The sequence below is a fragment of the Ruegeria sp. J8 genome (assembly GCF_056531925.1).
On sequence record NZ_JBQFMR010000002.1, the window covers coordinates 56516 to 114186 of the forward strand.

Here is a 57671-nt window from a genome sequence, read left to right on the forward strand (position 1 = left end):
CAATATCGGCAAGTTTCAGGACAAATTGGTGACAGCCAATGGACAAACCCGCGCGTCGGTGGCGTTGAAGAACCCCGAAACGCTGTGGTTCAACACCGGCACGCTATGCAATATCGAGTGTCAAAACTGCTATATCCTCAGCAGCCCTTCCAATGATGCGCTGGTCTATATCACCGCCGATGAGGTGCGCGATTATCTAGACCAGATAGAAGAACGCAACTGGCCGGTGCGCGAGATCGGGTTTACGGGTGGTGAACCCTTCATGAACCCCGAGATGATCGAAATGACCCGTGCTGCGCTTGAGCGCGGGTTTGAGGTTCTGATCCTGACCAACGCGATGGCACCGATGATGCGCCGCAAGATGCGCGAAGGATTGCTAGGGCTGCAACGCACGTATGGCGACAAGCTGACCCTACGCATTTCGGTCGATCACTACCGCCCCGACCTGCATGATGAAGAACGCGGCAAGGGCAGTTTCGAGAAGACCGTGACCGGCATGGAATGGCTGCGCGACAACGGGTTTCGCATGGCGGTTGCCGGTCGGACGGTTTGGGGCGACAGCGATACTGACAGCCGCGCCGGATATGCTGCATTTTTCGACCAGCACGGCTTTGACATCGACGCACAGAACCCGGCACAGACAGTGCTGTTCCCGGAAATGGACGAATCCGTCGAAGTGCCCGAGATCACGACGGCCTGCTGGGGCATTCTGGACAAGTCACCTGACGCAGTGATGTGTTCGAATGCTCGGATGGTGATCAAGCGCAAAGGCGCAGAAAAACCCGCCGTTCTGGCCTGTACCCTACTGGCCTATGAGCCCGAGTTCGAAATGGGCTCAACCCTGGCCGAGGCCGAGGCGGACGTGCATCTTAACCACCCTCATTGCGCCAAGTTTTGCGTATTGGGTGGCGCAAGCTGTTCTGGCTGATCAGTTCAGTTCCGGCGATTTCCAGTATTTGGTCCCGGTTGCACCAGCCGAGACGCGCCAGCCCTTTTTATCAAGCATGAAAAACGATCGCCCGTCGGTAAATCTGATCGCCTCGTCAGTGCGCTCATCACCTTGCATGGTTCCTGCTTCGGCAGTGGCCTCGTATCCTTGTGTGATGAATTTTTCCAAATCGGCCTGAGTTTCGAACAAAATCACATATTTTGATTCAAATCCGCCAATCCCAAGCGCGGCACCGACCCCTCCGGTCCCCATGTTCATATAAACATGTTGGTCTGTCTCCTTCGAAACCGCGACACCACGCCCGTAACCCGCAGAAACGGGAAAAACAGTCACCTTTCGGGAATCGAATGCGGCATATCCCGCACTGACCTGATAAAGCGCGTCCGCCTCGGGGTTCTGCGCCAAAAGCTGTGTCAGCACTTCATCCGCCATTACATTCAGCTTCGCACGCGTTTCTTCAGGGGTGGCTTCGTTTTTGACAAGATCGGCTGTCGAATTCACGGTATTTTCAACACTTTCACCAACCTTCTGCGCCCCTTTCTTGATGTTGTCCAAAAAACCATCCGCGACGGCGGGGCCACAGAGCAGCGCAGTGATAGAAATGCAGAAAACAGTCTTTTTCATGTTGCCCCCGAAGATACACCAAACTTGTGCGATCATAGACAAGACAGACCCAAAATCCACGGCATTGCATTCACAAATTCACAGTCTTTTTCAACTGTAACCGAAATCACTGAAAAAATGGTCGCCTCTCGATAGGTTAGGTTTCAGGTGTTTTACAAAAAGGCTGCCAAAATGAGATGGATGTGGGTGATCTATTTGGTGTTTCTTGCCGTGCCTGCGTGGGCGCAGGACCGGTTGGCGCTGGTCATCGGCAACAATCAATACGAGTCGGTCCCTGTCCTGCAAAAAGCCGTTGCCGATGCCGAAGCGGTGTCGCGGCAGCTTCGGGCATTGGGGTTCGAGACGTTCGAGGGGTTGAACCTGGACCGGCGCGGCATGAACCAGCGAATCTCGGAATTCACCGCGCAGCTTGAGGCAGGGGATACGGCTTTTGTTTTCTTCGCCGGGCATGGAGTTGAAATTGACGGCGAGAACTATCTTCTACCCACGGATATCGAAACCCCCTTTGCTGGTGAGACCGATTTCGTCAAATCCGAATCCATCGCCCTGTCGAATCTGCTGAACCGCGTGCGTAGCACCGGGGCGCGGACATCAATCGCCATTATCGACGCCTGCCGAGACAACCCGTTTGACACCACTGCCGGACGCAGTATCGGCGGCACCCGCGGTTTGGGTCGCATCGACGCGCCGCAAGGCATGTTCGTGATATTCTCGGCCGGGGCGGGCCAGATGGCGCTGGACCGGCTGCATGATAACGAGGCCGAACCAAACTCGGTCTTCACCCGCGCCTTGCTGCCTCGCCTGGCGCAACCGGGGCTAGAGCTGCGCAGTATGGTGGCCGATCTCAGGCGCGAAGTCCGAGATCTGTCTCGCACCGTGCAGCACAATCAAGTCCCAGCTTACTATGATGAGCTGTTGGGCGAGTTCTATTTCACCCCGGCCGCTGTCGCCGCGCCTTCCGTCGATACGGTCACGCCGCCGATTGAAAAGATGCGCGCCGATCTGGAATTAGCCCGGTCCGTCGGTACGGTTTCGGCGCTGGACACGTTTCTTGAGACATACGCGGACCAGTCCACTGACTATACCTATGAAATCGCGTTGCAATTGCGTGCCGGATTGCAGGACCCCGAGACCCCTGCACCCGCTGTCATTCAGGATTCAAAGCAGGTGATGCAGGCGACTCAAGCGGCCTTGAACGCGCTGGGATGCAATGCGGGCGGGGCCGATGGAGTCGCAGGTCCCCGTACCAAACGCGCCTTTGCGGATTACCGACGCGCCAGCAAATCCAATCTGGGTGCGGACGATCTGGGCACGCGGCACGCGCTGGACGAACTGGAAGGCAAAAGCGGCACTATCTGCGTCGCAGCACCTGCACCTACAGCCCCCCGCACCACAGCATCTTCGGCCGTGTCCCTAAGCGGAAGTTGGAGCTTCAAAGCAACCTGCGCGCTAGTCGTCAAAGTGACCGGTTCAGTTAGGTACACCAGAGCGGGTAGCAACAAATTCACGGGCAGCCTGACGGATTCGTTGGGGCAAAAAGCCAACACGGTCGTCTACCTGAACGAGCAAGAGCTTAACGGAACGGATTATTTCCCCGGCATCACCGTGACATGGCGCGGCCGCCTGTCCGAGGATGGCAACAGCTTTACCGGATCGGGATCGACCGGCTGCTCGGTCTATGCTTGGCGGGTCGGCTAGTTTACCCGAAACTCACCCACCATGTTGCGCCATTCACCGGGCGCGATCATCTTGCGGTGCGTGTAGCGCACCGAATGCAGTGGACCTTCAATCTCACGCTGCCAGAATTCGATGAAATCGAACAGTTTCGGATGGTCCGGGGCAAGATCGTAATCCTGCCAGATGAACGTGTTTAGGACGTGGATATAGTCGGGCATATGGTAGAAGAATTCCGCCGTCGTCAGCCCGTACCCTTTCAGCATCAATTTGGTTTCGCTTTGCGTCATATAGACCCCCAATTTCTTGCAAGGTCTCTTCAGGGTAGCACGCAAACGCCCTAACAGGCTGATAACAATATGTTACCCAGCTGTTACCGTGGCTTTTTTGCCGGAAAGGATCAGCTTGCTTGCACCTTATGTGCCGGGTCTGATAGAGTGCATCCACAAGATATAGACCCAAGCTAAAGATCGGGCAGTTTACGTGAGCGATACGCCAGAAACCCCAGAAAACATGGATGAAACCCCGCCCGAGCGTCCCGTCTATGACGGTCCGACGGTGTCAATCGAATCCGAGATGCGCACCTCGTATCTGGACTATGCCATGTCGGTCATCGTCAGCCGCGCGATCCCCGATCTGCGCGACGGGCTGAAACCGGTGCATCGGCGGATTCTGTATGCCATGCACGAAACCGGGAACACCCACGACAAGGCCTATCGCAAATCGGCCCGTCCGGTCGGCGATGTGATGGGTAAATACCACCCGCACGGTGACAGCGCGATCTATGACGCGCTGGTGCGGATGGCGCAGGATTTCTCGATGTCGCTGCCACTTCTGGATGGTCAGGGCAATTTTGGCTCGATGGACGGCGATAACCCGGCGGCCATGCGCTATACCGAAGTACGGATGGACAAGCCTGCCGCCGCCCTGCTGGCCGATATCGAAAAAGAGACTGTTGATTTTCAGGACAACTACGACGGCAAGGACAAAGAGCCGACCGTCCTGCCTGCCCGGTTTCCGAACATGCTGGTCAATGGTGCTGGCGGTATCGCTGTTGGTATGGCGACGAATATCCCTCCACATAATCTGGGCGAAGTGGTCGATGCCACACTGGCGCTGATCGACGATCCGGACCTGACGTCGGAACAACTGATCGAATACGTCCCCGGACCTGATTTCCCGACCGGCGGCGTCATGCTGGGTCGGTCCGGTGCGCGCAAAGCTTATCTGGAAGGACGCGGCAGCGTCATCATCCGCGCCAAGACCCGCGTGGAAGAGTTACGCAAGGACCGTTACGCCATCGTCGTGGATGAGATTCCCTATCAGGTGAACAAGGCTTCGATGATTGAAAAGATCGCCGAGGCGGTGCGAGAAAAGCGCATCGAAGGCGTCGCTCATGTGCAGGACGAATCCGACCGCAACGGCGTGCGTGTTGTCGTTGAACTGAAGCGTGACGCAACGCCCGAGGTAGTGCTCAACCAGCTGTACCGCTTCTCACCGATGCAGACGTCCTTTGGCTGCAACATGCTGGCCCTGAACGGTGGTCGGCCCGAGCAACTGACCCTGCGCCGGTTCCTGACGTCGTTCATCGACTTCCGCGAAGACGTCGTCGCCCGCCGCACCGCCTATGACCTGCGCAAAGCGCGCGAACGTAGCCATATCCTGTGTGGTCTGGCTGTGGCCGTTTCGAACGTGGACGAAGTGGTTGCCACTATCCGTTCGTCGGCTGACGCGGCTGAGGCGCGCGAAAAGCTGATGACCCGCCGCTGGCCTGCGGCCGAGATCGAGGGTTATTTGCGTCTGATCGACGACCCTCTGTCCAAGATGAACGACGACGGCACCTATAACCTGACCGAGGTTCAGGCCCGCGCCATTCTGGAACTGCGCCTGCAGCGCCTGACTCAACTGGGTGTCAAAGAGGTCACGGACGAGCTGGAGCAACTGGCCGCCAAGATCAAAGAATATCTGGATATTCTGTCATCGCGCGAGCGTATCATGTCTATCATCGGCGATGAGCTACGAGAAGTGCGCGATCAGTTCGCCGTTCCCCGTCGCACCGAGATCGTCGACTGGTCCGGCGACATGGAAGACGAAGACCTGATCGAACGCGAAGACATGGTCGTGACCGTCACCTCGGGCGGCTATATCAAGCGTACCCCGCTGGCCGATTTCCGGGCGCAAAAACGTGGCGGTAAGGGACTTTCGGGGATGCAGACCAAGGAAGAGGACGTGGTCACCACCCTCTTCGTGGCCAACACCCATACGCAGCTTTTGTTCTTCACCACGGACGGCATGGTCTACAAGCTCAAGACCTGGCGCCTGCCGCAATCGGGCCGCACCGGCAAGGGCAAGGCGATCGTCAACATCCTGCCGATCCCGACCGGGGTCTCCATTGCGGCGATCATGCCGGTGGATGTTCCAGACGAGGAATGGGAGAACCTTCAGATCATGTTCGCCACCAGCGCGGGCACCGTGCGGCGCAATCGCCTGTCGGATTTCACCAACGTCAAACGCAACGGCAAGATCGCCATGAAGTTCGAGGACGAGCACGCCGAGACCAAGCTGATCAACGCCCGTATCTGTTCCGAGGATGACGACGTTATGCTGGTTACCAAATCCGGTCGCGCGATCCGCTTCCCGTCCACGGATGTGCGGGTGTTCAATAGCCGCTCGTCGGTTGGTGTGCGTGGTGTGCGCCTGAACGGCGACGATGAGGTCGTGTCGATGTCGATCATCCGCCACTTCGACGCCAGCTCGGACGAGCGTGCAGCCTACCTCAAGATGCGCCGCCTGATGGCCGGTGTCACCGATGAAGCCGATAGCGATGAGGATGAAGGCAACGCCGACAGCGTGCTGCCGCAGGAACGTTACGCCGAAATGTCGGCGGCTGAAAACCTGATCCTGACGATCACCAAGGGCGGTGCAGGCAAGCTAAGCTCAAGCCACGATTACCCCGTGCGCGGGCGTGGTGGCATGGGTGTCGCAGCGATGGACAAGGCCATGCGCGGCGGCGATCTTGTGGCCTCGTTCCCGGTTGAGATCGACGATCAGATCATGCTGGCCACCTCCAAGGGGCAGTCGATCCGGGTGCCGGTTGACGGGATTTCCTTCCGGTCGCGCAGCGCAGGCGGCGTGCGGGTGTTCAACACCGGCAAGGGCGAAGAAGTCGTCAGCGTCGCTTGGATCGCCGATCAGGGCGATGAAGAGGCCGAATAGTCCAAAACCATCTGGTGACCTCGCCGCGCAACCCATGTTGAGCGGCGAGGTCATACTTTGACACACACGTAGCGGGATGGCTTGTTAAGCTTGTGCTCGCATAAGATCCTGAAGCACCCAAAGCCTGTCCTGACCCCAAACGCTTTGGCCGTTCAGATGAAAGCTGGGAACCCCCCAAAGCCCGATTTGGAGAAGACGTTCCTGGTTGGCCTCGACCCGGGTCCGCCAGTCAGAAGTGCCAATCAATGTCTTGGCCGTTTGCCATTCCAAACCCGCTTGACGCACGACCTCCGCAAGCCCGGTATCGGTGCTGGCATCCAATCCTTGGGCCCAAGCGCCGGTCATGAAAGCCGCGCAATATTCCGGCAGGCGACCCTCGGCTTCGGCATAATCCAATAGGGCGTACCCCCTTTCAATGCCCGCGCCCAAAGGGTCGCTAATACGACCAAACGGGATGGCCAGACGCCGCGCTTCGCGCGCGCAATCCCCTAAAATATATGATGATTTCGCTTTGGGAACGGGCAGTCCACGCATCAACATCGGAAGCACCGGACGCAAGATCAAACGCGCATTGGTCCGCGTGGCTAGATCGCGTACACGGTCGAAAGCCAGATAGGAATACGGGCTTCGAAACGAGAAAAAGAACTCCAGTTCCTGCCCTGTTGCATCTGGGAAGGGCTCGGAATAGTCCGGCACAATGGGCGGGTGCGACGGCCCAAGCCCAAGCGTCGCCAAACGCCCGTCCAGGTATCCAAGCCGGTCCGGCCCCCAATAGCATTCGCCCCCATACGCAAAGCTGCCGCCAAGGTAATGCCCGGCGGCGGCAAGAGCCTGATCCCCTGCCCGCCGCGCCACATTCGGATCAGAGTGCGCCCCTTCGGGGATATCCAGACCGGACCACAGCGCAGTGCTGATTTGCAGTGCTTTTGAGGCGAAGTCCTGATCACCCAACAGGGCCGCAAGACGCCGCTCGGCTTGCGCAAAACCCGCGTCAGACTGGGCCAGCTGCTGTGGCGCTGCCAACCCTAAACGTCGCGCCCATCGCACAGTGTCGGCCCATGAATTCTGCCAGTATTCGGTGGGCAACGGCTGGATATCCGAAGCCGGGCGCGAGATCAGATGCGGCTCGATCTGGACATCAAATTTGTTCTGTAACTTAAGCAAAAGCTGCAGGCTGAGGTGGCAATAGGGATCAGCAACGTCGTGAAAATACTGTACGGTATGAGGCTCGCCGTTGAGCCTCCGTCGCACCTCGGCAATACGCTGCCTTGCGCCGTGCAGGCCCTCGCTGGTCAGCACAACCGCAGCTTGGGTTTTCAACTTGTTTTTGATCGACACGTGCCCCTCCCAAGTCGCCTCTGGGGCACTCTATCGTCTGGCACAAAGATTCCCACGGCCGAACACTGAAACGTGAGGGTCAGAGGCCGTAGAGCTTGCAGAATTTGTCTTCCAGATACGTCAGCAACGGCTCTGGCCCCGGTTCAACCCCACTGGCGCGGGTTATGACCTCGCGCGGGGCATAAAGCCCGCCATGGCGCTGCAGGTTCTCGCGCAGCCAGCCGGTTGCGCCCGTCGAGTCACCTTGCGCAAGCTGCGCGTCCAAATCTGGTAGCGCCGCGCGCAGCGCCTCATACAGGCATCCGGCGTAGACATTGCCCAGCGAGTAGGTCGGGAAATAGCCAAACAGCCCCACCGACCAATGCACATCCTGTAAGCACCCGTTTGAAGGCTTGTCGACCGCATAGCCGAAATCGGCCTTGAAACGGTCATTCCACGCGGCCTCCAGATCGCTGACCTGCAGGTCTTCGGCCATCAGGGCGCGCTCCAGATCAAAGCGCAGCATGATGTGCAGGTTATATTGCACCTCATCCGCCTCGGTTCGGATATAGCCGTTATGAACACCGTTGACGGTGGCATAGAATGCGTCGGCGTCACTAATCCCGAAATCGCCAAAGGCCGCCGTCATCTGATCGAACAGCCAGCCGGTGAACGCACGCGAGCGGCCCAGCTGGTTTTCATAAATCCGGCTTTGGCTTTCATGCACGCCCATCGACACCCCACTGCCCAGCGGGGTCAGCGCATAAGCTTGGTCGATGCCTTGCTCATAAGCGGCATGGCCGACCTCATGAATAGTCGAGTAGAAGCAGTTGAACGGGTCGGTTTCGCTGGTGCGGGTGGTGATGCGCACATCCAACCCACTGCCCGAGCTGAACGGATGCACCGCCTTGTCCACGCGGCCCGTGTTCAGGTCATAGCCGAAGGTGGTCGCCAGTTTCTGCGACAGGCGCATCTGGGTTAGTTCGTCAAAAGTGCCGGTCAGGGCTTGCGGCGCGGGGCGATCCAGAACAGCGGCGCGCAGGGCCACCAGACGCGGGCGCATCTGGTCGAATATCTCGGCAATTTGAGTGCCCGTGGTGTAGGGCTCATAATCCTCGACCATGGCGTCATAGACGTCACCGCCTTGCGCCAGCGCCGCGCCCTCTTCACGTTTCAGGGCAACGACCTCATGCAGCACGGGCAGGAACGTGGCCACGTCTTCGTCCGCACGGGCTTGCGCCCATGTGCCCTGCGCAGCGGATGTGACACGCGCAATTGCCTTGGCCAGATCGGCGGGCACTTTGACCGTGCGCTCATAAGACCGGCGGATTTCTCGGATCTGCGCCTTGCCAGCTTCATCCTGCGGGTCGGCCTGTTCTAGCCACTCGGCCACGCGCGGATCAGACCGACGCGCGTGCAGAACAGCTTCGATGGCGGCCATTTCTTCTGCCCGTTGCGGGGCCGCTCCGCGCGGCATCACCGTTTCCTGATCCCAGCCCAAACGCCCGGCAATCTGCCCCAGCGCCGAAGTTTCGCGTTGAAAGGCCATCAGGTCGTCAAAGGCGGTCATGTCAGACTCCGCGGATCGAGGTTGCGATTGGGTAAGCGGTCAGGAAACGCGCGCGCAGGATCAGGGTCCAGACGACCACGGCCATGAACTGATGGACAATCGCGATCTGCCACGGCGCAGCATAGACCACGGTCACAATCCCGATCACCACTTGCAGCGCCAGCGCTGCAAAAGCCGCGTTAAAGGCAAACCGCGTCTGCGGATGTGCGCTGGAGCCACCGCGCCTCCAGACGATAAAGCCGAAAATCAGCAGCAGATAGCCCGCACAGCGGTGAGTGAACTGCACCAGACCGGGGCTTTCGAAAAAGTTCCTCCACATCGGCTCTAGCATCGTTGCATCGGGCGGCAAAAGCTGCCCGCCGATCAGAGGCCAGTCGGTATAAGAGCGCCCCGCGTCTATCCCGGCGACCAGTGCGCCAATCAGAATTTGCAGGAATGCGAAATGCATCAAACCGGTCGAGAGAGAGAACAGCTTCGCCTCTTTCGTGCGGCGGGCCTGCATCAGGTCGCGCTCCACGCGGCCCAGTTCAAAAATGTACCACGCCAGGAACCCGAGAATCACAAAGGCCAGCCCCAGATGGGTGGCCAGGCGGTAGCTGGCAACGGCGGTCATACCCTCGCCCTGCGTTACGCCCGAAGCGACCATCCACCAGCCAACGGCCCCCTGCACCCCGCCCAGAACACCGGGGATCAAAAGCTTACCAGTCCAACCCGTCGGGATTTTTCGCGCTGCCAAAAAGCCAAAAAACCCGATGGCCCAGACCAGACCAATCACGCGGCCCAGCTGACGGTGGCCCCATTCCCACCAATAGATGAATTTGAAATCGTCCAGCTCCATCCACTGGTTCTGGATGCGCCACTGGTCGATTTCCTTGTACTTGTCGAACTCGGATTGCCAATCTGTCTCGGACATCGGCGGGATAGCCCCGGTGATCGGTCGCCACTCAGTAATCGACAACCCGCTATCGGTCAGGCGCGTCAGGCCACCCACAGCGATCATCACCACGACCAGCGCGAACAGCATCATCAGCCACGCCCGGATTGCCTTGCGCGCGCCGCCCCGGCCACGGTCGATCATACCGGGCTGAACCGCCTCTTGTTTCTGGTCGCCCGAGACCTCTTCGAAGATGCTGCGCTTGCCGCTCATGCTGTCCTCATGTCCTTGTTTCGTCGCACGCTAGGGTGAAGCGGAAGATAGGTCCAGCCTTAGCCCTTGTCCTTCCAGCGGACCATCTGCCGCATGATCCCGTGCAGCATCTGCACATCGGCCCGCGTCATCCGCATACGCGACCACAGGTTGCGCAGGTTGGTCTTCATCCCTTCGGCCTTTTCAGGCGGGTAGAAAAACCCCGCCTCTTCCAGCCGGTCCTCGTAATGTTCGACCAGTTTTTCAACCTCGATCCCTGTCGCCCAATCGCCCTTGCCCAAATCAGTGGCCTCATGCACCACATCGGCGCTTTGGCGCATCCACTCATAGGCGGTCAGCAGCACACATTGCCCAAGGTTGAGCGAGGCATATTCGGGGTTCACCGGCACCGAGATGATGGCGTTGGCCTTGGCGATATCTTCATTCTCAAGTCCCGCGCGTTCGGGGCCAAACAGTACGGCAACCTTTTCGCCCGCCGCGACTTTTTCAGCGGCAATCTGCATGGCGCGTTCGGGGCTGTAGACCGGCTTGGTCAACCCGCGCTGACGTGCCGTGGTGGCGAAGACAAAGGTGCTGTCAGCCAACGACCCGGCCAGATCGTCAAAAAGCTGCGCCTCATCCAGCAACCGCCCCGCACCGCTGGACATGGCCACAGCCTTGGGGTTCGGCCAACCATCACGTGGCGCAACAATCCGCATCCGGTCCAACCCGAAGTTCCACATCGCCCGCGCGGCAGCACCGATGTTTTCGCCCATCTGAGGGCGCACGAGCACAAAGGAAGGCTGGGATTTGTCGCTGGGCATGGCTGTCTCCGAAAGTTCCGCTTGCTGTAATCGGCGCTTTGGCGCAGGGCAAGCCGTCCGGGAGGCCAAATGCGCCAATATCCGGCATAAAAGTTTGCTTCCCCGGCCCAATCCGCTAAACCGCGCCAAAGACTGAAAGCGAAGGACGCGCCAATGGACACCCCCGAGCAGCCGCAGATTTACCTGATCACCCCGCCCACGATCACCCTGAGCACCTTCCCCGAGCAGTTGGGTCGCGTGCTGGACAGCACCGAGATCGCCTGTATCCGCCTCGCTTTGGCGGGTAGCGACGAAGACACCATCGCCCGCGCCGCCGATGCCTGCCGCGAAGTCGCGCACGCACGGGATGTGGCGATCGTGATCTCGAACCATGTCCTGCTGGCGCAGCGGCTAGGGCTGGACGGGGTGCATCTGGATGACGGTGCGCGCTCGGTCCGGACGGCGCGCAAAGAACTGGGCGCGGATGCCATCGTCGGCAGCTTTTGCGCGGCCTCCAGCCATGACGGCATGACCGCAGGTGAGCATGGCGCGGACTACGTGGCCTTTGGCCCGGTGGTTACATCGGCCTTAGGCGACGGCACCATTGCAGAAAAAGACCTGTTCCAGTGGTGGTCGGAAATGATCGAGGTTCCGGTTGTGGCCGAAGGCGGTTTGACCCCCGACCTGATCCGCGAGCTGTCGCCGCACACCGATTTCTTTGGCATTGGCGACGAGATCTGGTCCCAGGACGATCCTGTTGCCGCGCTGAAAGCCCTGACCGACGCGATGTGAGCGTTATCCCTTGCACCTGCCGTGACGCTGCGGCATGACACGGGCATGACTCAGACTAGCGAAATCCTGTGTATCGGATCGGTCTTGTGGGACGTGATCGGGCGGTCTGCCAGCGCCATGCGGCAGGGGTCAGACGTGCCGGGGCGGATCACCCGCCTGCCCGGCGGCGTGGCCATGAACATCGCCATGACACTGGTGCGGTTCGGTATGACGCCTACACTGCTGACCGCAATTGGCCGCGACCCTGAAGGCGACGAACTGGTCAATGCCTGCGCACGGCTGGGCATGGTCACGGATCACGTCTACCGCTCGCAGGATTTGCCGACCGACCGCTATATGGCTGTCGAAGGCGCCAATGGTCTGATCGCCGCCATCGCCGACGCGCATTCGCTTGAGGCTGCTGGGGCCAAAATCCTACGCCCGCTGATGCACGGACCGTTGGGCTACGAGAACACACCGTTCGAAGGCCCCATCGCATTGGATGGCAACCTGACGCTAACTTTGCTGGAAGAAATCGCCCAAAGCCCGGCCTTCGCAAAAGCCGATTTGCGCGTGGCCCCGGCCTCACCCGGGAAGGCCGAGCGCCTGCTGCCCTTCCTCAAACACGCCCGCGCGACGCTCTATGTGAACCTCGAAGAGGCCGGCATCCTGTGCCAGCGCGAATTCACCGATTCCGAATCCGCCGCCAAAGGTCTGCTGGATCGCGGCGCCTTGCGAGTGCTGGTCACAGATGGCGGCAACTCGGCCACCGTGGGCACCGCAGATGAGATTCTGACCCAAACACCCCCGTCCGTTCTGGTGACACGCGTAACCGGCGCGGGCGACACTTTCATGGCGGCGCATATCGCGTCCGAGGCCGCCGGGGCCGCCCCCGACGCTGCCCTGACCCGCGCCTTGCACGCCGCCGCCACTTACGTTTCCGGAGAAACCCCACTGTGATCGACATCCACTACTCGGCCGAGGTCCGCGCCGCCAAAGACGCAGGCCAACCCATCGTTGCGCTGGAAAGCACCATCATCACCCACGGGATGCCCTACCCTCAGAACATCGAGGTCGCGGCGCAGGTGGAACAGGATATCCGCGACGCAGGCGCCGTGCCCGCCACTATGGCGGTGATCGACGGCAAGCTGCATGTGGGGCTTGAGGCCGATCAGTTGAAGGCGCTGGGTCAAGCGCAGGGCGTCGCCAAACTGTCCCGTGCGGACATGGCCGCTTGCATGGCCACTGGCGGGACCGGTGCCACCACCGTCGCAGCCACCATGATCGCCGCGCATCACGCTGGGATCGAGGTCTTTGCCACCGGCGGCATCGGCGGTGTGCATCAAGGGGCCGAGACCTCGTTCGATATCTCGGCGGACCTGCACGAATTGGCGCAAACCCCGGTGACGGTTGTGGCCGCAGGCGCCAAAGCGATCCTTGATCTTGCGAAAACGCTTGAAGTGCTAGAGACGCTAGGCGTGCCCGTCATCGCTTATGGTCAGGACGCGTTCCCCGCCTTCTGGTCGGCGCAATCGCCTTATGCGGCCCCCCTGCGCATGGATAACGCCACAGATATCGCCAAGGCCCATGCGACACGCCGCGCCCTTGGGCTGCCCGGCGGGCAACTCGTGGCTAACCCGATCCCCGCCGAAGACCAAATCCCGGCGCAGGAACTGGCCCCGATCATCGCCTCCGCCCAAGCGGACGCCGACGCGCACCGGATCACCGGCAAAGGTGTCACCCCTTACCTGCTGCAGCGCATCTATGAACAGACCGAGGGGCGTTCACTGACCGCAAACATCGCATTGGTTAGAAATAACGCAAAATTGGCCGCCAGAATCGCCCGCGCCCTGTCCGAGTGAGCAAAGCTATTGTACCAAGGCCCCGGACTGCTTAACTAAATCGGCAAATCACTCAGGACCGCAATGAACACGCCCTTTGACGAAGAACCTCACCGCGGACCGGGCCTGTTTTCCCGGCTGCGCGCGTCATTTCTGACGGGCATCGTTGTCATTGCGCCGGTCTGGCTAACCGTCTGGCTGATCTGGTCCGTGGTTGGCTGGATCGACAGCGCCGTCCTGCCGCTTGTGCCGCAGCAATTTCACCCGGAACAGTATGTAGGAATCAATCTGCGCGGCGTCGGCGTGGTGATATTCCTGATCTTCACGGTGATCGTCGGCTGGATCGCCAAAGGCATTCTGGGCCGGTCGCTGATCCATTTCGGCGAAAGCGTCGTGAATCGGATGCCAGTGGTTCGGTCGGTCTATTCCGGGATCAAACAGATCTCGGAAACGGTTTTCGCGCAAACCGAACGGTCGTTTGAAAAAGCCTGTCTCATCCAATATCCCCGCCGTGGTATCTGGGCTATCGGCTTTGTCTCGACCACCGCGCGGGGCGAGGTCAGCGACCGTGCCGAAACCGGCGGTGCACTGCTCAGCGTCTTCGTGCCCACAACACCGAACCCGACCTCCGGTTTCTTGCTGTTTTTCCCTGAAGAGGACGTGATCCTGCTGGACATGTCCATTGAGGACGCCGCCAAACTGGTCATTTCAGCCGGTCTGGTCTACCCGAACGAAAAAGACCCGACCCAGCCGCCCGAGTGATCAGCCGAACATCTCCGGCAGGTTGACAGTGCTTTGCTGGCCCAAATCCGCCTTGTGATCGGTCAGAAACCGATTAGCAGCCCGACGCCCAGCCTCTTTCAGCTTATGTAGGATGACCGGGTTCGGCACCGTCTTGGTCGCCACGGAAAGATCATTCATCAGCTCATCATCCGCGATCATATGCACCAACACGCGGCTCATCTCACCCGCTTGCAACTTGCCCTCGGCCAACAGACGCTGTACGAAACTGATCGCTCGCAACTCCCGAAACAGGGACGAGTTGAAACTGATCTCATTCACCCGATTCTGGATTTGCTGCGGGGTCTTCGGCACCTCGTCCCGCTCCAGAGGATTGATATTCACGATCACAACATCATCGGGCAAACCTTTGTCAAACAAAGGGTAAAGCGCCGGATTGCCGGTATAACCACCGTCCCAATAAGCCTCAGTCCGCCCCGTTTTTGGATCGAAAATCTCCACCGCCTGAAACAAGGTCGGCAAACAGGCCGAAGCCAAAATCGCATCGGTCGAAATCTCGTCCCCCGTAAACACTCGGATCTTGCCACTGCGCACACAGGTCGCACACACAAACAGGGCTGGTCCCAGATCCGCACAGACCTCATCAAAGTTGAAGCGATCAATCACCGACTCCAATGGGTTCTTGTAGAACGGCCCGTATGCATAAGGCGACACCAACCGCGACCACGTATCCCCCACGGAAAACGGCAAGGAATACTCCATCGCCTGCGCGACCTGAGCAGGCTCAACGGCCTGCATCCAATTGGCCAACCGCATATCGCCCACGGCCCCCATACGCGCCCAAAGCCCGTTCAGGTTGGCACGCGCCCCATCGCGCCCATCCCGAACCATACCTGACTTGTACGCGGCCCCATTCAAAGCCCCGGCCGAAGTCCCAGTGATCGCAGCGACCTCGATATCCTCTTCGTCCAAAATCCGGTCCAGCACACCCCAGGTAAACGCCCCATGTGCACCACCGCCCTGTAGGGCCAGATTGATCCTTTTCATAACGCCCGCCCCTTCTTCTGTTCAAAAATACCTCGGGGGTGTGGGGGCAGAGCCCCCACGAATTAATGCACAGCAGGTGTGGGGGCAGCGCCCCCACGCAGTCTCACAACGCCGTCCAACCGCCATCCACGGAAATCGTCGTGCCGGTGATCTGCGCCGCCGCGTCCGAGCACAAAAACACCGTTGTGCCTCCCAACTGCTCAACCGTGGCAAACTCTTTCGACGGTTGCCGCTCCAGCATGACGTTCTTGATCACGTCCTCGCGGCTCATGTCATATTCCTTCATCGTATTGGGAATCTGCGCCTCAACCAGCGGGGTCAACACGTAGCCCGGACAAATGGCATTGCACGTGATCGGCTCTTGTGCCGTCTCCAGCGCCACGGATTTGGTCATACCCACCACCCCGTGCTTGGCTGCGATATAAGCGGCCTTGTAGGGCGAAGCCGTCAGCCCGTGGGCCGAGGCGATGTTGACCACACGTCCCCACCCGGCCTTACGCATCATCGGCAAGGCGGCGGCTGTCGTGTGAAAAGTTGAGTTCATGTTGATCGCAATGATCGCATCCCATTTGTCGACCGGGAACTGATCAATCGGCGCCACATGCTGAATACCCGCATTGTTGACCAGAATATCGCATACGCCCACGGTCTCGATCAGCGCCCGGCATTCGTCGCCTTTAGACATATCGGCCTTGACATAGCGTGCGTTTGTTCCCGTCTGATCCGAGATCTCGGCAGCCAGCGCGTGATCCTCGTCGCGGTCGGTGAACGAGTTCAACACCACATCCGCCCCGGCCTTCGCCAACTCGCGTGCGATACCCAATCCAATACCTGAATTTGACCCTGTGATAATTGCCGTCTTGCCCGAAAGGCTCATGGTCGCTCTCCCTCGAAAACCGAATTTCAGCCACAGTGCCATGCTGCACCTGCAAAGAAAACGGCGAATGACAAAAGCACGAAACAGCGCCAAAAATCTGCACAAAAAAAACGCCCGCACGAAGCGGGCGTTAAGTTATTGAGGCAGGTTTCATACAGGCAAGAAACCTATCGAGCAGTGCACCCTTTATAAGCAATTCCACGCCTCCGTCCAAGCTAAAAGTTTGAAAATAAGAAAAATCATCGGTACGATGAATCCCAACAAAATAAGGCCAGAGCAGGATTGTTTCCAAAATGCGCCCCAATATTCTCCGCCCCATTCGCCCTGTGATCACGGGAATCACCCTGGTTTTGAGCAGTGCTATCGCTAACGCAGAATCGGCTCATGGCATAGCTATGTATGGCGCGCCCGCACTACCACCGGATTTTGTGTCATTGCCTTACGCGAATCCCGACGCGCCAAAAGGCGGCAAAGTCGTTTTTGGAAATACCGGCGGCTATAACAGTTTGAACCCGTTTGTGCAAAAAGGCACCCCACCCTGGCAATTGCGATTTTGGACCCATGAAAGCCTCATGGGGCGATCCTGGGATGAGCCATTCTCGTTATACGGGTTGTTGGCCGAATCGGTTGAAACAGCACCAGACCGTTCTTGGGTCGAATTCACCCTGCGCGAAAACGCCCAATTTTCAGACGGAACTCCGGTGACTGTCGAAGATGTGATCTGGTCGTACGAGATTTTGGGCACCGAAGGCCACCTGCGATATCGCGGATTGTGGGGCAAGATCGACAGTATCGAACAGACTGGCCCGCGCTCGGTTCGGATCACCTTTAACGACCCCGACCGAGAGCTGGCGCTCATCGCCGGTCTGCGCCCGATCCTTCAAAAGGCACAGTGGGAGGGCAAGGATTTCGCAGACGCCACCCTGCATGACATCCCCGTCGGCACCGGCCCCTATGTGATCGATGACTATGAGGCCGGCCGCTATGTCACCCTGCGCCGGAACCCGGACTATTGGGGCGCGGACATCCCGTTCCGACGCGGAACCATGAACTTGGATGAGATGCGGATCGAATTCTACGGAGACGGCACGGTCCTGTTCGAGGCCTTCAAGGCCGGTGCTCTGACCGCCGTGCGCGAATTCAACGCCGACAAGTGGGACACGCAATACACCTTCCCCTCGATCCAGCGTGGCGACGTGATCAAAACTGAAATCCCGCATGGCAAACCTTCGGGAATGACGGGCTTTGTCATGAATACCCGCAAGGCCCCGTTCGATGATTGGCGTGTGCGCGAGGCGTTGACCCTTGCCTTCAACTTCGAATTCATCAACGACACGATCACGGGTGGCGCACAGCCCCGGATTACCTCGTATTTCTCGGGCTCGGATCTTGCCATGCAACCAGGAGAAGCGTCGGGCCGAGTCGCTGAATTGCTGCAACCCTTTGCAGACACGTTGCCGCCTGGCGTGCTTGAGGGTTACAGCCTACCCGAAAGTGACGGATCAGCGCGCAACCGGTCCAATATCCGCAAAGCGACCGCTCTGCTGGCCGAGGCTGGTTGGACCATTCAGGACGGCGTGCTGCGCAATGCAGCTGGCGATGCCTTTACCCTCACCGTCCTTCTGCAACAGGGTGACACCGAAAGCGAAACGGCGATCGAGATTTACAGTCGCGCGCTGGAGCGTCTGGGTATTCAGGTCACGACCGAGATGGTCGACAGCGCCCAATATACGGGTCGCACTTCCGAGCTGGACTTCGACATGACCTTCTTCCGCCGGGCACTATCACTGTCTCCGGGCAACGAACAGCGGCTCTATTGGGGCAGCGAGAACGCCGACACGCCGGGGACACGTAACCTGATGGGCGTTGCCTCGCCTGCGGTAGATGGGATGATCGACGCCATGCTTGCCTCGGAAAGCCGCGAGGATTTCGTGGCCGCCACCCGCGCCTTGGACCGGGTTCTGACCGCCGGGCGCTATGTCATCCCGATCTGGAATTTCGACGTTGGCCGCATCGCCCACGCGAAAGAGCTAAAATTCCCCGACACTCTGCCGATTTACGGGGACGGGCCGGAATACATGCCGCAGGTCTGGTGGTTCGAAGAATAGCCCAAATGGGGCGCTTTCGCGCCCATTCCGCCCTCCGAGCCAAGGTCTGATCTCGCCCGTCGCAGCCTGTCGGCGAAAATTGGCACATTCGGTTTTCTGACGACATAGAGTAGTCACTGTTTTCACTACCACAAAATCTGCGGGTCCGCGAATTTTCGTCCAAAATCGGCCCAGTCTCAAAAAGAGCTTTACCGAATACATCTTTGCCGCTAGCCTTCGGCCTATACTTCGCTCTGTGTGATAAGATTTTTTCTTTTATTCTTGAACTTTAGCCAATTTCGTACCCCGCAGCGCGTCTGAGAAACGGACCTGCCTCCACTCACTCCAACCTTAGGTCCGACAGCCCGTTGCGGTGCGGCTGCAACGGGCATTTCCATTCCGAAAATACGCAAGCGCAAGGTGCGACATTTTGTCATGCACGGGGTCGCGCAGGGGCTTCGTAACCTGAAAATAGGCCGGGCAGCCTTGAAACCTGGAAACCGGAAAGCTTGCACATGCTGAACTGGACTGACCTGACGCAAGACTGGGATGCGATGTACGCACGCGCCAAACGGCGGTTTCCGAACCTGCGCGATCAGGATAAGCCAAAGCTGGGCAAGGATCGCAAAGGGTTCGAAGCCTATCTGGCCGAGCGGCACCAACTGACCGTAAACGAAGCCCATGAAGAGCTAGAGGATTTTCTGTTCACAGAAGGTCTGAACCGTGAATTCAGCAGCACTTTACGTAAGTGACGTTACCCACAGGATCGTTGCGTCCTCATCGCTGACAGACACGACGTTGTGGCCCATGCTGCCGTCGTAATAGGCGCTATCACCGCGACGCATCTCAACCGGTTCATAGAATTCCGTATACAGCCGCACGACGCCGGTCAGGACATACAGGAACTCTTCACCATCATGGCGTACCCAGCCCTCGAACTCGTCCATCGAGCGGGCCCGTACGCGCGCACGGTAGGGCAGCATCTGTTTCTTGGTCAGTGTTTCCGCCAGCAACTCATGTTCGTAAGTCGCGGTCGCATGTGCCGCACCCTGACCCATCCGGGTGACAGACATCCGCCCGATCACCTGCTCGCGTTGCGGGGGCGTGAACAACTGCGGCACCGAGATCTCAAGCCCAACCGCCAGCTTCTTCAGCGCGTCATAGGTGGGCGACATCTGACCGTTTTCGATCTTGCTGAGCGTCGAACGCGCCAGCCCTGCCTGCGTGGCCGCCTGTTCCAGCGTCCAGTTGCGTGCTTTGCGCAATTCGCGGACACGGGCGCCCAGATCCAACGGCTCAAGCTCGGTATGGTCTCCGGATTCCCGCGCGATGCGGATCAGCGATGTCTGCTCTTGGGTGCTCATGCGTTTTTCTATAGGGCCAGCCCGTCCTGCTTGCAACGCGTCAGACGTCACGTTAGCCAAGGTCCATGTTGTCTGTCTTCGATCAAGGCCCGCCACCAGCTTGCCCCGTACCATTCAATTTGGCTGCGCATGTGTTGCGTCACGCGGATGATTTTGCGGAAAAGACCGCTTTGTCAGTGCTGGGTGCGCAGGGCGCGCAACATTGGACTTATGCCGCGTTGAAACGCGCCATACTGGGCACAGGCGCCGGCTTGCTGCAGGCGGGTCTGTTCCCGGGTGATATCGCGTTGATGCGGTTGGGAAACACGGTTGATTTTCCGATTGCGTATCTGGGCGCAATTGCGGTGGGGATTGTCCCCGTTCCAACCTCGTCTCAACTGACCGAACCTGAAACGGCGAAAATCATTCAGGATCTGAAACCAGCGGCTGTGCTGCGTGACCCATCGGTGGCTTGTGCTCCTCATCCGGTTCAAGTTTCCTTGTCCGACCTGACCATGATGCGCGACCTCGCACCCGCCACAGTCCAGATGGGCGACCCCGAGCGTTTGGCTTATGTCGTCTACACCTCGGGCACTTCGGGCAAACCCCGAGCTGTCGCCCATGCGCATAGGGCCATCTGGGCACGGCAAATGATGGTCGATGGCTGGTACGGGTTGCGCGAAGATGACCGGTTGTGCCACGCGGGCGCCTTCAACTGGACCTATACGCTGGGCACCGGGTTGATGGATCCCTGGACAATCGGTGCCACGGCGCTGATCCCAGAACCGGGCACCGATCTGACCGCCCTGCCCGGCTTGCTGCGCGACCACCAAGCCACGATCTTTGCCGCCGCTCCGGGGGTGTTCCGCAAGATCGTATCGTCCCCTGATGACCTGCACCTGCCCGATTTGCGCCATGGATTGTGCGCCGGGGAAAAGCTGTCGCCTACGCTGCACCATGCCTGGATGCGCGCCACGGGAACCGAGCTGTTCGAAGCTTACGGTATGTCCGAATGTTCGACCTTCATCTCCTCCAGCCCTAACCATCCGGCACGGGGAGAGTCGTTGGGACAACCGCAACCCGGTCGTCGCGTTGCGATTCTGGGGCCCGACGGCCCTGCACCGCAGGGTCAGGCAGGCACCATCGCCATCCACCGTTCGGACCCCGGCCTGATGCTGACCTATCTGAACGCCCCGGACGAGGCGCAGGCGCGAATGCAGGGCGACTGGTTTTTAACTGGAGATCAGGGGGCGATGGCCGTTGACGGCCAGATCACTTATCTGGGGCGCGACGATGACATGATGAACGCGGGCGGCTATCGGGTCTCACCGATTGAGGTCGAAGCGGTGCTGTCGCAATACCCAGGCATCGCGCAGGTCGGAGCGGCAGCGGTTGAGGTCAAACAGGACACTTTTCTGATCGCCGCTTTCTATACCGGGCCGGAAGAACTGGACGAGGCGGACCTGCGCACCTATGTGGAAGCAAATCTGGCGCGCTACAAGCAACCGCGCGCCTTTATCTATCTGCCCGAACTGCCGACCGGTGGGAACGGCAAACTCCTGCGCCGGGCGCTTCCGGCCTACTTCAAGGCGAGCCAACAATGACCCAGACCGTCAAGCTTGATATCATGTCCGACCCGATTTGCCCGTGGTGCTATATCGGCAAGACCCATCTGGACAAAGCGCTGGCCGCGATCCCCGACCACCCCTTCGTCATCGAATGGCACCCGTTTCAGCTGAACCCCGATATGCCTGATAACGGCATGGATCGTCGTGAATATCTGGAGCGTAAATTCGGCGGCAAAGAAGGCGCCGTGCGGGCCTATGCGCCGGTGGTCGAACATGCCGAGAATGCCGGGCTGAAGATCGACTTCGAAGGCATGAAGCGCACCCCAAATACGCTGGACGCGCACCGCCTGATCCATTGGGCCGGGATCGAGGGCAAGCAAACCGAGGCCGTGGACGCCCTGTTCGAAGCCTATTTCGTCCAGGCGCGCGATATCGGAGACCATGAGGTTCTCGGCGATATTGCAGACGGCATCGGCATGGACGCCGCCGTAGTGTTGAAACTGTTGAAGTCAGACGCCGACCGTTCGGATATCAGCAACCGCGACAGCCACTCGCGCCAAATGGGCGTGAACTCGGTCCCGACCTTCATCGTGGCCAACCAGCACGCCGTTCCCGGTGCGCAGCCGCCCGAGATGTGGGAGCGCGTGATCGCGGACATCATGTCTCAACTTGAGGCCTCCCCTGCAAATTAGCACAGGTCTGTGTGCATTGGCATGACTGGCGCCCCCTGACCGCGCGTGATAGCGCGAACGGGTCAGGAGGGCACCATGGCCAGTCGCATGTCTCGCGGAGAGTTCGTCGCACTTGTTGCAATGATGTTTGCAACAATTGCGTTTTCCATCGATTCGATATTGCCTGCGCTGCCCGATATCGGCGCACAGCTTAGCCCCGATGACACCAACAAGGCGCAACTGATCCTGACATCCTTTGTGCTGGGTATGGGTATCGGCACCTTCTTCACCGGCCCGTTGTCGGACGCTTTCGGGCGCAAACCTGTAATCTATGTAGGCTCGGCCCTTTATATCCTTGCCGCTGCCGCCGCATGGGCAAGTTCTTCGCTGGAAATGCTGCTGCTGGCCCGCGTTCTGCAAGGTGTCGGCAGCGCCGCGCCGCGTGTGGTCGCCATGGCCATTATCCGCGATCTCTATTCCGGGCGCGAGATGGCGCGGATCGTCTCCATCGCCATGATGATTTTCACGTTGGTCCCGGCCATTGCGCCCATGATGGGCGCCGGCGTGATCGCCCTGGCCGGTTGGCGCGCGGTCTTTGTCTCCTTCATGCTGTTTTCGCTGATCACCATCGTATGGATGGGCCTGCGTCTGCCCGAGTCGCTGACGCCCGAAAACCGCCGTCCCTTGCGCTTGCCGCTAATGCTGGATGCCGCCCGCGAGATGTTCAGCCACCCCACGGTGCGCCTGTCAATCATGGTGCAGACCCTGTGCCTTGGCATGCTGTTTACCATGTTGACCATGGTCCAGCAGGTCTATGACGAGATCCACAACAGCGCCCACAGCTTTCCCTTCTGGTTCGGCTTTGTGGCACTGATGTCGGGCTCGGCCAGTTTGCTGAATGCGACCCTTGTTGTGCGTCTGGGCATGCGACGGTTGGTGACTTGGGGGCTGGGCGGTCAGATCCTGTTCACCTCATTCGTGCTGCTGCTGAATTCGTTCGACCTGTCGGCCAACCTGTCCTTTGCGCTATTCGTCAGTTGGCAGACAGCGGTGTTCTTCATGGCCGGAATGACCATGGGCAACCTCAACGCCATCGCGATGGAACCGATGGGCCATATCGCGGGCATGGCGGCTTCGGTGATCGGTTCGGTTTCAACCGTTCTGGCCGCGCTGATCGCTGGCCCAATCGGTCTGCTCTTTGACGGTTCGATCCTGCCTCTGGGCGCGGGTATACTGACCATGAGCACATTGGGTTTCGGCCTGATGCTGCATATGGGCCGGATCGAAAACAGACTACTCGTCTGACCTGTGCAGCTTGATTGAAACGCGCTAACCTCCGCTCGACCCGAGGGGAGACTGAAATGAGCGACTATTACGATCTGGGCCCATATTCCTGCCCGATCACTACGACTTCACCCGACGCGCAGCTTTGGTTCGATCGGGGGCTGAACTGGACCTACGGTTATAACCATGACGAGGCCGTCGCCTGTTTCCAGCGCGCTGCCGAGGCCGACCCGGACTGTGCCATGGCCTTTTGGGGTATCGCTTATGCGGCGGGTCCTAACTATAACCTTCCCTGGGATTTGCGAGATGACCGCGGGAAGAAAAAGTCGCTCGAGCAAGCCTATGACGCAGCGCAGCAGGCACTGGCTCTGGCCTCAATCTGCAACCCGGTCGAACAAGCGCTGATCAGCGCCCTACCCGCCCGCTATCCACAGCGCGAACCAATTCCCGACATGCACAGCTGGGACCATGACTTTGCCGAAGCCATGCGTGACGCCTTTGCCGCCCAGCCCGGTAATCTGGACCTGCGCACCATTTATGTCGAAGCGCTATTGAACCTCACCCCTTGGAAAATGTGGGACCTGAAGACAGGCCTACCCGCCGAAGGTGCAGCAACGTTTGAGGCGCAAACCGCGCTGGAAGACGCCATGGCCGACGATCCCGCAGCCATGTCTCATCCCGGCCTGCTACACCTTTACGTGCACCTGATGGAAATGTCGCCAACCCCGGAAAAAGCGCTCAAGGCTGGCGACGTGCTGCGCAGACTGGTTCCCGAGGCCGGGCACCTGGTACACATGCCCACCCATATCGACGTTCTGTGCGGCCACTACCACAATGTCGTTCAGTGGAACCAGCAGGCTTCGGTCGCGGACCTGAAGTATTTCGAGCGCGAAGGCGCCTTCACGATCTATACCGGCTACCGGCTGCACAATTACCACTTCACAATATATGGCGCGCTCTTTCTGGGTCAGATGGCACCGGCTCTGGCCGCAAATCAGGCAATGTGGGACACTACGCCGGAAGAGATGCTGCGGATCGAAAGCCCTCCGATGGCCGATTTCTTCGAAGCCTATCTGTCCATGAAACCTCACATCCTGATCCGCTTTGGTCGCTGGGCCGAGGCCAAAGCGCTAGACCTGCCGGATGACCCCGACCTCTACCGAACGCTCACGGCCACAACCCACTATGCCCGCGCACTCGCCCATGCTGCGACCGGAGAGGTTGCCGAAGCCGAAGCGGAAGAAACCCAGTTCCACGCCGCCAAAGCCCGCGTGCCCGAGGCCCGCCGTCTGCACAACAACCGGGTCATCGACCTACTGGAAATCGCCAGTGAAATGCTGCGGGGTGAGATCGAATACCGCAAAGAAAACTATGTTGCGGCATACGCGCATCTGCGGCGTTCGGTCGAACTGGATGATACGCTGCCTTACGACGAGCCATGGGGCTGGATGCAGCCCACCCGCCACGCGCTTGGGGCGCTTTTGTTCGAACAAGGTCACGTGACCGAGGCCGAAGCCGTATACCGGGAAGATCTGGGTCTGGGCGGAACGCTCAGCCGCGCCTCGATCCACCCGGACAATGTCTGGAGCCTCAAAGGCCTGCATGATTGCCTCAAGGCGCGGAATGAAACGTTCGAAATCCAACAGATCAAACAACGGCTGGACCTTGCTCTAGCTCGGGCCGATCGGGCGGTCGCAGCCTCGTGTTTCTGCGCCCAAGCCGCGATGCAAAGCTAAATCGCGCTAAAGCGCGATGCCTCCGGCGGGGATATTTTTAGCCAGATGAAGCTGGGATCCCCTGTTCATCTGGCCTTAAATATCCGGGGGGACGCGCAACACGCGCAGCGGGGGCAGCGCCCCCTTCCACCGGTTTCAACTGGTTTTGGACTTCTTGTTCTGGGCGATGACTTTCTCGGCCAGATCTCGGGCAATCGCAAACGCCCCCTTGATCTTGTCACCGTCATTCTTCCAGTCCCGCCGCACCACAATCTTGTTGTCTTTGACCTTAGCCATGCCACGTTGGTTTTGGATGAACTCGACCAGCCCTTGCGGAGACGCGAATTTGTCGTTGTGGAACTGAATGGTAGCACCCTTTGGGCCCCCATCCAGCTTGGCGATACCTGCGCGTTTGCACATGGCTTTGATGCGAACGACCAGCATCAAGGTGTTTACCTCTTTCGGCAATTTGCCGAACCGGTCGATCAGTTCGGCGGCGAAGCCTTCCAACTCGACCTTGGTCGACAGCGAGGACAAACGGCGATAAAGGCCCAGACGCACGTCTAGATCGGGTACGTAGTCGTCGGGAATCAGAACCGGGACACCCAGATTGATCTGCGGCGCCCATTGATCATCGGCATCCGACAGCCCTTCCATCTCGCCCGCTTTGATCTTGGCAATCGCCTCTTCCAGCATCGACTGATAAAGCTCGTAGCCCACGTCGCGCATCTGGCCGGATTGTTCTTCGCCCAGCAGATTGCCCGCGCCGCGAATATCCAGATCCTGAGAGGCCAGCGTGAACCCGGCGCCCAGCGTGTCCAACGAGCCCAGAACCCGCAGACGTTTCTCGGCTGTGGCTGTCAGGCGGGCACGAGGCTTGGTGGTCAGGTAGGCGTAGGCGCGGTTTTTTGAACGTCCCACCCGGCCTCGGATTTGGTAGAGCTGCGCCAGGCCGAACATATCGGCGCGGTGTACGACCATCGTGTTCGCGGTAGGAATATCAAGCCCGCTTTCCACAATCGTCGTAGCCAGCAACACATCGTATTTGCCATCGTAAAAGGCGTTCATCCGATCATCAAGCTCACCTGCCGCCATCTGACCGTGGGCGACCACATAGGTCAGTTCCGGCAGTTGTTCCTTTAGGAACTCTTCGATCTCAGGCAAGTCCGAGATACGCGGAACCACGTAGAAACTCTGCCCGCCGCGATAGTGTTCTCTCAGCAAGGCCTCGCGGATGGTGACCGCGTCGAACTCACTGACATAGGTGCGGATGGCTAGACGGTCGATGGGCGGCGTGCCAATGATCGACAGGTCGCGCACGCCTGTGAGGGAAAGTTGCAATGTCCGCGGGATCGGCGTGGCTGTCAGGGTCAGGACGTGGATGTCGCTGCGCAGCTGTTTCAAGCGCTCTTTGTGGCCGACGCCGAAATGTTGCTCTTCGTCAATGATCAGCAGGCCCAGATTGTTGAACCGAATACCTTTGGCCAGCAATGCGTGAGTACCGATCACGATATCCACGGTGCCGCGTGCCAGCCCGTCGCGGGTTTGCTGCGCTTCTTTCGCTGAAACGAAACGAGAGAGTTGCCGCACTTCAAGCGGGAAACCCCGAAATCGTTCTTTAAACGAGGCCGCGTGCTGTCGGGCCAGCAGCGTTGTCGGCGCGATCACCGCGACCTGAACGCCTGACATGGCGGCGACAAAGGCGGCGCGCATTGCGACCTCGGTCTTGCCGAAACCCACATCGCCACAGATCAGGCGATCCATCGGCGCGCCGGAATGCATGTCTTCCATCACCTCGGAAATCGCGCGCAGTTGGTCGCCTGTCTCTTGATAGGGAAAACGAGCGCTGAACTCTTCCCATGCGTGAGGCGGCGGATCCATCACAGGAGCCTTTCGCAATGCGCGTTCGGCTGCGATACGGATTAGCTTGTCCGCCATCTCGCGGATGCGCTCTTTCAGCTTGGCCTTTTTGGCCTGCCATGCGCCGCCGCCCAGACGATCCAGCAGACCTTCGTCATGGCCGTATTTCGACAGTAGTTCGATGTTTTCGACCGGCAGGTACAGCTTGGACTGTTCGGCGTATTCCAGCAGCAAGCACTCATGGGCAGCACCAGCGGCGGTGACGACCTCCATCCCCTGATAGCGGCCGATGCCGTGATCCACATGCACCACGAGATCACCGGGGGTCAGGGATTGAGTCTCAGTCAGGAAATTTTCGGCCTTGCGGCGCTTCTTTGGCTGGCGGATCAGGCGGTCGCCCAGCACGTCCTGTTCAGCGATAACGGTCAAGTCGGGGGTTTCAAACCCATGCTCCAGCGCCCAGACGGCCAGATGCAGGCCCCGTTTGCCGACGCGGGTGCCGTCGGTAACGGGGATCGCCTCGGCCAAACCTTCGTCTTTGATCAACCCGGTCAGACGTTCGCGCGCGCCTTCGGAATAGGAGGCGATCAGCACCGGGCCTTGGGCCATCTTGTCGGTGATGTGCGCGGCCAGAGCGCCAAACAGGCTGATGCTTTCCTGCTGCCGCTCAGGCGCAAAGTTACGCCCGATCCGCCCGCCCGCGTCGATCACTCCCGGCCCACTGGCCTGCGGCAGCGGGCTGAATTGCAGCACCCGACGATCACCGACCGCTTGCTCCCATGCGGCATCATCCAGATAGAGCAATCCAGGCGGGGTCGGCTTATAAACCGTATCCATTCGGGACCGGTTTTCCAGCGCCAAACGCCGGGTCTCATACTGATCAGCAATCGTATCCCACCGCGCCAGACGCGCGGGTGTGACCTGATCATCCACGGTGATCGTTGCGTCGGGAAGGTAATCGAACAGCGTTTCCAGCTTTTCGTGAAAGAAGGGCAGCCAGTGTTCAATGCCCTGATGCTTGCGCCCTGCGCTGACCGCCTCGTACAGAGGGTCATCGGTGCCCGCCGCGCCGAACTCGATACGATAGTTCTGGCGGAAGCGCGTGATGGCGGCATCGTCCAGAATGACCTCGGACACCGGAGCCAATTCTACTACGTCCAGCTTTTCGGTGGTGCGCTGCGAGACGGGATCAAACCGGCGTGCGCCGTCCAGAACGTCTCCGAACAGGTCCAGCCGCACGGGGCCGGATTCGCCCGGAGGGAAGATGTCGATGATGCCGCCGCGAATGGCATAGTCGCCGGGTTCCATTACCGTGGGGCTTTGGGTGAAACCCATGCGGACAAGGAAGTTGCGCAGCGCGGCCTCATCCACGCGGTGATCGACGCGGGCGGTAAACGCGGCCTCGCGCAGAACCTCGCGCGCGGGCACCCGCTGGGTGGCCGCGTTCAACGAGGTCAGCAGCACAAACCGATCGGGCATCTGATGCACCAACGCCGCCAACGTCGCCACGCGCGCGGCTGCGATATCTGCGTTGGGCGAGACCCGGTCATAGGGCAGACAATCCCAGCCGGGAAACACAAAGACCGGCATATCCGGCGCAAAAAAGGCAAGGGCTGCTCGCATCGCCTCAAGCCGTTTGTCGTCGCGCGCCACATGACACACCGGCCCGCCGGACCGGGCGATCTCGTTCAGGACAAGCTGTGCGTCAAACCCTTCGGGGGCGCCGCCAACCGTGACATGGTTCGGAGCCTTCATCGCCTAACCTTTCCGAATTCTCTATCCCAGAACGCCGATGGAAAAGTTCTGATACATACCCCAAAGCGAGGTAATCAAGATCGAAATCATCCCCACGATCTGCGTATAGATCCTGCACCGCGTGAGGGTTTTCGCCACAAAGGCCAATTCAGGTTCAACCCGGCTCAACTTGCGCGCGGCCGAGATATTGATGAGCGTTACCAACACCAGTGGAAACATCAGTAAAAACACCGCCTGCGCAAATTCCACGCCATAGACAAAGCCCAGCATGGCCAGCCCGGTGAAGAAAAAACAACTTAGCCCCAGCAGCGCAAGTCCCGACACCTCGACAATATAAAGCAGCCGATTGCGGTTGATCCGGACGATGTCCAGCAGATCCTGCTCGCTCTGCCCCCCGATCCGGCGGGCGCGCTGAACCAGATCAAACGGCACACCCATCGACCAATGGCTGGCGGTCGACCACAAAACGGCCAGCCCGATCCAATACCACAGGTTCGAAAAGCTGCGCATATCGATAATTTCGAAAATCGAAGAAAATAAGTCCACGCGTCAGCCCTTCAATTCACTGTCCTGAGGGACCCGCGTCGATCGTTACCCTTGAGACTACGCCGAATTCATGCCACCCAATGCACGAATATTCAAGGAGAGCGCGACATGAAACCGACCATCGCCCCTTATCCCCTGACGCGCTTTCGCCGGGCCCGCCAGTCTGAAGCCGTCCGCGGGCTGGTGCGCGAGAACAGCCTGTCGACCGATGATCTGATCTGGCCGGTGTTTGTGCGCGATGGGGAAGGCGTGGAAGAACCCGTGCCTTCGATGCCCGGTGTCGTCCGCCGCTCGGTCGATATGATCGCACAAGCCGCTGTTGAGGCTCAAGCATTGGGGATTCCGGCGATTTGCATCTTTCCCTATACCGACCCAAGCTTGAAAACGGAAGATTGCGCCGAGGCGTGGAACCCCGACAATCTGTCGAACCGGGCGATCCGGGCCATCAAGTCCGCCGCCCCTGATATCGCGGTTATGACGGACGTCGCGCTGGACCCTTACAACATCAACGGTCACGACGGATACGTCGTGGATGGCGAGATTGTGAACGATCAGACCGTCGAGGCACTGGTCAAAATGACGCTGGCGCAGGCCGAGGCCGGGGCTGATATCATCGGACCATCGGACATGATGGACGGACGCATCGGGGAAATGCGCCGTGCTTTGGAAAACGCCGGGCATCACAACGTGATGATCCTCAGTTATGCCGCGAAATATGCCAGCGCTTTTTACGGGCCGTTCCGCGATGCCGTGGGCGCATCGGGTGCGCTGACCGGAGACAAGAAAACTTATCAAATGGATCCCGCCAACTCGAACGAGGCTTTGCGATTGATCGAGCGTGATCTGACCGAGGGCGCAGACATGGTGATGATCAAACCCGGGATGCCCTATCTGGATATCTGTCGCCGTGTGAAGGACGCCTTTGGCGCGCCCACTTATGCCTATCAGGTGTCAGGCGAATACGCGATGGTTCAAGCGGCGGCGCAAAACGGTTGGATCGATGGAGAAAAGGTGATGCTGGAAAGCCTGCTGGCCTTCAAGCGCGCGGGCTGTGACGGCATCCTGACCTATTTCGCGCCCACGGTCGCACGCCTCTTGCAAGGATAAAATTCCAGTGTGACGCGGTTTTTCGCCGATTGTGATGAGTGCGGCGGCAGCTTTCCCGTGACAGGACGCCGCAATCGGCGTAGTCTTGCACATAAGATCGGGATCACCCGGCAAATCAGGCAGTTATACAGAGAAAACATATGAGCAGTTCCAACCTTCCCCGACTGAACCGTCGTGGCTTTGCGCTTGGCATGGCCGGTCTGACCGTGACCGCCGCCTGTGGTAATGGCGTCGGCAATTCCAATGCGGCAACGATCGACGCTCGCGTCGATGCGACGTTGACCGAAATGTATGCGAGCTATCCCAACACTGTTGAGATCGCCAACAAGGCTAATGGTATGCTAGTCATGCCACTGATCACCGAAGCAGGTTTTGTCTTCGGCGGCGGTTTTGGGCGTGGCGCGCTGCGCATCAACGGGGCAACAGTAGACTACTACTCAGCCGTCAAAGGCACCGCCGGCTTACAGATCGGCGCCCAGCAGTATGCGCATGTTCTGTTCTTCATGACACAAGATGCGCTGAACGACTTCCGCCGCGCCAGCGGTTGGACCGCCGGAGCCGACATCGGCTACGTGGTCAGCGATCAGGGTGACAGCCTTTCGACCGACACGACGACACTGCGCTCGCCTGTTCTGGCGGCTGTGTTTGGTCAAGCGGGTCTGCAAATCGGGGCGACCGTCGAAGGCACAAAATATACGCGGATCATTCCGTAAAGCTGAAATACCACCCCCTCGCTAAGTGCCCGTCATGGCCCAACGGTTGTGGCGGGGTTTCGCGTTTCTAAAGCAGAGTTAAACCTGCATATTTCGTGGCGTTCCTCTTTCGGTTGGTACAGCCTTCCTTTACTCTGCGGGCAAGGTTTGACGCAACGGATCATGGACCGCAGATGGGTATAGTTTTTCGCTGGTTGGTGCGTATCACCTCGGCCCTTGTCATGTTGACGCTGGGGGCTGTGCTTCTGGTTTATTTCTTGGCCAGCCAATCCCTGCCCGAGTATAACCAGACCGTCGCCGCGCGGGGCGTGACCGCTCCTGTCGAAATCGTACGAGACACCGCAAATGTACCCCATGTTCTGGGTCAATCCGACCCGGATGTGTTCTTTGGGCTGGGCTACGCCCACGCGCAGGATCGTTTGTGGCAGATGACCGTCATGCGCCGCACCGCCCAAGGTCGCCTGTCCGAGGTCTTCGGTGCACGCACGGTCAATATCGACAAGCTGCTGCGCCGGTTGGACCTGTACGGTCTGGCGCATCGCTCGTTTCAGGTACAGGACGACTATACCAAAGCCGCCTTGCGGGCCTATGCGGCGGGCGTGAATGCGCGTTTGGACGAGATCAACGAAATGGCCCTTGGCCGCGGCGCGCCCGAGATGTTTCTGTTCAACGCCCCCGTTTCGCCTTGGCAGCCCGGAGACAGCCTTGCCGTCATCAAGCTGATGGCGCTGCAACTGTCCGGCCACCTTGAGGACGAGGTGCTGCGAGCGCGCACTTCGCTTATGCTGAACGACTCGGCTCGGTTGGCCGATATCCTGCCCAATGTACCCGGTGCCGGGATCGCGGCTCTGCCGGAATATGCCACGCTCTTTCCCGGCCTTCCGCGCTATGCCCATGGCACGCCGATGCCCGATAGCCCGCTGTCACCTTTCCCCAAGCGCGGCCTTGCAGGCGCGTCTAACGCGTGGACAGCTGCCCCCTCACGCTCGGCTATTGGCGGCACGCTGTTGGCCAATGACCCGCATCTGGGTTTCACCGCACCCGGCGTCTGGTATCTGGCGCGGTTGGAGCTGGCCAAAGGCGGCGTGATCGGCGCGACAATCCCTGGTGTGCCTGCGGTCATGGCCGGGCGCAGTGATCGGCTGGGATGGGGACTGACCTCGTCCTATCTGGACGATCAGGATGTGCATATCGAACGGCTCAACCCCGACAACCCCGAGGAATACGAAACACCGGACGGGTTCAAAGCCTTCCGCGCGCGCCCCTCGATCATCGAGATCAAGGACGAAGCCCCGATCACCCTGACCCTGCGCTGGACCGAGAACGGGCCTGTGCTGCCCGGCAGCCACTATGATCTGGAAACGATCACTCCACCCGGTCACGTGACTTCATTGTCGTGGACCGCGCTGAGTGCGCAGGACACCTCCATGTCCGCCGCATTGGCCCTGATGAATGCCGACAGCGTGCGTCAAGGGATCGAAGCAGCCGAGGGCTATATCGCTCCGTCACAAAACCTGTCGCTGGTCGATCGGACCACCATCGGGATGAAACTGATCGGGGCCATGCCACGCCGCGCCCTGCGCAACCAAAGCCGGGGCCGTATCCCGACGCCCGGCTGGCTGAACGAGAACCGCTGGCAAGGTCGCCTGCCCTATGCCGACAACCCCGAATTTGTGGCCCCGGCGGGCGGCATTTTGGGCAATACCAACAACAAGATCATCGACCGTCCCTTTCCCGAACATGTATCATACGAATGGGGCGACACACAGCGCATTCACCGCTGGCAGCGTTTGATGCAATCGCGCGAAGTGCACACCCGCGACAGCTTTATCGAGGCGCAGCTAGACACGGTCAGTTTCACAGCCCGCTCGCTTCTGCCGCTGATCGGTGCGGACCTGTGGTTCACCGGTGCCTCTGCACCCGAAGGCACGCCCGAACGCCAGCGCCAGATCGCGCTTGGTCTGCTGGCCGAATGGAACGGCGAGATGAACGAGCACCTGCCCGAACCGCTGATTTATGCCGCTTGGTTGCGGGCGCTACAAATCCGCCTGATCTCGGACGAGCTGGGCCCGCTAGCCGCGGAATACAAACATGTCGAGCCGCTGTTCATCGAGCGCGTCTACCGCGACATCGACGGCGCGTCAGTTTGGTGTGACGTCCGTCAAAGCGCACCGGTCGAAACCTGCACTGACATGGCGCGACTGGCGCTGGACGATGCGCTGATCTGGATTTCCGAGAAATACGGTGGCGCGCTGGAATCTCTGCGTTGGGGCGATGCACATCAGGCCACCCATGATCACCCGGTTCTGGGCTCGGTTCCGGTTCTGCGGTTCTTCGTAAATATCCGTCAATCCACCAGCGGCGGCGACAATACTTTGCTGCGGGGGCGCACCTCGGGCGAAGGGCCGGACCCATTCCAGAACGTACATGGCGCGGGGTATCGGGGCGTCTATGATTTCGCCGACCCTGACAGCTCGGTCTTTATCACGGCCACAGGTCAGTCGGGCCATTTCCTGTCGCGCTACTATGACGATCAGGCGCAACTCTGGCGGCGCGGGGAATACATCCCGATGTCGCTGGACCTTGATCTGGCGCGTGCGGCGGCGGTCGGCGTGACCCACCTGACCCCGCGCTGACACCGGGTTTTAGGCAAGACATTGCCCTGAAACCAAGGTTTCGTGGACGCAGACCCTTGTTCTGGCTTACGATCTCAAGACGAAACGATTTGAGACCGGGGGGAATTGATGGCCAGTATTAGAGATACGATGAACAATCTTGCGCGCGACTATGCAATCGCGTGGAGTTCAGGCGACCCGGACGCCGTTGCAAGTTTCTATGCACCCGACGGGCAAATCATCATCAATCGGGGCGAGCCCATTGTCGGTCGCGCTGCGGTGGCCGAGATGGCACGCGGGTTCTATGCCGACTTCCCGGATCTTGAAGTGCGCTGCGACATGCTGCGTTGGGCGGGGAGCCACGCCATCTTTGTTTGGACCCTTGAAGGGCACCATGCACAGACCGGCAACCACGTCGTTGCCCGAGGCTGGGAAGAATGGGAACTGACCGCGGATAACAAGGTCAAATCCTCGCTAGGCTGGTTCGATGCTGACGATTACCAGCGGCAGATCGACGGGGCATAACACCTAGAGGGCGGCGAACTGCGCCGCCTGTTTGTCCGTCCACAAGACGGTGATCTGAAAGCCATCCTCAGTCTGCTCCTCGGACCGCACGACGTCCTGACGGAACAGCCACGCGCGTTTGTCGCCCTCGGCAAAGCTGAGCGTCAGGGTGATCTCGTGACGGACGCCTTGCAGCTTGGTGGCGATCTCGGTCAGCAGCGCGTCAACCCCGTCGCCAGTCACCGCCGAGATGGCAAAAACCGCAGGATCACGCTCGGCGCGGGCTATGGCGGCTTCGCGATTGTCGGCGGTCAACAGGTCGATCTTGTTCCAGACCTCAAGCCGAGGGCGCGCGTCATCCACACCCAGCGAGGTCAGGATCGTTTCGACATCGCGGGCCTGTTCGTCAGTCTCTTCATGGCTGATGTCGCGCACATGCACGACGATATCCGCGCCCAACACTTCCTCGAGCGTGGCGCGGAAAGCCGCAACCAGCTCGGTCGGCAGGTTCGAGATAAAGCCCACCGTGTCCGACAGGATCACCTCGGGGCCGTCGGGCAGTTCTACCCGGCGCATGGTCGGGTCAAGCGTGGCGAACAACATGTCCTTGGCCATCACCTCGGCCCCGGTCAGACGGTTGAACAGAGTGGACTTGCCCGCGTTGGTATAACCCACCAACGCCACAATCGGATACGGCACCTTGGCACGGGCCGCACGGTGCAGGGTGCGGGTCTTGACCACCTTCTGCAACTGTCGTCGCAACCGTACAAGTTGTTCGTCAATGGCGCGCCGGTCGGCTTCGATCTGTGTCTCGCCGGGGCCGCCGACAAAACCCAATCCGCCGCGCTGTCGTTCAAGGTGGGTCCAAGCGCGCACAAGACGGGTGCGCTGGTAGCTGAGCGCGGCCATCTCGACCTGAAGCACACCCTCGCGGGTACGGGCGCGGTCGCTGAAAATCTCAAGGATCAGTCCGGTCCGGTCGAGGATTTTGACCTTCCATGCTTTTTCGAGGTTTCGTTGCTGAACGGGTGTCACCGGGCCGTCGATCAGCACCAACTCAATTTCATTGTCATGTAGCCGCTCGGCCAGTTCTTCGATCTTACCACTGCCGAACAACAACCCGGCCTGCGCCCGCGGCAGGCGCACGATTTCAGAGCCGACCACGTCGAGGTCGGGCAACGCAGCGGCCAGTGCAACCGCCTCTGCCAGCGCCGGTTCGGGGACACGACGCTGTTCATCTGACTTGATTTCCGGATGCAGCACCCAGGCACGGGTGCGCGTCCTGTCATGTTCCATCAAGAGGCGTCTTCGCCCTCATACAGGTTGATCGGCTGTGATGGCATGATGGTCGAGATCGCGTGCTTATAAACCAGCTGCGACTGTCCGTCGCGGCGCAACAACACGCAAAAGTTATCAAACCACGTGATCACACCTTGCAATTTCACACCGTTGATCAGGAAAATTGTGACCGGGACCTTTGCCTTACGTACATTGTTCAGGAACGCGTCCTGCAGATTCTGTCTGTCCGAAGCCATATTTTTATAAACTCGCCATTGTTCTTGCTACGCGCTGCGGACCAACGCGCTCCCTCTGGCGGAGTATGGAGTGTCGTTAACCGAGTTTCCAGATGAAAAATCAATCATTAACACGAGTGTTGATTCTCAGTCCCGCCAGAGCGTGGGCGTAATCAAGGCAATAATGGCCAGAGTCTCCAATCTGCCAATTACCATCGCCGCGCACATGGTCAGCTTCGCGTTTGACGAAAGGTCAATCAGGCGCAGAGGTACATCGGTTGCCAGTTCGATCAGCGGACCCGTGGTGCTGAGCGCCGCGACCGTCAGCACCATCGCCTGTTCGAACCCCGCCCCCATCGCGGCCAGCAACATATTGAACAGCGCGGCGGTCAACGCGAACATCATCAAGAAGATCCACGCAATGAATGCACCATCGCTTTGAATACGTCGGTTACCGCCGCCCACCCCACTGACCGAGGATGGATAGATCAGCCGGTCAATCTCGCGCGCGCCGTTCAGATAGAGCGCAAACACGCGCAGCAGTTTGACCCCACCGGCGGTTGTCGCGACCCCGCCGCCGATCAGAGCAATGCCCATCAGGATCAGACCCGGCGTGCCAAGGCCAGACAGTTGCTGCGCATCGTTCCAGTTCGCGCTTTCAAACCCTGCCGTGGTCAAAAAGGACAAGCCTGTAAAGAGCATACCCCAAATCACATTGACCGCCTGCATCGGTTCTAACCGGTTGCCGATCTCATTGACCCCCAGCCAAACCCGGACGAACAAAAGCGCAGCGACGGCGCCAACGATCATCAGTCCGATGCGAAATTCTGGGTCTTTGTCCAGGCGCGAATAGCCGGTTGTTGCGGTGTCGGTCGAAAAGGTTAGGCGCGACAAGGCGAAGAACAGAAACAAGAACAGGATCGCCTCACCCGTGATTCCGGCCTGCGCGCCCTCCATTCCGCCGACCGGGGAAATCCCCGAGGTCGCCATCGTAGACATGGCGTGGCAGATCGCCGTCAGACCCTGCTCGCCCGCAATCAACAGCAGCAGGCAGATCACAAGCGTCAGACCGGCATAGATCGGTGTCAGCGTCCGCGCGACCCGGATTAGCCGCCCGCGCGGGTCAACCTTTTCGCTTTGCGCCACACCCGAGACCGGACGACCGGGTTGGCCACGCGCAGTAACCTCGAACCCGCCTAGCGACAAAGGGGCCAGGATCGCGGCAGCTGAAATCCACATCAGCAGGCCACCCATCCACCCCACTTGCGCGCGCCAGAAATGCAGAGGCGCGTTCAGACGATCGGGGTCGGGAAACAGGTCGGCGCCGGTTGTGGTCAAGGCGCTGACCATATCGAAATAGGCGTTCAGAAAAGTGGTATTCCCCAAAGCGTCATGCAGCGGGATTGCCAAATAGAGGGGCAAAACGGTGAAACAGGCCAAAAGCACCGCCAACTGCCCCAAGGTCCCCCTGCGCGGCACACGGTTCGATGAGGCCAAAGCAATGATGGCCACAATAAATAGCCCAAGAAACCCGGAATAGAAGAACGAGCGCGAGGTGTCGTGATCATCCAGAACCAGCGCATAAATCGCGGGTATCCACATGGACAGCGCGGCAATGGCCCAGATCAGCAGAAACAGCGGCAAGCGCCGCACCAATCCGATCCGCTGTGTCCGCGCGCGCTCCATCAGAAGAAATCAATCGAAACCTGCATCAAGCGCTCGACCTCAGGCACGTCCTTGGCCATGGCAAAAATCGCCAGCACGTCTTTCTCTTCGATCCGCAGGCTGCCCGTGGGGCGCAGCAACTCATCACCTTTGCGAACAGCCCCGACCAGAACGCCCTCGGGAAAGTCGATGTCACGCAGCTTTTGCCCCGCCATGGGAGAGGTCGATAGAACCTCGGCCTCGATCACCTCGGCCTCGGCATCGCCGATGGAATAAACCTGCCGCACGCGCCCATGGCGGATGTGGCGCAGGATCGAGCTGACAGTGGTGGCGCGCGGGTTGATATAGGCGTCAATGCCCAAAGGTCCCATCAAGGCCACCATGCTGGGATCATTGATCAGTGCAATCGCCAGCGCACAGCCCTCGGCCTTGGCCCGCACGGCGGCCAGCAAGTTGGCGCGGTCGTCGTCAGTGACGGCCAGCATAGCGTCGGCACGCTCGATCCCGGCCTCGCGCAACAGCGCGGAGTCCAAGCCATCGCCGTTCAGAACAATCGTGCGCTCCAACGCTTCGGCGGCCAGTTCGGCACAGCTGCGGTCGCGTTCGATGATCTTGGCGCGCACCCGGCTTTCGCGTTCCTCAAGCGTCCTCGCAACCTCGAGCCCGACATTGCCGCCGCCCACGATGACCACGCGGTCCTGTTTCTTTTGCGCCTTGCCGAAAACCTCCATCGTGCGGTCGACGTCTTTTACGTTGGCAAAGACATAGCATTCGTCACCAACGAATAGCTGGTCCTCGGACTCCGGGGCAAACAGAGTCCCCTCGCGCCGCACCCCAACCACGATCGAGCTGAGGGTCGAGAACAGATCGGTCAACTGACGTAGGGGCGTGTTTACGATCGGGCAATCCTCGTCAATGCGGATGCCCAAAAGCTGCGCCTGCCCGTCCATGAACATCTCGGTATCAAAGGCCGACGGGGCCGAAAGGCGGCGCATGGCGGCGGCGGCCACCTCGCGTTCAGGGCTGATGACCACGTCGATGGGCAAGTGATCGCGGCGATACAGGTCGGAATGGATGGCCTGTAAATAGGATTTAGACCGCAATCGGGCAATCTTGCGCTGGATCGAAAAGACAGAATGCGCCATCTGACAGGTGACCATGTTCACCTCATCGGAATGGGTGGCGGCGATGATCATATCCGCATCACGGGCGCCCGCGCGCTGAAGTACATCAGGATAGCTGGCAAAGCCGGCAATACCCTGAACGTCCAGTGTTTCCGTGGCGCGACGCACCAGGTCCGGGTTGTTGTCAACCACTGTAACGTCATTCAGTTCGCCCGACAGATGCCGCGCAATCTGCCAGCCAACCTGACCGGCCCCGCAAATGATGACCTTCATATACCTGGCCCTTCTGCCTGAAAGGATTGAATGACAGATGGCCCCAAAACGGTCAATCGAATTGTCATTTCCGCCTGCCGAGGGCAAGATAAGCCTATGAAAACAGTTGCCCGTGTCCTGATACCTGTCTTTGCGTTGACCTCATGCGGTCCGCTTTCGATGTATTACCAAGAAGGCGCAAGCGTTTCGCGTGTGCAGACCGAGACTACACAATGTCAGGTTCAGGCACTGGATGACGCTCCGGTGGCGACCCAGGTGCGTCAAGGCCCCCCCACCTATTGGCCGGGCCGTACCCGCTGCGACGGGCGCGGCAATTGTTATCGCACAGCGGGATGGTGGCAGCCTGGGCAGATCTACACCGTGGACGTCAATAAAGGCCTACGCGACCGTGTCGAAGCACAGTGCATGGCGGCCAAAGGGTATCGCCCGATCAGCCTGCCACCATGCAAGCAACGGATAAAAGCCAGTGTACCACCCGCACGCACGACCCAATTTCCGCCGATCGGAACCGAGTCCTGCTTTGTTAAATTCGACGACGGATCGTTTCAGATCATCACACCCGGCCAGACGGGGTGAAGGACCGGCGGATTATTCCGCCGGCTCCGGTTCGTCCAGTTGCGCCACCCTTGCGCCCGATTTGTTCGACGTCACCACACCCAGTGATTTCAGCTTGCGGTGCAGCGCGCTGCGCTCCATCCCGACAAAGCTGGCGGTGCGGCTGATATTGCCGCCAAAGCGGTTGATCTGGGTCAGCAGGTATTCCCGCTCGAACGCCTCGCGGGCTTCGCGCAGCGGCAAGGTCGCCAGCGCGCCAGACAGAACAACGCGGCCGGAATCGTCGGCCTTTTCATCCTCGGTCGGCAGCTCTTTCGCCTCGATCGGCCCCGTGCCGTCGCCCAGGATCAGCACCCGTTCGATCAGGTTTTTCAACTGACGCACATTACCCGGCCATGTCATGGTCTGCAGCAAGGCCACCGCTTCTTCGGAAATCTCGCGAACCGGCAGGCCCTGCGTTTCGTTGCACATCTCGATGAAATGCTGGGCCAAAACCGGAATATCTTCGCGCCGATCCTCAAGCGAGGGCACGTCGATCGGCACCACATTCAGCCGGTGATACAGTTCCTCGCGGAAGCGATCAGCGGCAATCTCGGCATCCAGATCCTTGTTGGTGGATGAGATCACGCGCAAATCCACCCGAACCTTGTCCGACCCGCCGACACGTTGGAATTGCTGGTCGACCAGCACGCGCAGGATTTTGGATTGCGTGCCCAACGGCATATCCGCGACCTCGTCGAAATAGACCACACCGCCATGCGCCTCTTCCAACAGACCTGATTCCACCCCCCGGTCCGAGGATTCGCGGCCAAACAGAACTTCTTCCACGCGCTCGGGTTCGATCCCGGCGCAGTTTACGGTCACGAAGGGCGCGTTGGCACGGTTTGAATGCGCGTGGATATAGCGCGCCGCGATCTCTTTGCCCGACCCTGCCGGGCCGCTCAGCATAACGCGGCCGTTCGATTTTGTGACCTTGTCCAACTGCCCCTGCATCGCTCGGAACGAGGCGGATTTGCCGATCATGTCGGAATTTGTCACCTCTTTGCGCTTGAGCGAGGCATTCTCGCGGCGTAGACGCGATGTTTCCATTGCGCGGCGGATGACCACCATCAACTGGTCAATATTGAAGGGTTTTTCGATAAAGTCATAAGCCCCCTGCTTGATCGCCGCGACCGCAATTTCGATGTTGCCGTGGCCGGAAATAATCACCACCGGCACATCCGGGTTGTCACGTTTGACGGCTTTCAAAATATCGATCCCGTCCATCCGGCTGTCCTTCAGCCAGATATCCAGAATCAACAGCCCCGGCGGTTCCGAGTTGATCTGGGCCATGCACTCATCCGAGTTCCCTGCCAAGCGGGTCGTATAGCCCTCGTCCTCCAGAATGTCGGACACCAGTTCGCGAATATCGCGTTCGTCATCTACGATCAGAATGTCGCTCATCTTTGGCCTGCTTTCAGTTTGTTTGTTTGAATTGCCTGCTTTTGGGGCGCGTCAGACGGGGAAAAATTACCCGCTGGTAAACGGATCACGGCCATCGCGCCAAAATGGTCCTGTCCGTCGAAGACCGGCGCATCTTCTAAAGTCAGCGCGCCGCCATGCTCTTCGATAATCTTTTTGACGATGGGCAGGCCCAAACCTGTCCCGGCGTCCCGCGTTGTCACATACGGCTCGAACAGGCGCGCCCGATCTTCGGGCAAGCCAATGCCGTTGTCTGCAATGGTGATGACGGTACCCGCGTCATCGCGTTCTACGTCCACTTTGATTTGTGGCTTCAGGTTCTCGGGGGGGCCTTTTTGCTTAAGGGTTTCTATGGCTTCCCCGGCATTCTTGATCAGGTTCGTCAGAGCCTGGTTCAACATCGTCGCATCTAGATCAGCTGGAATCGGATCATCTGGCAATTGCGCTGTGATCTCGACATCGGGCTGCCCTGATTGCTGCAACAAAACCGCCTCGCGCACCAGATCGACAACGTTTTCCTCACGCCGATCGGGCTCGGGCATCCGTGCGAATTTCGAGAATTCGTCCACGATCCGCCGCAGATCATTGGTCTGCCGTACGATCACATCGGTCATGGATACAAGGCTATCGCAATCCTCTTCATCCAGCTTCCGCGAGAATTTGCGTTTGATCCGCTCGGCGCTCAGTTGGATCGGGGTCAGCGGGTTCTTGATCTCATGCGCAATGCGTCGCGCCACATCGCCCCACGCGGCCATCCGCTGCGCGCTAACCAGATCGGTCACGTCATCAAAGGCGACAACATAGCCTTCTAGCCCGCCATCCTCACCCCGTCTGGTTGCCATCCGCACCAGCAGGTTTTCAAGACGGCCCTTGCGCGTCACCTTGACCTCACCCTGAACGGCTTCCTGCCCGCTTTCCTTAAGGCTTTCGAACAAGGGCAGAAACTCGGGCACCGCTATGCCAATCGCCAGCGTTTCGTCCCCGCGCGACCAGTCCAACAATCGTTCCGCCGAACGGTTCACCAGTGTAACGCACCCATCGGGATCGACACCAACAACGCCCGACGTGACCGAACTGAGCACCGAATCGAACAACCGACGACGACGTTCGATCTGGCGGGTATTTTCTAGCAGAGTGTCGCGCTGTGCATTAAGTTGCCGCGTCATCTGGTTGAAATAACGTCCCAATATGGCAATCTCGTCGTCGCTGGCCTCTTCGATGACTTGAACGCTCAGATCACCGGCCCCCACACGTTGCGCCGCTGTAGTAAGCCGTCCGACGGGACGCGACAGGCGCTCGGCAAACCACATACCCAGCGACATCGCCGCCAAGATCAAAATGACTGCAAATCCCAGATAGAGCAGACCAAATTCGAACAGTACCCTGCCCCGTTCGCTTTCAAGCTGTTGATAGAACTGCACCGTTTCCTTGGTGTCATCCAGCAGCGTCAACAACTGACCATCCACCTCGCGGCTGACATAGAGATACCGGTCCAGATAGGCGCGTAGCGGCACGAGCGCCCGGAATTCACTGTTTTGCCAATCGTCGATGATCAGAAGGCCTGTGTCAGAGGCCTCTACGATCTGCTCGGGCGTCGGTGCCTCATAGTTGAACAGGTAAGACCGGTCACCGCGCGACTTTATTTCCCCTGCTCCGTCAATGACATAAGCCTCACGCAGCCCACGCTGAATTTGCGATTGTCCTTGCGCAAGAACCGCGCGCAATTCCGCGTCCGAGATATAGAAATCCACCGCGCGCGCATTGTTGAGGTACAGCGCCAGAACCGTCGCGTCCTGCCGCAAACCTTCGCGGTGCTCCTGCTCATAGGCTTCGGCTGCGGTCAGGGATGAGCCAACAACCTGCCTCACCCGGTCCGAGAACCAGCCCTCGAGACCGATATTCACCGTCAGACCAGCGAAAATCGCCACCGTCACTGTCGGCACCAGTGCGAGCAGGGTAAAGGCACCAATCAGACGCAGGTGCAGACGCGATCCGGCCGATTTCGCCCGGCGCGCGGCGATCAAACTGCCCAATTGGCTGAGAACCAGCGCAGCAACCACCAGCACATAGACCAGATCGGCCAGCAGAATCAGGCGCAGCGACGGCGCGGTTGTGCCCAAGTCAAAGGGACCGATGACCAGATAGGTCACCAACGCCAGAACCGGGCCCAGAAGAACCAGACCCAAGGTGCTAATATTGCGCAGCTTTCGGGATTTCCGCCACCGATTAATCGATAGGATCAGCCCGCTCTGTGCTCGGGATGCCACCGTCTGCCCTCATCCTGATGCGCCGTTTTCACGGCAAACCGCCATATTTCGTGGTCCTTGTCGGGGTTAAACCCGAATGCCACGCTTTGTGTGGCGATATTACATCAGTTTGCGGCGGCGTGTCACCTGAATATCGAGGTCTGTGATCTTTTTCCGCAGCGTATTCCGGTTAATCCCCAGAAGATCAGCACATTTTGCCTGATTTCCGCCGGTTGCATCCAGGGCCAACTCGATCAGAGGGGCCTCTACCTCGCGCAGGATGCGTTGATACAGGCCCGGCGGCGGCAGAATATTGCCGTGCAAGTCGAAATACCGCCGCAAGTGACGCGCGACCGAAGTCGACAGTTTCTCGCGCTCACCATCGCCCAGAACAGGTTCGGCTTCGGGCTGGCTGCCCAGAACCGCCTCGACCTCGGATTTCGAGATTTCATCGGCGCGGCTGGTCAGGCTGAGGCGGCGGATCGCGTTTTCCAACTGTCGCACATTTCCCGGCCACGAATAGCGCCGCACCAGCTCTACCGCATCCGGGCTGAGCCAGCGTTTGGTGCCGTGTTCGCGCTCTTCCCGCGCCAGAAAGTGGTCGGCCAAAAGGGTGATGTCATCCACACGTTCGCGCAGCGCAGGCACGTGGATTGTCGCGCCGCACAGACGGTAATACAGGTCCTGACGCACGCGCCCGCTCTCCATCGCGTCGGTCAGGTCCGACTGGCTGGTGGCCATAAAGCGTGGGACGTGGTCGCCGGGCGTGTCCATCATGCGGACGATGCGAGCCTGCAGTTCGTCCTCGATATCGGCAATCTCGTCGATCAGCAACGTCCCACCTCGAACCCGCGCCATCACCCGTGCAGGACCTTCCAGATCGCGCAAATCAGCGGCTGTCGCCGTGACAAAGGGCAGTGTGCGACGGTCCGAGAAATCATGAATAGCCCGTGCAATCAATGATTTGCCTGTTCCACTTTCACCAGATATCATCACCGAAAGATCAGTGTTCATCACCCGTGCGACCAACCGGTACAGCGCCTGCATCACCGGGGTCCGCCCGACTAGGGGCAGTTCTTCTGGGCGGTCCTGCGCCGGTTCGCTGGCGTCGGTTTGCACGCGCTGTTTCTGCTCCAGCGCCCGCGCGGTCCGTTTCATCAGATCAGGCAGGTCAAACGGCTTGGGCAGATAATCATAGGCATCGGCCTCGGCCGCCTGAATCGCCGTCATGATCGTGTTCTGGGCCGAGATCACGATGACAGGCAGGCCGGGTCGGTCCTGCGCGATCTTGGGCAGCATCTCCAGGCCATTGCCATCCGGCATAACGACATCTGAGATCACCACATCGCCTTTCCCTTCGCCAACCCAGCGCATCAGCGTGGTCAACGAAGAGGTCGCGTGCACCTTGCACCCCGCCCGCGTCAGGGCCTGTGTCAAAACGGTGCGGATCGTGCGGTCGTCATCTGCGACCAGTACTGTTCCATCCATTGGGTGCTCTCCTTAAGCTCTTGTCGGCTTTGTCCTACGTTGCATCCTTCGGTGCCCGCCTCAGCGAGATACGAAACACCGTGCGGCCCGGCACCGAGTCGGCGGAAATCCAGCCGTCATGGTCCGAGATGATCTTGCTCACCAGCGCCAGCCCGAGGCCGGTGCCGTTTTCCTTGCCCGACACGAAAGGGTCGAAAATATCGCTACGGATTTTCTCGGGCAGGCCCGGACCATCGTCGATGATCTCAACCTGCAGGGGCAACGAATGGCCCGAGCCATCGCTGCGCCGCAGGCGGAAGGAATGTTCGAAATACGTCCGCAGACGAATGGTTCCGCCTTTGGAATCAGCTGCTTCCGAAGCATTCTTCAACAGGTTCAGAATGACTTGGAGAAATTGATCGGGGTCGCCATAGGCCAAAGGCAACGAGGGATCGTAGTCCTCGATAATCTTCATATGCGCGCCGAACCCCAGCAACGCGGACCGTCGCGCGCGGTCCAGAACGTCGTGGATATTGACGGGTTTGAAGTCAGGCTCCGACAGGTTTCCGAATTGCTCAACCTGTTCCAGCAGCTTTACGATCCGGCGACTTTCGGCGACGATAAGATCTGTTAACTCAAGGTCTTGCTGAGAGATATTCATGCTCAGCAACTGCGCCGCCCCAGTGATGCCGGCCAGCGGGTTCTTGATCTCATGCGCCAACATCTCGGCCATACCAATCGCCGACTGCGCCGCCGATTTAACCGTATTGCCCCGCGTCATCCGTCCCGCCAACTCGCGCGGCGAGATAATCATGATCATCGACCCCGGATGCCCAACCAAAGGGGCAATCTGTAGCGCGCATTGCAGCGGCGCACGATTGCCCGATCCCGCATCTACATCATTCACGAACAGGGGTGTTCCCTGTGCCCGCGCCCGCTCGAACGCTTCCTCCAGGGGGGCATCAACCGCGATCTGATCCCACACCGGGTGCCCGATCACCGATTTACGCGAGGCGTTCAGGAAGCCCTCTCCGGCTGAATTGACGTCGGATATCCGATCGTCGCCATCAATGATGAAGGCTGGTACCGGAAGCGAAGTCCAAATACTCTGGTCCGAATTCATGCAACCGCCTCCACTTGCGTCCCAAGCGCGTCACCCAGCAGGCGGATCACCTCATCCGTATCGCGAGAAGTCAGAACAGCGCGGCGCAAGGCTGCGGGCGTTCTAGCCTGATCCATGTACCAACCCAGATGCTTACGCGCGACGCGCAGACCCAGATCGGTACCGTAAAAGCCCAGCATCGCCTGATAATGCGTTCGCACCATCTCGATCAGTTCATCGCCCTGCGGCACCACCGGTGCCGGCGCGCCATAAAGATCGTGGCATACCTGCGCCAGGACCCAGGGCTGACCCTGAGCGCCACGCCCGATCATGACGCCATCCGCGCCTGACTGGTTCAGAGCTATTCCCGCTGTTTCTGTATCCACGATATCCCCGTTTGCAATAACGGGGATATCGACCGCCTCTTTCACCGCACGGATGGCCTGCCAGTCCGCCTGCCCCTTGTAGAACTGACAGCGCGTGCGCCCGTGGATCGTCACCATTTGCACGCCTACCTCCTGCGCGCGCCGCGCGACGTCCGGCGCGTTCAGTAACTTGTCGTCCCACCCCAACCGCGTTTTCAGCGTGACCGGAACATCGACCGCCGCGATCACCGCCTCGATCAATGTCAGCGCATGATCCGGCGTTTTCAGCAGCGCCGATCCGGAATAGCCATTCGTTACCTTTTTGGCGGGACACCCCATGTTGATGTCGATCACCCGCGCGCCCCGATCAACGACCTGCCGGGCGGCCTCGGCCATCCAGTGCGCCTCGCGCCCGGCCAGTTGAACGGCGGTGTTTTCCACGTCGGCCGACAGCTCGGCCCGTTCGCGCACGCCGGGTTTGGCCTGCACCATTTCCTGACTGGCGACCATCTCACTAACCACCATGCCCGCGCCAAAGCGCATCACCAGATCGCGGAACGGGCGGTCGGTGATTCCGGCCATCGGGGCCAGCAGAACCGGAGGGGTCAGGTCTTTTTCAGCGAGTTGCAGTGTCAACGTGCTTAATCCTTGGGCAGATGCGACTTAGATATCGAATTGAGCGTATATGAACAACAAATCGGCAACTGAAAAGCCCGCAAAATCATCACATGCTTAATTTTTAGGCGGGTTAACGCGGGTGATTGCCTCTGCATTCACCGCACCCTAAACATTGCCCTGAATTTGCCGGAGACACTCCTTATGACCACCGCCGCCATTATCGTTGCCGCAGGACGCGGCCTGCGCGCCGGAGGGGGTATCCCGAAACAATGGCGGCCTCTAGCCGGACGCCGCGTCGCGGACTGGACGATCGAGCGGTTTCGTGAGCAGGTCGATCATATTGCGCTAGTTCTATCACCTGATGACCAAGAAGCGTGGGCAAAGCTCGCCGAGTCGGGCCTGATTCTGGCCGCAGGCGGCGCAGATCGCGCGGGATCGGTGCGCAAGGGGCTGGCCGCCCTGAGCGGTTTGGATGTGACCCGCGTTCTGATCCACGACATCGCCCGCCCCTGTGTCAGCACGCAGATTATTCGCAACGTGTTGCAAGCGTTGGAAACTCGCCCTGCAGCAGCCCCCGGATTGGCGATGACAGACGCGCTCTGGACCGGAGATGGCGCAACCGTCACCGGCACACAAGACCGCAGCGGCCTGTTCGCCGCGCAGACGCCGCAGGGCTTTCACTATGACGCTATAGTCGCGGCCCATGCTGCGTATTCCGGCAGTGCCGCAGATGATGTCGAGGTTGCTCGGGCCGCTGGTTTGGACGTGGCCATCGTGCCTGGCGATGCGGACAATATCAAAATCACACGGCCCGAGGATTTTGCCCGGGCGGAACGCATATTGGGAACGAAAATGGATGTAAGGCTGGGCAACGGGTATGACGTGCATCGCTTTGGCGACGGGGATCATGTAATCCTGTGCGGCGTGAAAGTGCCGCATAGTCGCGGCCTTCAGGGGCATTCGGACGCCGATGTGGGGATGCATGCCGTGACGGATGCCATCTATGGCGCTCTGGCGCAGGGCGATATCGGCCAACATTTCCCGCCCTCGGACCCAAAATGGAAAGGGGCCGCCAGCGAGATTTTCCTGCGCCATGCGGTCGAACTGGCCGCGACGATGGGATACGCGATCTCAAATGTCGATTGCACGCTGGTCTGCGAATACCCCAAGATCGGCCCCCATGCCGAAGCGATGCAGTTCGAGATGGCCCGGATCATGGGGCTGCGGACCGATCAGATCTCGGTCAAGGCGACCACATCAGAGCGGCTGGGCTTCACTGGCCGCAGCGAAGGTATTGCTTCTCTGGCTACAGCCTGTCTGGTGAAATCATGAACGCGGCACAATTGATCGGAACCGTCTGTGGCTTGGGTTATCTACGCCCCGCACCGGGCACGTGGGGGTCACTGGCCGCCCTGCCCTTGGCGTGGGTCTTTCATACACTGGGTGGTTTTCCCCTGCTGGTGATCGCCACGTTTGCGGTGTTCTTTGGCGGGCTCTGGGCGACCCGCGTGATGACCGCAGGGCAAGAGGATCACGACCCGTCCGAGATCGTCGTAGATGAGGTCGCAGGCCAGTTCATCGCGCTTTGGGCGATCTCTTACCCCTCCTGGGTGCATGGGATCGAGATCACGGCCCTCTGGCCCGGCTGGGTTGCAGGGTTCGTGCTGTTCCGGCTGTTCGACATCACCAAACCCGGCCCGGTGGGTTGGGCGGATCGCAAGGGAGATGCGATGGGCGTGATGCTGGACGATGTGATCGCCGGGGTGTTTGCCGCCATCGGCGTGCTGATCCTGGCCGGGATCGCGCACGGGGTGTTGGGACTTTGATCGTCGCCGCGTTACTGGACCGCGCCAAGGCGCAAGGTGTGATGATTGCCACTGCTGAAAGCTGCACTGGTGGCATGGTGGCGTCTGCTCTGACTGATATCCCCGGCAGCTCGGCCGTAGTGGACCGCGGCTTTGTCACCTACACCAACGCCGCCAAACAACAGATGCTGGGCGTGCAGGCCGCGACGCTGGATGCTTGCGGCGCGGTCTCGGAAGAGGTCGCACGCGAAATGGCCGAAGGCGCGCTGCATCATTCACAGGCACAACTTGCCGTGTCGATCACAGGCATTGCAGGCCCCGGCGGGTCCGAGTTCAAACCCGAGGGCCGTGTCTGCTTCGGCCTTGCCGCCGATGGTTTGCACACACGGTCTGAGACAGTTGAATTTGGTCCGTTGGGTCGGGAAAACGTCCGGCGCGCGGCTCGAGATCACGCGCTGGGCCTGCTTTCTCAGGCGCTTTCTAGTATTGCTCAAAAATAGGGCATGTTGCTCTGATCGCCGCCTATTTAATTACCTTTTCACAAAAAGCCCCGAAAACAGGCTGCATTTTGTGATGTTGCCTCTTTTTTCCTCGTCCCTGATCCGCTTCAAGCCGCGCCACGCAAGTTGAAGAGGAGACCGGCCGATGAATGGAGCCGATACAGCCTGGATCATTGTGGCAACCGCCTTGGTCCTGTTCATGACATTGCCGGGCCTCGCCCTGTTCTATGGCGGCCTTGTGCGCGCCCGCAACGTGCTGAGCGTGTTCATGCACTGTTTCTCGATCGCTTGTTTGATGAGCATCCTGTGGCTGGTCGCAGGCTATTCCATCGCGTTCGGCGATGGCGGATCAGGCTTGTGGGGCGGTCTGGGCAAGGCGTTTCTGAACGGTGTCGATGCAGACAGCCTATCGGGCACGCTGCCCGAGGTTCTCTTCTTCGCATTCCAGATGACCTTTGCCATCATCACCCCTGCCCTGATCGTCGGCGCTTATGTCGAGCGCGTGGGCTTTGGCTTTGTGCTGACCTTCTCGGGCCTGTGGATGTTGCTGTGCTATGCGCCGGTGGTGCATTGGATCTGGGGTGGTGGCATTCTGACAGATGGCGGCATTTTGGGCGAGGTCGGCGTGCGTGACTTTGCAGGCGGAATCGTGGTGCATGAAACCGCCGGTCTGGCCGCGCTGATTATCGCCGTGGTTCTGGGCCCGCGCCGCAACCGCACGACGCCCCCACACAATCCGGGCTTTGTCATGATCGGTGCCGCGATGCTGTGGGTTGGCTGGTTCGGCTTCAATGGCGGTTCGCAACTGGCCGCTGACGGCGGTGCTGCGATGGCGATGACCGTGACGCATATCTCGGCCGCGACTGCCTCCCTGACTTGGGCGCTGTATGAGCGGATCAAGTACGGCAAGGCCTCGATGGTCGGTCTAGTGACAGGTACGATCGCCGGCTTGGCCTCGATCACACCCGCCTCGGGCTATGTGGATCCGGTTCAGGCGCTGATCATCGGTGCCGTGGCCGGTGTGTTGTGTCAGGAAGCCGTCAATGTCATCCGCAACGTTCTGAAAATCGACGATACGCTGGATGTATTCGCCGTGCATGGCGTCGGCGGCATCTTTGGCACGCTTATTATCGCCGTCTTTGGCCTGGGCGCCTGGACTGCACAGTTGGGTGGCTTGGTCATCGTAGGTGTCTTCACCGCCGTCGTGACCTTTGTGCTGATCAAACTGGTCGCGCTGATCACCCCGATGCGGGTGGATGCCGAGACCGAGACCCATGGCCTCGACCTGTCGGTGCATGGTGAGCGCGCCTACGACATGACAAGCTGATCGCGCGTCAATCTGAATGTGCATAGCGGGCCCCTTGCGGGTCCGCTTTTCTTTTGTCCGCCCCCTCGACTCCGTGCCCTGCGGCGGGCTATCAGCCCGCAACGTGTTATCAGCCCAGAGGTTTGCATCATGATCCCCAGCTCGTACCCCGACAGCACCGAAATCGCCCGCCTGACCGCGCGCATGCTGCTGGAGATCGAAGCCGTCCACTTCAACGCGCGCGAGCCGTTCACACTGGCCTCTGGCCTGCCCAGCCCGACCTATATCGACTGCCGCAAGCTGATCTCATACCCCCGCATCCGCTCGACCCTGATGGACTTCCTGACCGTCACCGTGATGCGCGAAGCTGGGTTCGAGGCGTTCGACAACATCGCAGGTGGTGAAACCGCAGGTATCCCCTTTGCCGCCATGGTCGCCGAGCGGATGGCCCTGCCGATGACCTATGTGCGCAAAAAGCCCAAGGGCTATGGCCGCAATGCCCGGATCGAGGGTGCAATGTCCGAGGGTGAGCGCGTTCTGCTGGTCGAAGATCTGACCACCGACGGCGGATCAAAGCTGTCCTTCGTGGATGCGATCCGCGACACCGGGGCGACCTGCGGCCACACGGCGGTGATCTTTTACTACGGCATCTTCCCCGAGACCGAGAAAACCCTGGGCGATCACGGTGTGAAACTGCATCACCTGTGCACTTGGTGGGATGTTTTGGCCGAAGCAAAAGCGCAGAAAGCCTTTGATGCAGAGACACTTGACGGTGTCGAAGCCTTCCTGAACGACCCGCGTGGATGGCAGGAAGCCAACAAACCCTCCTAAAGTGCCTGTGCATAAGCTGGGGGTAACTTGGCAAAGAATCGCCCCCTCAGCGCTCGCATCTAGTGCTGCCGCGATGAAGCTGCACTAAATGTTGCGCCGCGCGGTGTTCTTTGGCAAAGTTGTCCAAACTTATCCCAAGCTGAAGTCGAGTTATTCGCGACTTATCTTCAGAGATTTACAGATGGCCCAACGGGTGCCGGATTGATTAGAACTGTCGCACGGGCAGCGGGGACAAAATGAACGAGATAAGCAGTATCGAGCAGGCGGCGGCGCAGATTCAGAACGCCGAAACCATGCCGCATTCCATCGAGGCCGAGCAGCAGCTTTTGGGCGCGATTCTGACCAATAACGATCTCTATGATCGCGTCGCCTCGATCATTGGGGCCGAGCATTTCTATGACCCGGTCCATGCCCGCATCTACGAGGTGGCGGCCAATCGCATCGCCAAGAATGCTTTGGCCTCGCCCGTGACGCTGAAATCCTTCATGGCCGAGGATGAGGGCCTCAAGGAACTGGGTGGCCCCGCCTATTTGGTCAAACTGGCGGGTGCGTCGATCAGTGCCTTTGCGGTGCATGACTATGCCCAGATGATCTATGACCTCGCCATCCGGCGCGAGTTGATCCGGCTGGGCCGCGATATCTCGGACAAGGCGGCGCGGGTGGATGTCAGCAGCGAGCCCAAGGAACAGATCGTCGAGGCCGAGCAACAGCTTTATCAGTTATCCGAGCAGGGCCAGACCGAACAGGGATTTCAATCCTTCCTCAAGGCGGTCACAGAAGCCGTCAACGTCACCAACGAAGCGTATCAGCGCGGTGGTGGCATGGCAGGGATTTCCACCGGTCTGGCCGACTTGGACAAACAGCTTGGGGGCCTGCACCCGTCCGACCTGATTATTCTGGCCGGTCGTCCGTCGATGGGGAAAACCTCATTGGCGACCAACGTCGCGTTCAACGTGGCCAAAGCCTACAAACGCGGCACCAAGCCAGATGGGTCTGAGGGTGCGATTGACGGCGGAGTGGTCGGTTTCTTCTCGCTGGAGATGAGCGCCGAGCAGTTGGCAGGCCGGGTTCTGGCCGAAGCCTCGGAAATCTCCTCGCACAAGATCCGTCAGGGCGACATGACCGAAGCCGAGTTCCGCCGCTTTGTAGACGCGGCGAAAGAGTTGGAAGCCTGCCCACTGTTCATCGACGACACCCCGGCTTTGCCGATCTCGCAACTTGCTGCCCGCGCGCGGCGGTTGAAGCGGACGCACGGTTTGGACCTGCTGGTCATCGACTATTTGCAGCTGTGTCGCGGCATGGCCGACAATCGCGTCAACGAGATTGCCGAGATTTCGATGGGCATGAAGGCCATCGCCAAAGAACTGAACATCCCGGTCATCGCCCTCTCCCAGCTGTCGCGCCAGGTGGAAAACCGCGACGACAAGCGTCCGCAACTGTCAGACCTGCGGGAATCGGGCTCGATCGAACAGGATGCCGACGTGGTGATGTTCGTGTTCCGCGAGGAATACTACAAAGAGCGCGAAAAGCCCGGCGATCATGAGCTGGAAAAGATGGAAGAGTGGAAACAGGCCATGGACCGCCTGCATGGCAAGGCCGAGGTCATCGTCGGCAAGCAGCGCCACGGCCCCATCGGCACGGTTGAACTCTCGTTCGAGGCGCAGTTCACCCGCTTTGGCAATCTGGTCAAACCCTGGCAGCAGGACGGCCAGATCGAGGGCTACTGACCTACCACATCTCTGGCACATCGAAGGCCGACACGCAGCGTGACGAGCCTGCCAGCGGCGTCAGGTCCGATTTGGTCAGCGATTGCCCCTGCCATCCATGTGGCATGCTCAGCGCGTGGGGTGGGCTGGCGAACTCTATCGTCATTGGCTGAAATCCCGCTTTGCTATAGTAAGCGGGATCGCCATAGGTAACGACAACATCCAAACCCGCCTGACGCATCTGGTCTAGACCATAAGCAATCAGTTTTCTCCCAATCCCCTGCCCCTGATAGTCAGCACGAACCGCGACCGGAGACATCAGAACCACGTCGCGCGGATCATCTTCGTAAAAAAGCCGAGAAAAAAAGATGCAACCCTTCAGATCACCAACCTCGCCAGCAGTGACGCAGAACAGGTCTTCGGGGGGCGCGGTGTCCATTAGGGCTTGCGTCAGCGCAAAAAGCGCATCGCCTTCCGCTTCGCCCTCGGACGCTGCGAACACATCGCGGTAGAATTCAGGAATTGCGGCCTCTTGCCAGGTAAGCCCCGAAGATAGCTTCATAATTTCACCCTTGCCCGCTGCATAACACCGTTTAACATGATTCCTCGCCTAACCCTGCGACTGCTGTTCGGCAATTTCAATGGGATTGAGGTTTTTCGCGATTTCCTGCGCGCTTTTCCCTGATCCGTGGCCAATCCCTGCCCACGTTCCTGTCAAACCGGGCAATAAACGGTGCGTACCCCCTTGACCTGCCGCGATCCAATGTCATGAACAGTGCCATGAGTACCGCACGTTTGACTATCAACCTTCTTGCGCTGACCAATAACTGGCGCGCCTTGGATGCCAAGACGAATGCCGAGACCGCTGCGGTGGTCAAGGCCGATGCCTATGGACTTGGGGCTGGCCCCGTTTCCGATGCGCTGGCCGAAGAAGGCGTGCGCACCTTTTTTGTTGCCGCTGCCGAAGAAGGTGCCGAGGTCCGTGCCGCCGTAGGCCCCGGTCCGATGATCGGCGTGTTCTCAGGCCATATGGAGGGCGATGCAGATCTGTTGCAGGCCCATGACCTGACGCCGATGCTGAACTCACCCGAACAGGTCCAGCGCCACGAACAAAGTCTGCCCGGCCACGCCTTCGGCATTCAGCTCGACACGGGCATGAACCGTCTGGGTCTGGAACGCTCAGATTGGGCTGAACTGCGCGAACGGATCGAGGCACAAAACCCTGCGCTGATCATGTCGCATCTGGCCTGCGCCGATGAGCCCGACCACCCAATGAACACCTATCAACTGCGCAATTTCCGCGAGATGACCGAGGGTGTCACTGCACGACGCTCCTTGGCAGCAACCGGTGGGATATTGTTGGGACCCGAATATCACTTTGACCTCTGCCGCGCTGGCGTCGGCCTTTACGGCGGCATGCCCTTTGCTGCGGCGAAACCCGTGGTGACAGCGGACCTGCCCGTCATTCAGGTCCGTGAACTGGCCGAAGGTGAGACGGTCGGCTACGGCAACAGCTGGACCGCGCGTCGTCCGTCCCGCATCGCCACCGTCGCGGCCGGATATGCCGACGGGCTGCATCGCGCGATTGGGGGCGGCATCGACGCCTTTGCAGGCGGTCAGCCCTGCCCGGTTGTTGGGCGCATTTCGATGGACCTGATCACCGTGGATGTCACCGACCTGCCCGAAGACCCCGAACGCCTGCGCATCCTGAACGGCCACCAGACCGTGGATGATCTGGCCGAGGCCGCAGGCACCATCGGCTATGAAATCCTCACATCGCTGGGCGCGCGCTATTCCCGAGGCTACGTGGAATGAACCCTTTGTATATGCTGGGCGGGCTGGGTCGCGTCGTCCTGTCCCTGTTTGCGAACTTCGGCAAGGTATCGCTTTTCACGGTCGATGCGATCTCGCACATTTTCCGCCCGCCTTACTACCCGCGCGAATTTGTCGTAGCACTGATGAATATCGGCTGGCTGTCGCTGCCGGTTGTCGGTCTGACTGCGATCTTCACCGGTGGCGCGCTGGCGCTGCAGATCTACGCCGGTGGCGCCCGTTTCAACGCCGAGGCCGTGGTGCCGCAAATCGTTGCCATCGGCATGGTACGCGAACTGGGCCCGGTGCTGGGCGGGTTGATGATCGCGGCGCGCGTCACCTCGTCTATCGCGGCAGAAATCGCGACGATGAAAGTGACCGAGCAAATCGACGCGCTGGTCACGCTGTCCACCCATCCGATGAAGTACCTGACCGCTCCGCGCGTATTGGCCGCAATCCTCACCGTGCCTGTTCTGGTGGCCGTGGGCGACGTGATCGGCATCGCCGGCGGCTATGTGGTCGCAACGCAAAGCCTTGGCTTCAACGCCGCCGTCTACCTGCAAAACACAGTCAACTTTCTTGAGCTACACGACGTGATCTCGTCCCTAACCAAAGGGGCCGCCTTCGGCCTGATCACCGCCGTGATGGGCTGCTACTACGGCATGAACTCGGGCCGGGGCGCACAGGGCGTCGGGCGTGCCACCAAGTCTTCGGTCGAGGCTGCAGCCATTATGATCCTGGCCGCCAACTTCATTCTGACAGGGGTGTTCTTTTCGGTATGATACGGCTTGAGAATGTACACAAGGCCTTTGGCGACAACCGCGTGCTGCAGGGCATGAACCTTGAGATCCCCCAGGGCACCTCAATGGTGATCATAGGCGGCTCGGGCACCGGTAAGTCCGTGGCGCTGAAGTGTATTCTGGGTCTGATCAAACCCGACAGCGGCATGATCTACGTGGATGGCAAGGATGCCGCCAAGGGCGACCGGGACGCGTTTCTAGCGCGGTTCGGGATGCTGTTTCAGGGTGCGGCGCTGTTTGACTCGCTGCCCGTCTGGCAAAACGTCGCCTTCCGCCTGTTGCGCGGCCCGCTGAAACGCCCGCCAGAATACGCCCGCGAGATCGCCATCGAGAAACTGCGCCGCGTGGGTCTGAAATCCGACGTGGCCGACCGCTTTCCGTCTGAGCTGTCGGGTGGGATGCAAAAACGCGTGGGCCTCGCCCGTGCCATCGCCGCCGAGCCCGAGATCATTTTCTTTGACGAACCTACCACGGGCTTGGACCCAATCATGTCGGGCGTCATCAACGACCTGATCCGCGAAATCGTGACCGAGATGGGCGCCACCGCCATGACCATCACCCACGACATGAGTTCCGTCCGCGCGATTGCCGACAACGTCGCCATGCTGCACGGGGGGGTGATTCAGTGGACCGGCCCTGTCAGCCAGATGGACGCATCCGGTGATCCTTATGTGGAGCAGTTCATCAGCGGCAGTGCCGAGGGGCCGATTGAGGCGGTGCGTTAATCTTCGTTCTTTGCCATCCAATTTTCCGAACGCTCGACAATTTCCTGCGGAATGACTTCAGCGCGCCTCGTCTGCAAATTGAGCAAAACGCATTTGAAAACGGTCGTAAATGCAGGTTCTCCATCAGCAACGCGAACTAGTTTGTGGCTGAAAGTCATAGATTTCGTTCCAACCTCTAGAATCTCGCTTTCCATCTGGATGGCTTCGCCAGCACTCAATTCCGCAAGAAAATTGCTGTCTGCATGGACCACCGCAAAGGACAGCTTTCGTCCCGACCGCATGTCGTCGGCCGTAAGCCCCAACTCAGCCTGCAGCGCAAAAACGGAATCCGAGCAGGCTGCAAATTACTTGGACACATTCATGTGCCCAAGAAAATCACAGTCCGATGGGTCGACAATTGACTTGTAGGCCACAAAACCCGACATCGTTCCTCCCTTCAAAAAATAACTCTGTGGTGAGTGCTGATTTAGGTTAAGCATAGCAGAACATCGCAGCGAATTTTTAATCTCGCCAAGACGCCCTGTCATGACCCTCCGCCTCGCCACCCTCGCCCTCCTGATCCTCTACCCCATCGCGTGGTTCGCCCCGCTGATGCGCGCAGGTCTCCTGCCGATCTTCGGCCTCAGCGAAATCAGCGTCATCACCGGGCTCCAGTCCCTCTGGCAATCCGACATTTTCCTCGCATTGGTCGTCACCGTCTTCGCCCTGTTTGCGCCCTATATAAAAACCATCGGCACCGCCCTGATCCAATGGAGCCTGCTGGACCCGCGCGTTCAACCCGCGCTGAACATCCTTGGTAAGTTGGCCATGGCCGATATTTTCCTGATCGCACTCTACATCACGCTGGCCAAGGGCATCTCTTACGCGACCATCGAAACCGCATGGGGTCTTTACCTGTTCACGGGCTGCATTCTGGCCTCGCTGGCATTGGGACATATTACAGAGATGACATCCGCCTCACGAAAAGCTTAAAGCTAATTGATTGAAAACATTTACCCCAGTATCATCTTAATATTTCGAGCAGCAACAAATAGTAGTTTTCGGGTCCGTGGCGGATCTCTGTCTGTACGTTAAGTCTACTCCGCTTCGGCTCCGGTGTGTTCCGGTTCTAGAAGGAGATCGACAACCATGGCCGCCCTCCACAACATAACATTGCAATTTCAGAATGCCTTTTTAAGACTGACTTTTTTCCTCATCTGCATGGCTGCGCTTGCGGCCGTGGCAACCACCGCATTATCCGCACTCGGGGTCCTACCCTGGCTGTCCATGCAAGCTGGTTTCGGCACCGCGCCGACCGCAGATGCGGGCATGTTCATACAGATCGGATTGACCGCACTGATTCTCATGCTGGCCTTCTACCTGCCCGCAAATAGCCGGATGATGGCGCTTGAAAATGCGCATCGCAAGTTTGCGATGAACATGCAGGACATAACTTACGCTTACCAACTGGCTCATGCCGCGGATCGGGGTGA

General features: G+C 59.5%; 50 protein-coding genes and 1 pseudogene (2 of these 51 running past the window's edge). 29 read left to right on the top strand and 22 right to left on the bottom strand.

Features of this window, described 5'->3' with window-relative positions; translation table 11 throughout:
* Positions 1–928: the 3' portion of a radical SAM protein gene (locus ACR0L1_RS03775; protein ID WP_480857225.1), read on the top strand. 26 nt of this gene lie to the left of the window's left edge; only the last 928 of its 954 coding nucleotides appear in the window; its start codon lies off the left edge, out of view; it ends in the stop codon at positions 926–928.
* On the opposite strand, the gene ACR0L1_RS03780 is transcribed toward ACR0L1_RS03775, so the two are convergent.
* On the bottom strand, positions 929–1573 hold the full coding sequence (locus ACR0L1_RS03780; RefSeq protein ID WP_480502452.1) for a lipid-binding SYLF domain-containing protein: 645 nt from the start codon (positions 1571–1573) through the stop codon (positions 929–931).
* A 171-nt stretch (positions 1574–1744) separates the two neighbouring features.
* Between ACR0L1_RS03780 and ACR0L1_RS03785 the strand changes: the two genes are divergently transcribed.
* A complete protein-coding gene (locus ACR0L1_RS03785) occupies positions 1745–3271 on the top strand; it encodes a caspase family protein (protein WP_480857227.1) in 1527 nt (508 codons plus the stop codon).
* Here the strand turns inward: ACR0L1_RS03785 and ACR0L1_RS03790 are convergent.
* A complete protein-coding gene (locus ACR0L1_RS03790) occupies positions 3268–3537 on the bottom strand; it encodes an usg protein (protein ID WP_480857229.1) in 270 nt (89 codons plus the stop codon). The two genes, ACR0L1_RS03785 and ACR0L1_RS03790, sit on opposite strands and share 4 nt — an antisense overlap.
* Before the next feature lie 193 nt (positions 3538–3730).
* Here ACR0L1_RS03790 and gyrA point away from each other — a divergent pair, with 193 nt between their 5' ends.
* Positions 3731–6463 carry a DNA gyrase subunit A gene (gene gyrA, locus ACR0L1_RS03795; protein WP_170774271.1) on the top strand — a complete coding sequence of 911 codons (2733 nt, stop codon included), beginning with the start codon at positions 3731–3733 and terminating at the stop codon, positions 6461–6463.
* Between the two features lie 84 nt (positions 6464–6547).
* Here gyrA and ACR0L1_RS03800 read toward each other — a convergent pair whose 3' ends face one another.
* From ACR0L1_RS03800 to ACR0L1_RS03815, 4 genes are all read right to left on the bottom strand, one after another.
* Entirely contained in the window at positions 6548–7801 is a 1254-nt protein-coding gene (locus ACR0L1_RS03800) for a DsbA family protein (protein WP_480857231.1), read from the bottom strand.
* Positions 7802–7880: 79 nt separating this feature from the next.
* Positions 7881–9350 carry a carboxypeptidase M32 gene (locus ACR0L1_RS03805; RefSeq protein WP_480857233.1) on the bottom strand — a complete coding sequence of 490 codons (1470 nt, stop codon included), beginning with the start codon at positions 9348–9350 and terminating at the stop codon, positions 7881–7883.
* A gap of 1 nt (position 9351) precedes the next feature.
* Positions 9352–10497 carry a heme A synthase gene (gene ctaA / locus ACR0L1_RS03810; RefSeq protein ID WP_480857235.1) on the bottom strand — a complete coding sequence of 382 codons (1146 nt, stop codon included), beginning with the start codon at positions 10495–10497 and terminating at the stop codon, positions 9352–9354.
* Between the two features lie 59 nt (positions 10498–10556).
* Entirely contained in the window at positions 10557–11300 is a 744-nt protein-coding gene (locus tag ACR0L1_RS03815; RefSeq protein WP_170752876.1) for an RNA methyltransferase, read from the bottom strand.
* 153 nt (positions 11301–11453) lie between these two features.
* On the opposite strand from ACR0L1_RS03815, the gene ACR0L1_RS03820 reads away from it, so the two are divergent.
* The 4 genes from ACR0L1_RS03820 to ACR0L1_RS03835 all read left to right on the top strand — a co-directional run bounded on the left by ACR0L1_RS03820 (position 11454) and on the right by ACR0L1_RS03835 (position 14653).
* A complete protein-coding gene (locus ACR0L1_RS03820; protein WP_480857237.1) occupies positions 11454–12071 on the top strand; it encodes a thiamine phosphate synthase in 618 nt (205 codons plus the stop codon).
* A gap of 45 nt (positions 12072–12116) precedes the next feature.
* A complete protein-coding gene (locus ACR0L1_RS03825; protein WP_170774281.1) occupies positions 12117–13010 on the top strand; it encodes a PfkB family carbohydrate kinase in 894 nt (297 codons plus the stop codon).
* A complete protein-coding gene (locus tag ACR0L1_RS03830; RefSeq protein ID WP_170788667.1) occupies positions 13007–13912 on the top strand; it encodes a pseudouridine-5'-phosphate glycosidase in 906 nt (301 codons plus the stop codon). Before ACR0L1_RS03825 ends, ACR0L1_RS03830 begins: the two co-directional genes overlap by 4 nt.
* 63 nt (positions 13913–13975) lie before the next feature.
* Positions 13976–14653 carry a DUF502 domain-containing protein gene (locus ACR0L1_RS03835; RefSeq protein ID WP_170774285.1) on the top strand — a complete coding sequence of 226 codons (678 nt, stop codon included), beginning with the start codon at positions 13976–13978 and terminating at the stop codon, positions 14651–14653.
* Here the strand turns inward: ACR0L1_RS03835 and ACR0L1_RS03840 are convergent, their stop codons facing one another.
* Positions 14654–15679, bottom strand: coding sequence for a patatin-like phospholipase family protein (locus ACR0L1_RS03840; RefSeq protein WP_170782976.1), 1026 nt, complete (start codon positions 15677–15679; stop codon positions 14654–14656). It abuts the gene before it with no gap.
* Positions 15680–15782: 103 nt separating this feature from the next.
* A complete protein-coding gene (locus ACR0L1_RS03845) occupies positions 15783–16556 on the bottom strand; it encodes a 3-hydroxybutyrate dehydrogenase (RefSeq protein ID WP_480857240.1) in 774 nt (257 codons plus the stop codon).
* Positions 16557–16849: 293 nt separating this feature from the next.
* Between ACR0L1_RS03845 and ACR0L1_RS03850 the strand changes: the two genes are divergently transcribed.
* Together ACR0L1_RS03850 and ACR0L1_RS03855 are read left to right on the top strand one after the other, a co-directional pair.
* Entirely contained in the window at positions 16850–18664 is a 1815-nt protein-coding gene (locus ACR0L1_RS03850; RefSeq protein WP_480857242.1) for an extracellular solute-binding protein, read from the top strand.
* Positions 18665–19158: 494 nt separating this feature from the next.
* Complete coding sequence (locus ACR0L1_RS03855; RefSeq protein WP_170774290.1) at positions 19159–19395, top strand: hypothetical protein; 237 nt, start codon at positions 19159–19161, stop codon at positions 19393–19395.
* On the opposite strand, the gene ACR0L1_RS03860 is transcribed toward ACR0L1_RS03855, so the two are convergent.
* On the bottom strand, positions 19384–20007 hold the full coding sequence (locus ACR0L1_RS03860) for a helix-turn-helix domain-containing protein (RefSeq protein ID WP_170774292.1): 624 nt from the start codon (positions 20005–20007) through the stop codon (positions 19384–19386). The two genes, ACR0L1_RS03855 and ACR0L1_RS03860, sit on opposite strands and share 12 nt — an antisense overlap.
* Positions 20008–20072: 65 nt before the next feature.
* On the opposite strand from ACR0L1_RS03860, the gene ACR0L1_RS03865 reads away from it, so the two are divergent.
* The 4 genes from ACR0L1_RS03865 (at position 20073) to ACR0L1_RS03880 (ending at position 25245) form a co-directional block, all read left to right on the top strand.
* The gene (locus ACR0L1_RS03865; RefSeq protein ID WP_480857245.1) at positions 20073–21590 is read left to right on the top strand and encodes a class I adenylate-forming enzyme family protein; all 1518 of its coding nucleotides are present in this window, start codon (positions 20073–20075) and stop codon (positions 21588–21590) included.
* Positions 21587–22246, top strand: coding sequence for a DsbA family oxidoreductase (locus ACR0L1_RS03870; protein WP_480857247.1), 660 nt, complete (start codon positions 21587–21589; stop codon positions 22244–22246). The genes ACR0L1_RS03865 and ACR0L1_RS03870 overlap by 4 nt, the downstream gene beginning before the upstream one ends.
* A 75-nt stretch (positions 22247–22321) precedes the next feature.
* Positions 22322–23530 (top strand): multidrug effflux MFS transporter, encoded by a 1209-nt coding sequence (locus tag ACR0L1_RS03875; RefSeq protein ID WP_170782488.1) that lies wholly within the window; start codon positions 22322–22324, stop codon positions 23528–23530.
* A 56-nt stretch (positions 23531–23586) separates the two neighbouring features.
* The gene (locus ACR0L1_RS03880; protein WP_480857249.1) at positions 23587–25245 is read left to right on the top strand and encodes a hypothetical protein; all 1659 of its coding nucleotides are present in this window, start codon (positions 23587–23589) and stop codon (positions 25243–25245) included.
* A 135-nt stretch (positions 25246–25380) separates the two neighbouring features.
* Here ACR0L1_RS03880 and mfd read toward each other — a convergent pair whose 3' ends face one another.
* On the bottom strand, positions 25381–28839 hold the full coding sequence (gene mfd / locus ACR0L1_RS03885; protein ID WP_480857251.1) for a transcription-repair coupling factor: 3459 nt from the start codon (positions 28837–28839) through the stop codon (positions 25381–25383).
* A gap of 21 nt (positions 28840–28860) precedes the next feature.
* A complete protein-coding gene (locus tag ACR0L1_RS03890; RefSeq protein ID WP_170774303.1) occupies positions 28861–29385 on the bottom strand; it encodes a component of SufBCD complex in 525 nt (174 codons plus the stop codon).
* 108 nt (positions 29386–29493) lie between these two features.
* Between ACR0L1_RS03890 and hemB the strand changes: the two genes are divergently transcribed.
* The 4 genes from hemB to ACR0L1_RS03910 all read left to right on the top strand — a co-directional run bounded on the left by hemB (position 29494) and on the right by ACR0L1_RS03910 (position 34345).
* Positions 29494–30492 carry a porphobilinogen synthase gene (gene hemB / locus ACR0L1_RS03895; RefSeq protein ID WP_480857253.1) on the top strand — a complete coding sequence of 333 codons (999 nt, stop codon included), beginning with the start codon at positions 29494–29496 and terminating at the stop codon, positions 30490–30492.
* Positions 30493–30632: 140 nt separating this feature from the next.
* Entirely contained in the window at positions 30633–31205 is a 573-nt protein-coding gene (locus ACR0L1_RS03900; protein ID WP_170774306.1) for a lipid-binding SYLF domain-containing protein, read from the top strand.
* Positions 31206–31378: 173 nt separating this feature from the next.
* Positions 31379–33841, top strand: a complete 2463-nt coding sequence (locus ACR0L1_RS03905) for a penicillin acylase family protein (RefSeq protein WP_480857255.1) — start codon at positions 31379–31381, stop codon at positions 33839–33841.
* Positions 33842–33949: 108 nt separating this feature from the next.
* On the top strand, positions 33950–34345 hold the full coding sequence (locus ACR0L1_RS03910) for a nuclear transport factor 2 family protein (RefSeq protein ID WP_170774310.1): 396 nt from the start codon (positions 33950–33952) through the stop codon (positions 34343–34345).
* A gap of 3 nt (positions 34346–34348) precedes the next feature.
* Here the strand turns inward: ACR0L1_RS03910 and hflX are convergent, their stop codons facing one another.
* The 4 genes from hflX to trkA all read right to left on the bottom strand — a co-directional run bounded on the left by hflX (position 34349) and on the right by trkA (position 38900).
* A complete protein-coding gene (gene hflX, locus ACR0L1_RS03915; RefSeq protein WP_480502466.1) occupies positions 34349–35620 on the bottom strand; it encodes a GTPase HflX in 1272 nt (423 codons plus the stop codon).
* Positions 35620–35859 (bottom strand): RNA chaperone Hfq, encoded by a 240-nt coding sequence (hfq, locus tag ACR0L1_RS03920; RefSeq protein ID WP_005982826.1) that lies wholly within the window; start codon positions 35857–35859, stop codon positions 35620–35622. Before hfq ends, hflX begins: the two co-directional genes overlap by 1 nt.
* A 126-nt stretch (positions 35860–35985) precedes the next feature.
* The gene (locus ACR0L1_RS03925; protein ID WP_170788678.1) at positions 35986–37524 is read right to left on the bottom strand and encodes a TrkH family potassium uptake protein; all 1539 of its coding nucleotides are present in this window, start codon (positions 37522–37524) and stop codon (positions 35986–35988) included.
* A complete protein-coding gene (trkA, locus tag ACR0L1_RS03930; protein WP_170788679.1) occupies positions 37524–38900 on the bottom strand; it encodes a Trk system potassium transporter TrkA in 1377 nt (458 codons plus the stop codon). The genes ACR0L1_RS03925 and trkA overlap by 1 nt, the downstream gene beginning before the upstream one ends.
* Before the next feature lie 96 nt (positions 38901–38996).
* On the opposite strand from trkA, the gene ACR0L1_RS03935 reads away from it, so the two are divergent.
* Complete coding sequence (locus ACR0L1_RS03935) at positions 38997–39476, top strand: hypothetical protein (protein ID WP_480857258.1); 480 nt, start codon at positions 38997–38999, stop codon at positions 39474–39476.
* Positions 39477–39488: 12 nt separating this feature from the next.
* On the opposite strand, the gene ntrX is transcribed toward ACR0L1_RS03935, so the two are convergent.
* The 5 genes from ntrX to dusB all read right to left on the bottom strand — a co-directional run bounded on the left by ntrX (position 39489) and on the right by dusB (position 46732).
* Entirely contained in the window at positions 39489–40898 is a 1410-nt protein-coding gene (gene ntrX, locus ACR0L1_RS03940; RefSeq protein WP_170782496.1) for a nitrogen assimilation response regulator NtrX, read from the bottom strand.
* Positions 40895–43183 carry a sensor histidine kinase NtrY-like gene (locus tag ACR0L1_RS03945; protein ID WP_480857260.1) on the bottom strand — a complete coding sequence of 763 codons (2289 nt, stop codon included), beginning with the start codon at positions 43181–43183 and terminating at the stop codon, positions 40895–40897. The genes ntrX and ACR0L1_RS03945 overlap by 4 nt, the downstream gene beginning before the upstream one ends.
* Positions 43184–43282: 99 nt before the next feature.
* Complete coding sequence (locus ACR0L1_RS03950; protein ID WP_170774324.1) at positions 43283–44650, bottom strand: response regulator; 1368 nt, start codon at positions 44648–44650, stop codon at positions 43283–43285.
* 34 nt (positions 44651–44684) lie between these two features.
* Positions 44685–45752 (bottom strand): two-component system sensor histidine kinase NtrB, encoded by a 1068-nt coding sequence (locus ACR0L1_RS03955; RefSeq protein WP_170788681.1) that lies wholly within the window; start codon positions 45750–45752, stop codon positions 44685–44687.
* Entirely contained in the window at positions 45749–46732 is a 984-nt protein-coding gene (gene dusB / locus ACR0L1_RS03960) for a tRNA dihydrouridine synthase DusB (RefSeq protein ID WP_480857263.1), read from the bottom strand. The genes ACR0L1_RS03955 and dusB overlap by 4 nt, the downstream gene beginning before the upstream one ends.
* Positions 46733–46915: 183 nt before the next feature.
* Here dusB and ACR0L1_RS03965 point away from each other — a divergent pair, with 183 nt between their 5' ends.
* The 6 genes from ACR0L1_RS03965 (at position 46916) to ACR0L1_RS03990 (ending at position 52883) form a co-directional block, all read left to right on the top strand.
* Positions 46916–48046, top strand: coding sequence for a bifunctional 2-C-methyl-D-erythritol 4-phosphate cytidylyltransferase/2-C-methyl-D-erythritol 2,4-cyclodiphosphate synthase (locus ACR0L1_RS03965; RefSeq protein WP_480857265.1), 1131 nt, complete (start codon positions 46916–46918; stop codon positions 48044–48046).
* Entirely contained in the window at positions 48043–48540 is a 498-nt protein-coding gene (locus tag ACR0L1_RS03970; RefSeq protein ID WP_480502471.1) for a phosphatidylglycerophosphatase A family protein, read from the top strand. The genes ACR0L1_RS03965 and ACR0L1_RS03970 overlap by 4 nt, the downstream gene beginning before the upstream one ends.
* Positions 48537–49019: a CinA family protein gene (locus ACR0L1_RS03975; protein ID WP_480857267.1), complete on the top strand. Its 483-nt coding sequence runs from the start codon at positions 48537–48539 to the stop codon at positions 49017–49019. The genes ACR0L1_RS03970 and ACR0L1_RS03975 overlap by 4 nt, the downstream gene beginning before the upstream one ends.
* A gap of 145 nt (positions 49020–49164) precedes the next feature.
* A complete protein-coding gene (locus ACR0L1_RS03980; RefSeq protein ID WP_480857268.1) occupies positions 49165–50346 on the top strand; it encodes an ammonium transporter in 1182 nt (393 codons plus the stop codon).
* Between the two features lie 129 nt (positions 50347–50475).
* Positions 50476–51156 carry an orotate phosphoribosyltransferase gene (locus ACR0L1_RS03985; protein WP_480857270.1) on the top strand — a complete coding sequence of 227 codons (681 nt, stop codon included), beginning with the start codon at positions 50476–50478 and terminating at the stop codon, positions 51154–51156.
* A 236-nt stretch (positions 51157–51392) separates the two neighbouring features.
* Positions 51393–52883, top strand: coding sequence for a replicative DNA helicase (locus tag ACR0L1_RS03990; RefSeq protein ID WP_170774341.1), 1491 nt, complete (start codon positions 51393–51395; stop codon positions 52881–52883).
* A gap of 1 nt (position 52884) precedes the next feature.
* Here ACR0L1_RS03990 and ACR0L1_RS03995 read toward each other — a convergent pair whose 3' ends face one another.
* On the bottom strand, positions 52885–53424 hold the full coding sequence (locus ACR0L1_RS03995) for a GNAT family N-acetyltransferase (RefSeq protein WP_480857272.1): 540 nt from the start codon (positions 53422–53424) through the stop codon (positions 52885–52887).
* Between the two features lie 218 nt (positions 53425–53642).
* Between ACR0L1_RS03995 and alr the strand changes: the two genes are divergently transcribed.
* Genes alr through ACR0L1_RS04010 form a run of 3 tightly spaced genes read left to right on the top strand, consistent with a single transcriptional unit; the run spans position 53643 to position 56199 of the window.
* Complete coding sequence (gene alr / locus ACR0L1_RS04000; RefSeq protein ID WP_480857274.1) at positions 53643–54677, top strand: alanine racemase; 1035 nt, start codon at positions 53643–53645, stop codon at positions 54675–54677.
* The gene (locus ACR0L1_RS04005) at positions 54674–55456 is read left to right on the top strand and encodes an MlaE family ABC transporter permease (RefSeq protein ID WP_170788687.1); all 783 of its coding nucleotides are present in this window, start codon (positions 54674–54676) and stop codon (positions 55454–55456) included. Before alr ends, ACR0L1_RS04005 begins: the two co-directional genes overlap by 4 nt.
* The gene (locus tag ACR0L1_RS04010) at positions 55453–56199 is read left to right on the top strand and encodes an ABC transporter ATP-binding protein (RefSeq protein ID WP_480857276.1); all 747 of its coding nucleotides are present in this window, start codon (positions 55453–55455) and stop codon (positions 56197–56199) included. The genes ACR0L1_RS04005 and ACR0L1_RS04010 overlap by 4 nt, the downstream gene beginning before the upstream one ends.
* Here ACR0L1_RS04010 and ACR0L1_RS04015 read toward each other — a convergent pair.
* Positions 56196–56522 (bottom strand): annotated as a pseudogene (locus ACR0L1_RS04015) (acyl-CoA thioesterase); the annotation flags it as partial. The gene ACR0L1_RS04010 and the pseudogene ACR0L1_RS04015 sit on opposite strands and share 4 nt — an antisense overlap.
* 202 nt (positions 56523–56724) lie before the next feature.
* Here ACR0L1_RS04015 and ACR0L1_RS04020 point away from each other — a divergent pair.
* Both ACR0L1_RS04020 and ACR0L1_RS04025 read left to right on the top strand, forming a co-directional pair.
* On the top strand, positions 56725–57171 hold the full coding sequence (locus tag ACR0L1_RS04020; protein ID WP_170788690.1) for a paraquat-inducible protein A: 447 nt from the start codon (positions 56725–56727) through the stop codon (positions 57169–57171).
* Between the two features lie 156 nt (positions 57172–57327).
* Positions 57328–57671, top strand: partial view of a GumC domain-containing protein gene (locus ACR0L1_RS04025; protein WP_170774360.1) — the 5' end (the start) only. 439 nt of this gene lie beyond the right edge of the window; only the first 344 of its 783 coding nucleotides appear in the window; it begins with the start codon at positions 57328–57330; the stop codon falls past the right edge of the window.

What these genes read in the sequence shown, in the direction of transcription:
- ACR0L1_RS03780 (WP_480502452.1), bottom strand. Translation starts at nt 1,573, where the DNA reads ATGAAAAAGACTGTTTTCTGCATTTCTATCACTGCGCTGCTCTGTGGC.
- ACR0L1_RS03785 (WP_480857227.1), top strand. Translation starts at nt 1,745, where the DNA reads ATGAGATGGATGTGGGTGATCTATTTGGTGTTTCTTGCCGTGCCTGCG.
- ACR0L1_RS03790 (WP_480857229.1), bottom strand. Translation starts at nt 3,537, where the DNA reads ATGACGCAAAGCGAAACCAAATTGATGCTGAAAGGGTACGGGCTGACG.
- ACR0L1_RS03805 (WP_480857233.1), bottom strand. Translation starts at nt 9,350, where the DNA reads ATGACCGCCTTTGACGACCTGATGGCCTTTCAACGCGAAACTTCGGCG.
- ctaA (WP_480857235.1), bottom strand. Translation starts at nt 10,497, where the DNA reads ATGAGCGGCAAGCGCAGCATCTTCGAAGAGGTCTCGGGCGACCAGAAA.
- ACR0L1_RS03815 (WP_170752876.1), bottom strand. Translation starts at nt 11,300, where the DNA reads ATGCCCAGCGACAAATCCCAGCCTTCCTTTGTGCTCGTGCGCCCTCAG.
- ACR0L1_RS03820 (WP_480857237.1), top strand. Translation starts at nt 11,454, where the DNA reads ATGGACACCCCCGAGCAGCCGCAGATTTACCTGATCACCCCGCCCACG.
- ACR0L1_RS03825 (WP_170774281.1), top strand. Translation starts at nt 12,117, where the DNA reads ATGACTCAGACTAGCGAAATCCTGTGTATCGGATCGGTCTTGTGGGAC.
- ACR0L1_RS03835 (WP_170774285.1), top strand. Translation starts at nt 13,976, where the DNA reads ATGAACACGCCCTTTGACGAAGAACCTCACCGCGGACCGGGCCTGTTT.
- ACR0L1_RS03840 (WP_170782976.1), bottom strand. Translation starts at nt 15,679, where the DNA reads ATGAAAAGGATCAATCTGGCCCTACAGGGCGGTGGTGCACATGGGGCG.
- ACR0L1_RS03845 (WP_480857240.1), bottom strand. Translation starts at nt 16,556, where the DNA reads ATGAGCCTTTCGGGCAAGACGGCAATTATCACAGGGTCAAATTCAGGT.
- ACR0L1_RS03850 (WP_480857242.1), top strand. Translation starts at nt 16,850, where the DNA reads ATGCGCCCCAATATTCTCCGCCCCATTCGCCCTGTGATCACGGGAATC.
- ACR0L1_RS03855 (WP_170774290.1), top strand. Translation starts at nt 19,159, where the DNA reads ATGCTGAACTGGACTGACCTGACGCAAGACTGGGATGCGATGTACGCA.
- ACR0L1_RS03860 (WP_170774292.1), bottom strand. Translation starts at nt 20,007, where the DNA reads ATGAGCACCCAAGAGCAGACATCGCTGATCCGCATCGCGCGGGAATCC.
- ACR0L1_RS03865 (WP_480857245.1), top strand. Translation starts at nt 20,073, where the DNA reads ATGTTGTCTGTCTTCGATCAAGGCCCGCCACCAGCTTGCCCCGTACCA.
- ACR0L1_RS03870 (WP_480857247.1), top strand. Translation starts at nt 21,587, where the DNA reads ATGACCCAGACCGTCAAGCTTGATATCATGTCCGACCCGATTTGCCCG.
- ACR0L1_RS03875 (WP_170782488.1), top strand. Translation starts at nt 22,322, where the DNA reads ATGGCCAGTCGCATGTCTCGCGGAGAGTTCGTCGCACTTGTTGCAATG.
- ACR0L1_RS03880 (WP_480857249.1), top strand. Translation starts at nt 23,587, where the DNA reads ATGAGCGACTATTACGATCTGGGCCCATATTCCTGCCCGATCACTACG.
- mfd (WP_480857251.1), bottom strand. Translation starts at nt 28,839, where the DNA reads ATGAAGGCTCCGAACCATGTCACGGTTGGCGGCGCCCCCGAAGGGTTT.
- hemB (WP_480857253.1), top strand. Translation starts at nt 29,494, where the DNA reads ATGAAACCGACCATCGCCCCTTATCCCCTGACGCGCTTTCGCCGGGCC.
- ACR0L1_RS03900 (WP_170774306.1), top strand. Translation starts at nt 30,633, where the DNA reads ATGAGCAGTTCCAACCTTCCCCGACTGAACCGTCGTGGCTTTGCGCTT.
- ACR0L1_RS03905 (WP_480857255.1), top strand. Translation starts at nt 31,379, where the DNA reads ATGGGTATAGTTTTTCGCTGGTTGGTGCGTATCACCTCGGCCCTTGTC.
- ACR0L1_RS03910 (WP_170774310.1), top strand. Translation starts at nt 33,950, where the DNA reads ATGGCCAGTATTAGAGATACGATGAACAATCTTGCGCGCGACTATGCA.
- hflX (WP_480502466.1), bottom strand. Translation starts at nt 35,620, where the DNA reads ATGGAACATGACAGGACGCGCACCCGTGCCTGGGTGCTGCATCCGGAA.
- hfq (WP_005982826.1), bottom strand. Translation starts at nt 35,859, where the DNA reads ATGGCTTCGGACAGACAGAATCTGCAGGACGCGTTCCTGAACAATGTA.
- ACR0L1_RS03925 (WP_170788678.1), bottom strand. Translation starts at nt 37,524, where the DNA reads ATGGAGCGCGCGCGGACACAGCGGATCGGATTGGTGCGGCGCTTGCCG.
- trkA (WP_170788679.1), bottom strand. Translation starts at nt 38,900, where the DNA reads ATGAAGGTCATCATTTGCGGGGCCGGTCAGGTTGGCTGGCAGATTGCG.
- ACR0L1_RS03935 (WP_480857258.1), top strand. Translation starts at nt 38,997, where the DNA reads ATGAAAACAGTTGCCCGTGTCCTGATACCTGTCTTTGCGTTGACCTCA.
- ntrX (WP_170782496.1), bottom strand. Translation starts at nt 40,898, where the DNA reads ATGAGCGACATTCTGATCGTAGATGACGAACGCGATATTCGCGAACTG.
- ACR0L1_RS03950 (WP_170774324.1), bottom strand. Translation starts at nt 44,650, where the DNA reads ATGGATGGAACAGTACTGGTCGCAGATGACGACCGCACGATCCGCACC.
- ACR0L1_RS03955 (WP_170788681.1), bottom strand. Translation starts at nt 45,752, where the DNA reads ATGAATTCGGACCAGAGTATTTGGACTTCGCTTCCGGTACCAGCCTTC.
- ACR0L1_RS03965 (WP_480857265.1), top strand. Translation starts at nt 46,916, where the DNA reads ATGACCACCGCCGCCATTATCGTTGCCGCAGGACGCGGCCTGCGCGCC.
- ACR0L1_RS03970 (WP_480502471.1), top strand. Translation starts at nt 48,043, where the DNA reads ATGAACGCGGCACAATTGATCGGAACCGTCTGTGGCTTGGGTTATCTA.
- ACR0L1_RS03980 (WP_480857268.1), top strand. Translation starts at nt 49,165, where the DNA reads ATGAATGGAGCCGATACAGCCTGGATCATTGTGGCAACCGCCTTGGTC.
- ACR0L1_RS03985 (WP_480857270.1), top strand. Translation starts at nt 50,476, where the DNA reads ATGATCCCCAGCTCGTACCCCGACAGCACCGAAATCGCCCGCCTGACC.
- ACR0L1_RS03990 (WP_170774341.1), top strand. Translation starts at nt 51,393, where the DNA reads ATGAACGAGATAAGCAGTATCGAGCAGGCGGCGGCGCAGATTCAGAAC.
- ACR0L1_RS03995 (WP_480857272.1), bottom strand. Translation starts at nt 53,424, where the DNA reads ATGAAGCTATCTTCGGGGCTTACCTGGCAAGAGGCCGCAATTCCTGAA.
- alr (WP_480857274.1), top strand. Translation starts at nt 53,643, where the DNA reads ATGAGTACCGCACGTTTGACTATCAACCTTCTTGCGCTGACCAATAAC.
- ACR0L1_RS04005 (WP_170788687.1), top strand. Translation starts at nt 54,674, where the DNA reads ATGAACCCTTTGTATATGCTGGGCGGGCTGGGTCGCGTCGTCCTGTCC.
- ACR0L1_RS04010 (WP_480857276.1), top strand. Translation starts at nt 55,453, where the DNA reads ATGATACGGCTTGAGAATGTACACAAGGCCTTTGGCGACAACCGCGTG.
- ACR0L1_RS04020 (WP_170788690.1), top strand. Translation starts at nt 56,725, where the DNA reads ATGACCCTCCGCCTCGCCACCCTCGCCCTCCTGATCCTCTACCCCATC.